The 54,930-nt window shown below is 51.1% G+C and carries 46 protein-coding genes and 2 tRNA genes; 27 read left to right on the forward strand and 21 right to left on the reverse strand.

The genetic code is table 11. From position 1 onward, the window contains the following. Window positions 1-323: 323 nt before the first annotated feature. Window positions 324-659 carry a Grx4 family monothiol glutaredoxin gene (locus tag VFA_RS01295; RefSeq protein ID WP_004724159.1) on the forward strand — a complete coding sequence of 112 codons (336 nt, stop codon included), beginning with the start codon at window positions 324-326 and terminating at the stop codon, window positions 657-659. Between the two features lie 105 nt (window positions 660-764). Next, the gene (locus tag VFA_RS01300) at window positions 765-2,717 is read left to right on the forward strand and encodes a DNA topoisomerase III (protein ID WP_004724160.1); all 1,953 of its coding nucleotides are present in this window, start codon (window positions 765-767) and stop codon (window positions 2,715-2,717) included. A gap of 75 nt (window positions 2,718-2,792) precedes the next feature. Here VFA_RS01300 and VFA_RS01305 read toward each other — a convergent pair whose 3' ends face one another. The 9 genes from VFA_RS01305 to VFA_RS01345 form a co-directional block, all read right to left on the reverse strand. After that, window positions 2,793-4,052 carry a gallate dioxygenase gene (locus VFA_RS01305; RefSeq protein ID WP_004724161.1) on the reverse strand — a complete coding sequence of 420 codons (1,260 nt, stop codon included), beginning with the start codon at window positions 4,050-4,052 and terminating at the stop codon, window positions 2,793-2,795. Between the two features lie 24 nt (window positions 4,053-4,076). After that, window positions 4,077-5,330: a 4-hydroxybenzoate 3-monooxygenase gene (gene pobA, locus VFA_RS01310; protein ID WP_004724162.1), complete on the reverse strand. Its 1,254-nt coding sequence runs from the start codon at window positions 5,328-5,330 to the stop codon at window positions 4,077-4,079. A 12-nt stretch (window positions 5,331-5,342) separates the two neighbouring features. Next, window positions 5,343-6,635: a TRAP transporter large permease gene (locus VFA_RS01315; RefSeq protein WP_004724163.1), complete on the reverse strand. Its 1,293-nt coding sequence runs from the start codon at window positions 6,633-6,635 to the stop codon at window positions 5,343-5,345. Further along, window positions 6,635-7,201 carry a TRAP transporter small permease gene (locus VFA_RS01320; RefSeq protein WP_004724164.1) on the reverse strand — a complete coding sequence of 189 codons (567 nt, stop codon included), beginning with the start codon at window positions 7,199-7,201 and terminating at the stop codon, window positions 6,635-6,637. Before VFA_RS01320 ends, VFA_RS01315 begins: the two co-directional genes overlap by 1 nt. A gap of 24 nt (window positions 7,202-7,225) precedes the next feature. After that, window positions 7,226-8,260, reverse strand: coding sequence for a TRAP transporter substrate-binding protein (locus tag VFA_RS01325; protein ID WP_038150658.1), 1,035 nt, complete (start codon window positions 8,258-8,260; stop codon window positions 7,226-7,228). A gap of 135 nt (window positions 8,261-8,395) precedes the next feature. Continuing rightward, window positions 8,396-9,397: an aldo/keto reductase gene (locus VFA_RS01330; RefSeq protein WP_038150661.1), complete on the reverse strand. Its 1,002-nt coding sequence runs from the start codon at window positions 9,395-9,397 to the stop codon at window positions 8,396-8,398. A 4-nt stretch (window positions 9,398-9,401) separates the two neighbouring features. Beyond that, window positions 9,402-10,355 carry a Gfo/Idh/MocA family oxidoreductase gene (locus VFA_RS01335; RefSeq protein WP_004724167.1) on the reverse strand — a complete coding sequence of 318 codons (954 nt, stop codon included), beginning with the start codon at window positions 10,353-10,355 and terminating at the stop codon, window positions 9,402-9,404. Window positions 10,356-10,379: 24 nt separating this feature from the next. Beyond that, entirely contained in the window at window positions 10,380-10,874 is a 495-nt protein-coding gene (locus VFA_RS01340) for a hypothetical protein (protein ID WP_004724168.1), read from the reverse strand. Between the two features lie 155 nt (window positions 10,875-11,029). Then, entirely contained in the window at window positions 11,030-12,250 is a 1,221-nt protein-coding gene (locus VFA_RS01345; RefSeq protein WP_004724169.1) for a LysR family transcriptional regulator, read from the reverse strand. Between the two features lie 155 nt (window positions 12,251-12,405). On the opposite strand from VFA_RS01345, the gene VFA_RS01350 reads away from it, so the two are divergent. From VFA_RS01350 to VFA_RS01415, 14 genes are all read left to right on the forward strand, one after another. After that, on the forward strand, window positions 12,406-13,431 hold the full coding sequence (locus VFA_RS01350; protein ID WP_004724170.1) for an amidohydrolase family protein: 1,026 nt from the start codon (window positions 12,406-12,408) through the stop codon (window positions 13,429-13,431). Window positions 13,432-13,447: 16 nt separating this feature from the next. Next, a complete protein-coding gene (locus VFA_RS01355; protein ID WP_004724171.1) occupies window positions 13,448-14,125 on the forward strand; it encodes a 4-carboxy-4-hydroxy-2-oxoadipate aldolase/oxaloacetate decarboxylase in 678 nt (225 codons plus the stop codon). After that, the gene (locus VFA_RS01360) at window positions 14,118-15,185 is read left to right on the forward strand and encodes a 4-oxalomesaconate tautomerase (RefSeq protein ID WP_004724172.1); all 1,068 of its coding nucleotides are present in this window, start codon (window positions 14,118-14,120) and stop codon (window positions 15,183-15,185) included. The genes VFA_RS01355 and VFA_RS01360 overlap by 8 nt, the downstream gene beginning before the upstream one ends. Before the next feature lie 52 nt (window positions 15,186-15,237). Beyond that, entirely contained in the window at window positions 15,238-16,107 is an 870-nt protein-coding gene (locus VFA_RS01365; protein WP_004724173.1) for an amidohydrolase family protein, read from the forward strand. Between the two features lie 10 nt (window positions 16,108-16,117). Beyond that, window positions 16,118-16,471 (forward strand): protocatechuate 4,5-dioxygenase subunit alpha, encoded by a 354-nt coding sequence (locus VFA_RS01370; protein ID WP_004724174.1) that lies wholly within the window; start codon window positions 16,118-16,120, stop codon window positions 16,469-16,471. Window positions 16,472-16,475: 4 nt separating this feature from the next. Beyond that, window positions 16,476-17,309, forward strand: a complete 834-nt coding sequence (locus tag VFA_RS01375) for a class III extradiol dioxygenase family protein (RefSeq protein WP_004724175.1) — start codon at window positions 16,476-16,478, stop codon at window positions 17,307-17,309. Window positions 17,310-17,353: 44 nt separating this feature from the next. Beyond that, the gene (locus VFA_RS01380; RefSeq protein ID WP_004724176.1) at window positions 17,354-18,361 is read left to right on the forward strand and encodes a tripartite tricarboxylate transporter substrate binding protein; all 1,008 of its coding nucleotides are present in this window, start codon (window positions 17,354-17,356) and stop codon (window positions 18,359-18,361) included. 82 nt (window positions 18,362-18,443) lie between these two features. Next, window positions 18,444-18,959 carry a tripartite tricarboxylate transporter TctB family protein gene (locus VFA_RS01385; RefSeq protein ID WP_004724177.1) on the forward strand — a complete coding sequence of 172 codons (516 nt, stop codon included), beginning with the start codon at window positions 18,444-18,446 and terminating at the stop codon, window positions 18,957-18,959. 1 nt (window position 18,960) lies between these two features. Beyond that, the gene (locus tag VFA_RS01390) at window positions 18,961-20,478 is read left to right on the forward strand and encodes a tripartite tricarboxylate transporter permease (protein ID WP_004724178.1); all 1,518 of its coding nucleotides are present in this window, start codon (window positions 18,961-18,963) and stop codon (window positions 20,476-20,478) included. Between the two features lie 119 nt (window positions 20,479-20,597). Further along, entirely contained in the window at window positions 20,598-21,422 is an 825-nt protein-coding gene (locus VFA_RS01395) for a shikimate dehydrogenase family protein (RefSeq protein ID WP_004724179.1), read from the forward strand. A 32-nt stretch (window positions 21,423-21,454) separates the two neighbouring features. Then, a complete protein-coding gene (locus tag VFA_RS01400; protein WP_004724180.1) occupies window positions 21,455-23,296 on the forward strand; it encodes a bifunctional sugar phosphate isomerase/epimerase/4-hydroxyphenylpyruvate dioxygenase family protein in 1,842 nt (613 codons plus the stop codon). Between the two features lie 131 nt (window positions 23,297-23,427). Then, window positions 23,428-24,381 carry an AEC family transporter gene (locus tag VFA_RS01405; RefSeq protein WP_004724181.1) on the forward strand — a complete coding sequence of 318 codons (954 nt, stop codon included), beginning with the start codon at window positions 23,428-23,430 and terminating at the stop codon, window positions 24,379-24,381. An 80-nt stretch (window positions 24,382-24,461) separates the two neighbouring features. Then, entirely contained in the window at window positions 24,462-25,382 is a 921-nt protein-coding gene (locus VFA_RS01410) for a histone deacetylase family protein (protein ID WP_004724182.1), read from the forward strand. Between the two features lie 3 nt (window positions 25,383-25,385). Further along, on the forward strand, window positions 25,386-25,868 hold the full coding sequence (locus tag VFA_RS01415; protein WP_004724183.1) for an NUDIX domain-containing protein: 483 nt from the start codon (window positions 25,386-25,388) through the stop codon (window positions 25,866-25,868). A 32-nt stretch (window positions 25,869-25,900) separates the two neighbouring features. On the opposite strand, the gene VFA_RS01420 is transcribed toward VFA_RS01415, so the two are convergent. Continuing rightward, entirely contained in the window at window positions 25,901-27,094 is a 1,194-nt protein-coding gene (locus tag VFA_RS01420; protein WP_004724184.1) for an amino acid aminotransferase, read from the reverse strand. Window positions 27,095-27,459: 365 nt separating this feature from the next. Here VFA_RS01420 and VFA_RS01425 point away from each other — a divergent pair, with 365 nt between their 5' ends. Continuing rightward, window positions 27,460-28,518, forward strand: coding sequence for an HlyD family secretion protein (locus VFA_RS01425; RefSeq protein ID WP_038150664.1), 1,059 nt, complete (start codon window positions 27,460-27,462; stop codon window positions 28,516-28,518). Continuing rightward, window positions 28,508-29,518 (forward strand): DUF2955 domain-containing protein, encoded by a 1,011-nt coding sequence (locus VFA_RS01430; protein WP_004724186.1) that lies wholly within the window; start codon window positions 28,508-28,510, stop codon window positions 29,516-29,518. The genes VFA_RS01425 and VFA_RS01430 overlap by 11 nt, the downstream gene beginning before the upstream one ends. 110 nt (window positions 29,519-29,628) lie before the next feature. On the opposite strand, the gene VFA_RS01435 is transcribed toward VFA_RS01430, so the two are convergent. Then, window positions 29,629-29,719, reverse strand: a tRNA-Ser gene (locus tag VFA_RS01435). A 270-nt stretch (window positions 29,720-29,989) separates the two neighbouring features. Here VFA_RS01435 and VFA_RS01440 point away from each other — a divergent pair. Both VFA_RS01440 and yidZ read left to right on the forward strand, forming a co-directional pair. Beyond that, a complete protein-coding gene (locus VFA_RS01440; protein WP_004724187.1) occupies window positions 29,990-31,189 on the forward strand; it encodes an MFS transporter in 1,200 nt (399 codons plus the stop codon). Then, window positions 31,164-32,126, forward strand: a complete 963-nt coding sequence (gene yidZ, locus VFA_RS01445; RefSeq protein ID WP_004724188.1) for an HTH-type transcriptional regulator YidZ — start codon at window positions 31,164-31,166, stop codon at window positions 32,124-32,126. Before VFA_RS01440 ends, yidZ begins: the two co-directional genes overlap by 26 nt. A 98-nt stretch (window positions 32,127-32,224) precedes the next feature. Here the strand turns inward: yidZ and VFA_RS01450 are convergent. The 3 genes from VFA_RS01450 to VFA_RS01460 form a co-directional block, all read right to left on the reverse strand. Beyond that, a tRNA-Pro gene (locus VFA_RS01450) sits at window positions 32,225-32,301 on the reverse strand. 63 nt (window positions 32,302-32,364) lie between these two features. After that, window positions 32,365-34,170, reverse strand: coding sequence for a DUF3413 domain-containing protein (locus tag VFA_RS01455; protein ID WP_004724189.1), 1,806 nt, complete (start codon window positions 34,168-34,170; stop codon window positions 32,365-32,367). A gap of 34 nt (window positions 34,171-34,204) precedes the next feature. Continuing rightward, entirely contained in the window at window positions 34,205-34,420 is a 216-nt protein-coding gene (locus VFA_RS01460) for a YejL family protein (RefSeq protein ID WP_004724190.1), read from the reverse strand. Window positions 34,421-34,504: 84 nt separating this feature from the next. Between VFA_RS01460 and yejK the strand changes: the two genes are divergently transcribed. Continuing rightward, a complete protein-coding gene (yejK, locus tag VFA_RS01465; protein ID WP_004724191.1) occupies window positions 34,505-35,506 on the forward strand; it encodes a nucleoid-associated protein YejK in 1,002 nt (333 codons plus the stop codon). A gap of 115 nt (window positions 35,507-35,621) precedes the next feature. Beyond that, window positions 35,622-36,863, forward strand: coding sequence for an Hpt domain-containing protein (locus VFA_RS01470; protein WP_232281677.1), 1,242 nt, complete (start codon window positions 35,622-35,624; stop codon window positions 36,861-36,863). Window positions 36,864-36,980: 117 nt separating this feature from the next. Here VFA_RS01470 and nhaC read toward each other — a convergent pair whose 3' ends face one another. After that, window positions 36,981-38,420, reverse strand: coding sequence for a Na+/H+ antiporter NhaC (gene nhaC / locus VFA_RS01475; protein WP_004724193.1), 1,440 nt, complete (start codon window positions 38,418-38,420; stop codon window positions 36,981-36,983). A 433-nt stretch (window positions 38,421-38,853) separates the two neighbouring features. On the opposite strand from nhaC, the gene asd reads away from it, so the two are divergent. Continuing rightward, complete coding sequence (asd, locus tag VFA_RS01480; protein ID WP_038150668.1) at window positions 38,854-39,969, forward strand: aspartate-semialdehyde dehydrogenase; 1,116 nt, start codon at window positions 38,854-38,856, stop codon at window positions 39,967-39,969. 54 nt (window positions 39,970-40,023) lie between these two features. On the opposite strand, the gene VFA_RS01485 is transcribed toward asd, so the two are convergent. Together VFA_RS01485 and VFA_RS01490 are read right to left on the reverse strand one after the other, a co-directional pair. After that, complete coding sequence (locus tag VFA_RS01485; RefSeq protein ID WP_004724195.1) at window positions 40,024-40,908, reverse strand: ion transporter; 885 nt, start codon at window positions 40,906-40,908, stop codon at window positions 40,024-40,026. A 51-nt stretch (window positions 40,909-40,959) separates the two neighbouring features. Then, window positions 40,960-41,595, reverse strand: a complete 636-nt coding sequence (locus tag VFA_RS01490) for a YchE family NAAT transporter (RefSeq protein ID WP_014204666.1) — start codon at window positions 41,593-41,595, stop codon at window positions 40,960-40,962. Window positions 41,596-42,224: 629 nt separating this feature from the next. On the opposite strand from VFA_RS01490, the gene adhE reads away from it, so the two are divergent. Further along, complete coding sequence (adhE, locus tag VFA_RS01495; protein ID WP_004724197.1) at window positions 42,225-44,927, forward strand: bifunctional acetaldehyde-CoA/alcohol dehydrogenase; 2,703 nt, start codon at window positions 42,225-42,227, stop codon at window positions 44,925-44,927. 131 nt (window positions 44,928-45,058) lie between these two features. Here the strand turns inward: adhE and VFA_RS01500 are convergent, their stop codons facing one another. Together VFA_RS01500 and VFA_RS01505 are read right to left on the reverse strand one after the other, a co-directional pair. Beyond that, entirely contained in the window at window positions 45,059-45,934 is an 876-nt protein-coding gene (locus VFA_RS01500; RefSeq protein WP_004724198.1) for a DMT family transporter, read from the reverse strand. Between the two features lie 146 nt (window positions 45,935-46,080). Beyond that, a complete protein-coding gene (locus tag VFA_RS01505; RefSeq protein WP_004724199.1) occupies window positions 46,081-47,640 on the reverse strand; it encodes a SulP family inorganic anion transporter in 1,560 nt (519 codons plus the stop codon). Window positions 47,641-47,981: 341 nt separating this feature from the next. On the opposite strand from VFA_RS01505, the gene VFA_RS01510 reads away from it, so the two are divergent. Further along, complete coding sequence (locus VFA_RS01510) at window positions 47,982-48,740, forward strand: DUF481 domain-containing protein (protein ID WP_004724200.1); 759 nt, start codon at window positions 47,982-47,984, stop codon at window positions 48,738-48,740. A gap of 57 nt (window positions 48,741-48,797) precedes the next feature. On the opposite strand, the gene rne is transcribed toward VFA_RS01510, so the two are convergent. Next, window positions 48,798-51,950: a ribonuclease E gene (rne, locus tag VFA_RS01515; protein ID WP_086027252.1), complete on the reverse strand. Its 3,153-nt coding sequence runs from the start codon at window positions 51,948-51,950 to the stop codon at window positions 48,798-48,800. A 617-nt stretch (window positions 51,951-52,567) separates the two neighbouring features. On the opposite strand from rne, the gene rluC reads away from it, so the two are divergent. After that, complete coding sequence (gene rluC, locus VFA_RS01520; RefSeq protein ID WP_004724202.1) at window positions 52,568-53,518, forward strand: 23S rRNA pseudouridine(955/2504/2580) synthase RluC; 951 nt, start codon at window positions 52,568-52,570, stop codon at window positions 53,516-53,518. A gap of 129 nt (window positions 53,519-53,647) precedes the next feature. Here the strand turns inward: rluC and VFA_RS01525 are convergent, their stop codons facing one another. Then, window positions 53,648-54,229: a Maf family protein gene (locus VFA_RS01525; protein WP_004724203.1), complete on the reverse strand. Its 582-nt coding sequence runs from the start codon at window positions 54,227-54,229 to the stop codon at window positions 53,648-53,650. Window positions 54,230-54,376: 147 nt separating this feature from the next. Here VFA_RS01525 and yceD point away from each other — a divergent pair, with 147 nt between their 5' ends. Continuing rightward, complete coding sequence (gene yceD, locus VFA_RS01530) at window positions 54,377-54,901, forward strand: 23S rRNA accumulation protein YceD (protein ID WP_038150670.1); 525 nt, start codon at window positions 54,377-54,379, stop codon at window positions 54,899-54,901. The last annotated feature ends 29 nt before the right edge of the window (window positions 54,902-54,930 follow it).

Below are 54,930 nucleotides of genomic sequence, written 5' to 3' on the forward strand. Positions count from 1 at the left end.
ATTCTCCATATAGTTGAAAGAGTTACCTCTTTCGATTGCTTCCAGTGTTATTTTATATTCGTCGATACGACTGACTTGCGATCTATTTTAGCAAGTTTTTACTTTATTAAAACCCCAATGTGGAGAAAAATTGTTTCGCAACCCGCAGATAATGAAAGCGAGTGTGACAACGTCAGTGCCAGTTGAAGGCGAGGTTAGGCACATGTGCAAATTTGCCGATCGCGCCAAATGGATGCTATAACCATAAAGATAATGTGCTTTTTATTCTCTATTAATGATTTAGAATGGGCGTCATGAAAATTGAAATCCATTAAGAGGAAGCAATGGAAACCATCGACAAAATCAAACAGCAAATTGAAGAGAACGCGATCCTTCTGTACATGAAAGGTTCACCAAAACTGCCTAGCTGTGGTTTCTCTTCACAAGCAGCACAAGCTCTGATGGCTTGTGGTGAAAAATTTGCCTACGTTGATATCCTGCAAAACCCGGATATCCGTGCTGAACTCCCTGTGTACGCTCAATGGCCAACCTTCCCACAACTTTGGGTAGAAGGCGAACTGATCGGCGGTTGTGACATCATCATCGAGATGTTCCAAAAAGGCGAACTTCAGCCACTCATCAAAGAAGCCGCGGCTCGTTCAGCCAGCAGCGAAGAGTGATTCTGAATCGTCAAAATACTGTATAAAATCACAGTTTTTCTTGATTTCTTAAGGCCACATTCGATAATGTGGCCTTAATTTTTTGGCCGTCAGACACTGAACGCTATGACTCGTCTCTTCATTGCAGAAAAACCCAGCCTTGGCCGTGCGATCGCCGATGCATTACCAAAACCGCACAAGAAAGATCAAGGATTTATCCGCTGCGCCAATGGCGATGTGGTGACATGGTGCATCGGTCATTTGCTTGAGCAGGTGGAACCGGATGCTTACGATGAGCGTTATAAAAAGTGGAATCTGGCTGACTTACCTATTGTGCCTGAGCAGTGGCAATTGCGCGCCCGAAAATCGGCCAGCAAGCAGCTCAGCGTGGTGAAAAAACTGCTCAAAGAGGCCAATCACATCGTTCATGCCGGAGACCCGGATCGCGAAGGACAGCTGCTGGTGGACGAAGTGATCGATTACTGCAAAGTGGCGAAAAGCAAAAAAGAGTCGATGGAGCGGCTGCTGATCAGTGACTTGAACTTGCCAGCGGTGAAGCGTGCATTAACCTCGATGCGCAGCAACCGCGATTTTATTCCGCTCTCTGTGTCTGCGCTGGCGCGCTCACGAGCCGATTGGTTATACGGCATGAACATGTCGCGCGCTTACACCTTGCTCGGCCAAAAAGCGGGTTATCAGGGGGTGCTCTCGGTCGGGCGCGTGCAAACACCGGTGCTGGGGTTGGTGGTGCGCCGTGATGAAGAGATCGAAAACTTCGTGCCACGCGATTACTTCACGCTGGATGCCCTGATCCCTTATCAGGACGCCAACGGCGCGTTTGATATTCGCGCGCGCTGGAAACCCAGTGACGCTTGCAAGCCTTGGCAGGATGAAGAGGGCCGCGTGCTCAACCGCAAACTGGTCGAGAACGTAGCCAGTCGCATTGCCGGACAACCCGCCAAAGTGGTGGAGTCGGAGCAGAACCAGACCAAGCAGTCTGCGCCGCTGCCCTATTCATTGTCGGCGTTGCAGATTGATGCGGCGAAGCGTTTTAACATGAGTGCGCAACAAGTGCTCGATACTTGCCAGTCACTGTATGAAAAACACAAACTGATTACCTATCCGCGTTCCGATTGTCGTTACCTGCCGAAAGAACATTTCGCGCAGGCGCCTTCCGTGACGGCGGCCATCGCCAATAATGCCAACGAACTGGCAGGCGCAGTGGCTAACGCCGATTTGTCGCGCAAATCCAAAGCGTGGAACGATGCCAAAGTCGACGCGCACCATGCCATTATTCCCACGCCGAAGCAGGCCTCGGTCAATGCGCTTTCCAGCTATGAAATGAAGGTGTATCAGCTGATTGCCCGTCAGTATCTGATGCAGTTCTATCCGCCAGCGGTCTATGCCGAAGCCAAGTTGGTGTTTGATATCGCCGGCGGCACGTTTGTCGCCAAAGGGCGCCAATTGCTGTCGGCTGGCTGGAAAACCCTGACGGGTCAGAAAGAAGAACAGGAAGAGGGCGTGGATACCGTACCGCCACTACCGGTAGGAACGGTGCTGACGTGCCGTGAAGGGGAAATTAAAGATCGTAAAACCGAGCCGCCGCGTCATTTTACTGAGGCAACGTTACTTCAGGCGATGACGGGCATTGCCCGTTTTGTGGCAGACAAAGAGCTGAAAAAAATTCTGCGTGACACCGATGGTTTGGGGACGGAAGCAACCCGTGCGGGCATTCTCGATACGCTGTTCAAGCGTCAGCTCCTCATACGCGAAGGGAAGTTGATTAAAAGCTCGGCGGCCGGGCGTGGCCTGATTCATGCGCTACCATCGGATGCAACCTATCCGGATATGACGGCGCACTGGGAGCATCAGCTGCAAGCCATGGCCGAACGTGGTCAGGCCTATCAGCCGTTTATGCAGGCGTTACAACAACGTATTGATCAACTGATGGCGCAGGTCAAAACAGGGCCCGTACCGGAATCACTGCGTGCATTGCCGAAAGTAGAACGACCTGCGTTTAAGCGTAAACGCCGCACCAGCAGTAACCGAAGTCAGCCGAAAGGAAAAAGTCGCACCTAGTGCTATCAGCGGAAGCAAACGGCAAGGCATGAAGAAAGGCCCACTCAGGGGAGAGTCGAGTGAGCCTTGAGCAAATTATTTGCCGCCCGAGACAGAGTAGTTCATCGACACGTTACGCGATTTCTGGAACGTATCGATGTCCTCGCCGCGCATAGACGCGTAGATATGCGGATTCGGCACACCCACCACTGCGCCCAGTTTCTCCAGCAGGAAAAAACTCACGCCGTAGCGAATCATCTCAATCCACTGCTTTTCTGCCACCATGGTCTGTTCCTGTTCAGTTAAACCGAATTCTGTAAACAGAGCTTTTGGTTCTTGTTTAAAGCGCTCGCGGTGCGCAGGCTCAATCAGGCGATGCAGAAAGTCGTTCAGACGATAGGCGCGATGCGCATTCTCCAGCCCGAACGGGTAGGTGCCGGGCAGTTTTTCTACCCCCGCAATTTCATGTTGAATGTGCTGACGGTATTGCTCGGCCTGCGCGTCGCCGAAACTGTTGCCGAGATCTTCAAAGATCACCGTGGCAATGTTGGTCATCGAAGGCAGGTAGGTAGCGCTGTGCACCTTCTTCACCTTGTCGGACAGTGCGCCGCGCATGATGAGCCACATGATGACCTCTGCGCCTTCCATACCACCGAGTTCGGCGTATTCTGCCAGACGCATGTCGGCTAATGCTTCTGGCGTCTCTTCCAACATCTCCAGAAAACGCTGATCCCAATCGGTGTTGTTGAATCCGCAGCGCTCGCCATGCACCTGATGTGACAGACCGCCTGTCGCAACGATGGCTACACGTAGATCGGGATCCGGAAAACTCTCAATCGCTTTGCGCAAGCTCTTACCCAGTTTGTAACAGCGTTTGGCGTTCGGAGTGGGGAACTGCAACACGCCCACCTGAAGCGGTACGATGGTGCCTGACCAACCGCTGGCTTGCGGCGAAATCATCGACAGCGGCGAAAAGCAGCCATGGTCGAGCGGCTTTTTCTGAAATACAGACAGATCGAACTCATCTGCGACCAGTGCGTTGGCGATGTGACGCGACAGTTCCAGATGGCCTTTGACGGCCGGGTACTGGCGTGCGCCGCCGCCCTCGTCCGCAGTGCGGTACTCATCGTCGACTCCCAGTGCAAACGGGGAGTAATGGTCGAAAAAGAACGACGTCATATGGTCATTAAAAATCATAAACAGGACATCGATTTGCTGTTGTTCTACCCATTCCTGCACCACTTTGAAGCCGGTGAAAATGGGCTTCCAACCCGGATCGTTGTCCTTGTTGGTGTCTTTTGCATAACCGATGGTCGGCGAATGAGAGGCGCCAATACCGCCAATAATTCTGGCCATGTTGTATCTTCCTTGTCATCAGGGTTAGCGGGGGCTGCTGACGGTTTCAGCTTGTGGCTTTTTTGTATCGCAGTGCTGGATCTGTTCATACGGCAAACCGACGTACTGTTCAGCGATGAGCTTCATGCCAGCTTCGCTGTGTAAGTAAAATTCCAGTTCACAATCAGCCATCTTCTCGACGAATGAGCGTTGGTCCTGCAACTCACTGTCAAAATGATGCAGCATGCTGGTCATCCACCAAGAGAAGCGTTCGGCGTTCCACACGCGGCGCAGGCACACATCCGAATATTGTTCGACGACTTTGCGCGGTTCACCGGCGTAGTAAGCGCTCAGTACCTGATAAAGCGCAGCGACATCGGAAGCGGCAAGGTTCAGGCCTTTCGCGCCCGTAGGCGGCACGATATGCGCAGCATCGCCGACCAGAAACAGATTACGGTGCTGCATCGGTTCACACACAAATGAGCGCAGCGGCGCGATGCTTTTTTCAATGCTCGGTCCGGTCTGCAGTTTCTCCGCTTCTGCGGTAGGCAGGCGGCGTTTCAGCTCTTCCCAGAAACGCTCATCGCTCCAGTCTTCCACTTTCTCACTGTTGGGCACCTGCAAGTAGTAGCGCGAACGGGTTTCAGAACGCTGACTCGCCAGCGCAAAGCCGCGAGAATGTTTGCAGTAAATCAGCTCGTCGCACACCGGCGGTGTATCTGTCAGCAGGCCAAGCCAACCGAACGGATAGATGCGCTCATACTCAGTACGAATGTCATCGGGGATGCTCGGACGGGAGATGCCGTGGTAGCCGTCGCAGCCAGCAATAAAATCGCATTCGATCTGATAGGTTTCGCCGTCTGCTTCAAACTCAACGTTGGCGAGGCCGTGTTCAGGGTTGTGCAGCTTGGTCACCGGCGAGGAATAAAAACTGCGCTGGCCGGATTGCTCGCGCGCCTGCATCAGATCGCGGGTGACTTCGGTCTGGCCGTAACAGGTCACCACTTTGCCTTGCGTCAGGCGAGTGAGGTCAACGTGCTGCTTTCTGCCTTCCACGCTGATGAAGAAACCATGATGAACGAGGCCCTCTTCATCCAATCGCTGGTGACAGTCCGCTTCGCGCAGCAGGTCGACAAAGCCCTGTTCGAGAATGCCGGCGCGAATACGACCCAGCACATGCGGCGCAGAGCTGCGTTCAACGATGATGTTATCAATGCCTTGCTTATTGAGCAGTTGGCCAAGCAGCAGACCGGATGGGCCGGAGCCGATAATGGCAACTTGAGTCTTTAAGGTTTTCATTTTCAGCTCCTTTTAGTGAGGTAACAGCGCCAGTGCCAGTGATGGAAACACGATCAGTAATCCGAGACGCACCACGTCGGAGAGGACAAACGGAATCACGCCTTTAAAGATGTCGGTGATGTTGAGGTCTTTATCGAGCGATTTGATGACAAACACGTTCATGCCGACCGGCGGAGTGATGAGGCCTACTTCCACCGTGATGACCGCGACGATACCGAACCAGATAGGGTCAAAACCTGCCGCTTGAATCAGCGGGAAAACGACCGGCACGGTAAGCAGCAGCATCGCAATACTGTCCATCACACAACCCAGCAGAATGAACAGCATCAGCACGGCAAACAGCACCATGTAAGGTGACAGATTGAGGCTCTGCACATAGTCGACCAGTGAGTAGGAGATACGCGATACCGACAGGAAGAAACCGAAAATTTCTGCGCCGATGATCATAAAGAAAATCATCGCCGAAATAGACAGCGTTTCATTCACCGCATCCAGGAACATCGCCCAGGTCATGCCGCGAATCAGCGCGATGACCAGCGTCAGCGCCGCGCCAATGGCCGCCGCTTCGGTCGGCGTAAAGAAACCTGCGTAGATACCGGCAATGATAAACGCGAAGATGGCGGTAAACGGCAGCAGACCTTTCAGACCGATGAGCTTTTGCATCAATGTGGTCTTCTCGCCTGGTGTGGCTAGGTTTGGAAAAATCCATACCGTGACGGCAACGGCCAGGCAGTAGAGCGCCAAGCCCAGCAGGCCTGGAATCACGCCTGCGATGAACATGTCACCGACCGATTGCTCGGTGATCAGCGCGTACAGCAGCAGCGCAATCGACGGCGGGATCATGATGCCCAGTGTGCCGCCGGCGGCCAGTGTGCCTGTCGCCAGTGAGACGGAGTAGCCGTTGCGTTTCATTTCCGGCAGTGCGACGCGCGACATACTGGCCGCGGTTGCGAGCGAAGACCCAGAAATTGCCGAGAAAATACCGCACGAAGTGACGGCCGCCAGTGCCATGCCACCGCGCCACGAACCGAACAGCGTTTTTGCGCCATTGAACAGCTCTTGCGACATGCGGGCTTTGGAGGCAAAGACCCCCATCAGAATAAACATCGGAATCGGGCTGAAGCTGTAGTTCGAGAGCGCATCAAACGGCGCGCTGTCGAGGATCGCCACCGCTGGTTGAAATGCGACAATCGACGCGAAGCCGACGAAGCCGGTCACCGCCATCGACAGCGCGATGGGGGCACGAAACGCGATCATGAGCAGCATGATCGCAATGCAGAGATAACCAATCATCGATGCATCCATTACAACACCTCGTTATGCTGATGGTTGGATGGAGGAGATGTCGGTGACGACATCCGTTCTATTTTAGGGTGATGGTGACGAAGCAAATCCCACGTTAAGATGAGGCAACGTAAGGTCAGCATGCTGGTGGCAAACACCATGATGCGATAAATCCATGGCATCGGAATCATCAGATCCTGCGTGGTTTCGCCGCTCATCACTGCGCCTTCAATCGCCAAATAAAAGCGGTAGGTCATGCCCGCACCCAGCAGGGCAAATCCAAGTAGATAGAAGGATTCCAGATAGGTTTTGAAGCGGTCAGACATCTGCTCAGTAAACAAGTCGACCACCACCTGAGAGTCACCCACCGACTGCGGCAGCGTAAACAGCACGGTAAACAGCAAGCCGTATTTAATCAGTTCCACACCACCGACGAAGGTCAACTCGATACCACCATCACTCAAACCGTAAAGCGTGCGTGTCACCACATCGAGCAGCGTCACCAGCATCATGCCAATCAGGAACGCGCCGCTGCACACATGCATCGCTTGGGACACTCGGTTAATCAACTTCTTGAGTACCGTCATGAGATCACTCCTGGTGTCCAGCCGTTAGGCCGGATTCGCACAGTTGCCCGAAGAGAGTTCCAACGCACGTTTGTAGACCGCTTTCGCGGGTAGGCCTTTGGCTTCCAATGCGTTGAGGTAATCCTGAGTGACGGAATCGAGCACGGGTTTCCATTCGCTCTGCATCTCGCTGTCGCTCACTGTGTAAATGTTGTCACCCATGGTCTTCGCTTCTGCCATGCCCTTGCTGTCTAGTGCATCAAATGACTCGCCAGATTTCAGTGACCAGGACATGCCGGAGTTTTTGTCGATCACCGCTTTCAGTTGTGGGTCGAGACGGTTGTAGACGTCGTTGTTCATGGTGACAACAAACGCCAGCGAGTAGAGGCCACCAATGTCGGTGTGGTTGTTCGCCAATTCATTGATTTTGAATACGGTGGCGCCTTCCCAAGGCAGCGCGACGCCATCAATCACCCCGCGTTGCAGCGATTGGTAAGAGTCTGGGGCTGGCATGCCGACGGGCAGGGCTTTGATTTTCTCCAGTAAACTGGCTACCACGGAGGTTGGACGTCGGATGCGCAAGTTGGCTAAGTCTTCCGGTTTTTCAACTTTCTTATCCTTGGTGTGCAGCATGCCCGGGCCATGTGTGAACAGGAACAGCGGCTTGGTGTCTTTGTATTCGGATGCAATTAAGCCTTCGTTGTACAGGGTCTGAATCACGCATGAACCTTGTACGGCAGTTTTGACCACGCCCGGCAGTTCCACCACTTGGGTCAGTGGGAAGCGGTTTGCGGTGTAGCCTTGAACGGTCGCCGTGACATCAATGATTTGGTGGGTCACCGCATCATATTGTGCTGGCGGTTTGGCAAGCATGGAGCTGGCATAAATATCGACATTCATGCGGCCGTCAGAATCTTGTTTCACTTGATCTGCCCAAGCCTGAAAGATGTCTTTTTGCGCCGCTGAAACGGCGGGCCAGAAGTGACCAAACCGCAGGGTCACCTCTGCAGCGTGAGCGGCGTTGGCAGCCATGAGTGTACCGAGCGTGCAGGCGTAGGTTAGAGCTGTTATCTTTTTCATTGTTCGCATCCATACTTATGTTTGTGTTCACGTGATTGGCCGGGGTCAACCGGTTGTACGCGGGAGCGAGGTGCCACTCACCCCGGAACAGACAGCGTGTTCCGTGATCGCTTCCCTGCGATGATTCTGTATGTCTCAGAATTCTTCAGTATCAATTTCTTGTTGTGTCGCGGCGTTGTAACGCGGGCCCGCCACATTGGCCGAATGAATCATCTCGCTCAGCGCCGACACAATCTCAGCGTTGAGCGTTTGATCACTGACGGCGATGTTCTCCTTTAAGTGATTTGGGCTTGTGGTGCCCGGAATCGAAACCAGTTCAACGGATTGGCTGTTCAGCCAGCTCAGTGACAGCTGGGCTAGGTTCATCGCCAATAAACCGGCCTGTTGCCACTCCGCAAGCTGCGCTTGCAGCCCGTCAATTAGTGCCAGGTTGTGAGCGAAATTGCGCTCATCAAAGCGGGGCATCGCGCGGCGAATGTCTTTCTCTGTGAACGCGTCGGTGCCTTTCAGCGTGCCGGTGAGCATGCCGCGGCCAAGCGGGCTGAATGCCACCAGTGTGGTGCCGAGTTCGCGGCAGGCATCGAGCAGGGCAATTTCCGGATTGCGCGTCCAGAGTGAATATTCGGACTGCACCGCGGCAATCGGATGTACCGAGTGCGCTTTACGCAGCGTCTGCGCCGAGACCTCAGACAGGCCGATTTCGCGAATCTTACCTTCGTCCACCAAACGACTCAGCTCGCCGACGGTCTCTTCAATCGGAATGACTTTGTCCCAGCGGTGCAGGTAGTACAGATCAATCACATCGGTGTTGAGGCGGCGGAGACTCGCTTCACACTGTTGGCGAATCAGCGCCGGATCGCCGCTGATGCGTTTCACGCCCTGCGCATCCATATACATGCCACACTTACTGGCGAGCAGAAATTCGTGACGACGATGCATGACCGCGCGGCCAAGCAACGACTCGTTGGCACCCGCGCCGTACAACGTCGCGGTATCGAGATGGTCGTAGCTTAAATCCAGCGCCTGATTGAGAAGCTGCGCTGCCTGTTTTTCCGGTGTCGCCGGACCGTAGGCATGCGAGAGATTCATACAGCCTAATCCGACGGCGCGACTGGTGAGTTGTCCGATGCGTTTCATCGCCTTACCCGTTGTTTTCCAGCAGCTGCTCGAGTTTGTGCAGCGTTTCCATTGCGCTCAAGCATTGCAGCACAGACGAGTTTGGCTCGCGCTTTTCACGGATGGCGGCGATGAATTCACGGTCAATCAGTTCGATACCATTGTTGGAGACCGCAACGCCTGACAGGTCAATCGGGTTTTCGTAGCCGTCATACAGGTCGTCGTAGCGCGCCAGATAGGTGCCTTCCTCACAGATGTAACGGAAGAATGTGCCGAACGGACCGTCGTTGTTAAACGACAGCGACAGCGTACATAACGCGCCGGATGGCACTTTCATGCCAATGCTCATGTCCATCGCGATACCGAGCTGCGGATGAACTGGCCCCTGCATGGCTTGTAGTTGGCTGGCGGATTCGCCAGTCTGGTACTGGAACAGGTCGACCGTATGGCAAGCGTGGTGCCACAGCAGGTGATCGGTCCATGTACGCGGTTCGCCTTTGGCGTTGGTGTTGGTGCGGCGGAAGAAATAAGTCTGAACATCCATTTGCTGAATGTGCAGTTCACCCGCGGCAATTTTATTGTGAATCCACTGATGGCTCGGGTTGAAGCGGCGAGTGTGACCGGCCACGGCCACCAGCCCAGTACGCTGCTGGGTTTCCACCAAACGGCGTGCGTCTTCGATGTTGTCGGCCATCGGAATCTCAACCAGTACGTGTTTACCTGCTTCGAGGCACTCAATCGCCTGACTGGCATGCAGGTGGGTTGGCGTTGCCAGAATCACGGCATCCACATTGTCGAGTTTCAGTGCTTCGCTCAGGCTGTCGCTGATCATGGCGTGTGGATATTGTTTGCCGAGCGCAGTCATTTTATCCACTTCGCTCCCCACCAACGCGGTGACCTGAACATCATCAATCTGGCTGAGCGCTTCAAGGTGTTTGGTTCCAAAAGCGCCAGAGGCACCAACGACACAAATATTCATACTTCTTCCTTTTTATAATGTGGTTTAAACACGGTGGCTGACCGCAATTTGATGGGGGGTGACTTCCAGTGATTTCAGCATATCCAGCATGGCTTCGGTCTGGGTGCTGGCAATCGCCAGTTCACTGCCATCGACTTGCAACTGACCGTCGAGGTAAATGGCCTGCGAGGCCTCGATTCCTTGCTTGAGCTGAGATTTATCGTCGTTGTGAGTGCGTAAATCCGCGACGATCTGACCGGGTTGAATGTGGCTTTTCAGCTCCTTCAACCATGGTGATAAGTCTTGTTCACTGTCTGAAAGCAGCACCAGGTGGGCGCTGTGCATGGCATCGGCGACAGAAAAACAGCCCTGGACGCCACAGAAAATAAACCGTTCCAACTGGGCTTTACAGGTGTCGTCCTGCAATGCATTCGGGTCGAAGGCGGTAATGATGCGATCGGGGCGATTGAGCCCAAGCTTCAGCATGCGTTCTGCGGTGTGACCAAAACCAATGAAGGCCAGTCGCGATATCTTTGGCATACACAGTCCTTGAATCGAAATTATGTTAATGGAGTGTATTGAAAACTTTTCGTTGATAGAAAAGTTAGCAAACTGTTAAGAAAGGGGATAATTAGAATTTAGTATTGGCTATTCAAATTTTGAATAGCCAGAAGTGGATGGCCTATATCAATTTCTTATAGCTTGATCAGCGAAAGTCCGATCTTTCGAATGGTGTCAATGAAGGCTTCTTGCGCGGTCGTACCGCGCCAGCTTTTGCGAATCGTGATGCCAATCGCTCGTTTCTGTTGCTCGGAATCAAATGGCACGATTTCAAACGCACCGTCGCTCAGTTCGCGGTGCACCTGATGCTTGGGTAGCATGGTCAGTTTGTCGCTGCCGACCACGATTTCGCGTACCAGCATCTGCGAACTGGCTTCAATGATCTGAGGAGGCAGCGCGTGATCTTTTGACGTAAAAAGCTGCTCAAACATGGTTCGGCCGGGGGTGTTTTTGCGCGAGATTACCCAGCCCTGTTGGCACAAGTCATCCAACGTTACCGGCCTTTTCAATTGACCCAGCGGATGGCCTTTGCGCGCCAGAATAACGTTGGATGTGAAAAACAATGTCTCTTGGTGTACGTCATATGAGGGCATCGGAAAGCGCAGTGCGCCGACGATGACGTCCAGTTCACCACGGCGTAAATGCTCAAGCAAGTCTTCATATAAGCCATCAAGAATACTGATGTTAAAGTCCGGCCGAAGCTCAGTAAACTCGTTGATTGCATTGGGTAAAATACAGGTTCTTGCCAGTGGAAGGCTGCCGACAATGATGCTGCCTGAGCTGACATTGTTATTGGCATCAATTTCAGCGATGCCTTGTTTGATTTCATTAAACGCCAGTTTGACTGCGCGGCTAAGGCTTTGCGCCGCTTTACTTGGGCTGACGCCTAGGCTGGTTTTTTCAAACAGCACGGTCCCTAAATACTCTTCCAGATCTTTACATGCTCGGTAGAGCGACGATTGCGACACGCCAATGTTACGCCCGGCGGCAGAGTAGTTCTGCGCTTCGGATACAGCCACCAAGGCGCGTAACTGTGTCGTGGTGACAGCAAACAAACTGGGGCTGCCGGGGCTTCCGGAGGTTTTATCGAGCCGATAGTTCTTTTTGATCGCTTGATTGAGCATCTCCAGCGCGCGCTCAATTCGAAAGCTGAACAGCTCACCTTCGGCGGTGAGAACCATCCCGTCGGTCTTACGTTCAAACAACGATGTCTTGAGCTCTTTCTCAATTTTTGCCAGTGCCTGAGTGATGGCCGGTTGGGAAAGAAAAATGCTTTCTGAGGCTTTGCTGATGCTGCCATGTTTGACTACCGCCACAAACGCGACCAAGTGTCGTAGGTTGGGAATTTTGTCCATATTATGCGTATTGTTTTTATCCTGATTAAAACGACTATATCAAAAATCAATACCATTGTTGTAAATTGAAATGGCAAAAGGTAATCAAGATGTAAATACTGTGATCCACGCATTGAGTAAGCCTTATTGCTTAGTGACCAGGGAGCAGACTAAGTATGATCATTGATTGTCATGGACATTACACCACGACGCCGCCTCAAGTGGCGGATTACCGAGAATCACAAAAAGCCGCGCTGAAACAAGACCCAGCCTATCGTGGCGAGAAAGGGGCGATTCATATCAGCGATGATGAAATTCGTGACAGTATCGAGAACAACCAGCTTCGCCTGCAGCGTGAACGCGGTACCGATTTAACGATTTTCTCACCTCGCGCCAGCTGGATGGGGCATCACATTGGTAATGAGTACACCAGCCGTTACTGGACCGAGCATCAGAATGACTTGATTCGCCGTGTTTGTGACCTTTATCCGGCCAACTTTGCGCCAGTCGCACAACTGCCACAATCACCGGGCGTGACGCCAAGCAAATCGATTCCTGAGCTGGTGCGTTGTGTGGAAGAGATGGGATTTATCGGTTGTAACCTCAACCCGGACACCACGGGCGGCTTCTGGCAAGATGCCTCACTGGCTGACCGCAGTTTTTACCCGCTTTATGAGAAATTAGTCGAGTTGGATGTGCCGGCCATGATTCACGTCAGTGCCGCCTGTAACCACTGTTTCCACACCACCAGTTCCCACTATCTGGGTGCCGATACCACCGCGTTCAGCCAACTGCTGATGTCGGATGTCTTCAAAGATTTCCCGGAACTTAAAATCATCATTCCTCATGGCGGCGGCGCCGTGCCTTACCACTGGGGTCGTTTCCGCGGTATCGCGCAGGACATGGGGCTGCCACCACTGGAAGAGTCGGTACTGAACAACATCTATTTCGATACCTGTGTCTATCACCAGAAAGGTATCGACCTGTTGCTGGATCTGATTCCGACCAAAAACATTTTGTTTGCCTCAGAAATGATAGGTGCCGTGCGTGGTATCGACCCGGAAACTGGCCACTACTTCGATGACACCAAACGTTATATCGACGCCAACACCAAGCTGGGTGCCGAAGAGAAATCGCAGATTTTTGAAGGCAACGCGCGCCGTGTCTTCAGCCGCTTAGACGCCCAGCGAAGCAAAGCGTAACCAAGGAGTAAAAACGATGAGTAAGAACGTCGTAGTGCAGCATATTGAACGTGTTGACCCGGAGATCATTGCCGGGCTGGCGAAATGTGGCGTGGCAACGGTGCATGAAGCGCAGGGCCGTAAAGGCCTGCTGGCTGATTACATGCGCCCCATTTACAGCGATGTCTCAGTGGCAGGTTCGGCACTGACTATCTCCGGCGCGGCAGGGGACAACTGGATGATGCACGTGGCGATGGAACAAGCCAAGGCTGGTGACATGCTGGTGTTTGCGCCCACGTCGCCGTCTAACCACGGTTTCTTTGGCGATTTGCTGGCGACTTCTGCGCAGTCGCGTGGTGTGGTTGGTCTCATCATTGACGGCGGTGTTCGCGACGTCCGCACACTCAAGCAGATGAATTTTCCGGTTTGGTCCAAACACGTTTTCGCGCAAGGCACCATCAAAGCCACTCTGGGGTCGGTCAATGTGCCGATTGTGTGTGCTGATGAAGTGATCAACCCGGGCGATGTGATTGTTGCCGATGACGATGGCGTCTGTGTGGTGCGCCGCGAAGAAGCGGCTTGGGTTCTGGAAGAAGCCCGCGCTCGTGAAGCGCGTGAAGAAGCCAAACGCGTGCGTTTAGCCAACGGCGAACTGGGGCTAGATATTTATGAAATGCGCGGGCGCTTAGAAAAAGAAGGCCTTCAATATGTCTGAGCAGCCATTTGCCACGCCGTGTATGTGGATGCGTGGTGGCACGTCAAAAGGCGGCTATTTCCTTGCGTCGGATCTGCCGCAGGACCGCGTAGCGCGTGACGCATTTCTGCTGGATGTGATGGGGTCTCCGGATGCCAAACAGATCGATGGCATGGGCGGCGCCAATCCACTGACCTCGAAAGTGGCGGTAGTGAAGGCGTCTGAACGTGCCGGCGTGGATGTGGATTACCTGTTTTTGCAAGTGTTCGTCGATCAAGCGCTGGTCACCGATCAGCAGAACTGCGGCAACATCCTGGCGGGGGTTGGTCCGTTTGCTATCGAGCATGGTTTGGTTGACGCGCAGGATGGAGTGACCGATGTCACTGTGTTTATGGAAAACACCGCGCAAATTGCCGTATGCCGTATTCCGACACCACAAGGTCAGGTAAGTTACCGAGGCTCTGCCCGTATCGATGGTGTACCGGGCTTCGCCAGCCCCATCGAGATTGAGTTTCAAGACACCGCGGGTTCGAGCTGTGGCGCGCTGCTGCCAACGGGCAATCCCGTCGATGAGATCAACGGGTTGCAGGTCACTTTGATCGATAACGGTATGCCTGTGGTCGTGATTTTGGCCGAAGACCTCGGCTTATCCGGTTGCGAAACGCCACAGGTGCTGGAGAGCAATCAAGAACTGCGCCAACAACTGGAACAGCTGCGGATCAAAGCCGGAGCCATGATGAATCTGGGTGATGTGACGGAATTGTCCGTGCCCAAAATGAGTATCGTGAGCGCGCCTTCAGCGGGCGGTGCCATCAATACGCGTACTTTTATTCCTCACCGCTGCCATGACGCGATTGGCGTGTTGGGCGCCGTGAGTGTCGCGACGGCTTGCTTGCTACCGGAGTCGTCCGCGGCAAAAGTGGCCCACGTTGCCAAGCACGATCGCATGACGCTCAGTATCGAGCATCCGAGCGGAGAACTCAGTGTGGTGGTGACGTTAAACGAACACGAAGAGGTTCAGAGCGCGGCTATTTTGCGTACCGCTCGCAAACTGTTTGATGGTGTGGTGTTTGGCCGTTAACCCCACACCGGCGTGAAACAAATGAAAGATTAGAATAATAAGGACGAGAAACATGGATCAAGACTACTTACCCTTTCATCCCAGCCCAAGTCAGCCGCAATACGTGGCGCCAGCCGGGGCGGTTGACGCCCATTGCCACGTGTTTGGCCCGGGCGATCAGTTCCCCTATTCGCCAAAGCGTAAATACACGCCGTGTGATGCGTCCAAAGATCAGCTGTTTGCACTGCGTGATCATCTCGGTTTTGCGCGCAATGTGATTGTGCAGGCGTCATGCCACGGCACCGATAATGCCGCACTGCTGGACGCGCTCGACACTGCGGGGGATTTAGCGCGTGGTGTGGCGGTGGTTTCTCCCGACATCACCGAACAAGAGCTGCAACACATGCATGATATGGGCGTGCGCGGCGTGCGCTTTAATTTTGTGAAACGCTTGGTTGATGCGACGCCTAAAGCGGTGTTCCTCGCTATCGCAGAAAAAATCCGCCCGTTTGGCTGGCACATTGTGGTCTATTTCGAAGCGCAGGATTTTGACGACATCGCGCCATTCCTGCTTGAACTGGACACGCAAATCGTCATCGACCACATGGGTCGCCCGGACGTTGCACTGGGCGTTGCGCATCCGAACTTCCAGAAATTCGCCCAGCTACTGGCAGACAATCCACACATCTGGACTAAAGTGAGCTGCCCAGAGCGCCTGACACAAACGCCGCCGGATTATAGCGATGTGGTGCCATTTGCCCGTTATCTGGTGGAACACTTCCCTAATCAAGTGTTGTGGGGCACCGATTGGCCGCATCCAAACATGAAATCGCACGTGCCGGACGATGGCCATTTGGTGGATGTGATTCCGCGCATCGCCCCAACCGAAGCGCTGCAACACGCACTACTGGTGACCAACCCAATGAAACTGTACTGGAAATGAGGAACTGAGCATGGCGTATGTAAAAAATGAAGTGCCCATTTTTGGTACCACGTTCTTCGATGGTCACATGGCGCGCAAAGGCTACGGCCTCAACAAAATGTGTTACTCGCTCAACGACGCGTCTGCGCGTGAAGCGTTTTTCAGCGATGAAATGGCTTATTGCGAGCGCTTTGGTTTGACCGACGAGCAGAAGCAGGCCGTGCGCGAGCGCGACGTGCTGCGCATGATTGAGCTAGGCGGCAACATCTATTACTTGGCGAAGTTCGCTGGGGCATTGGGGATGAACATGCAGGATATCGGCGCAATGCAAACAGGCATGAGTGTCGAAGCGTTTAAACAGAAGCTGGTGGATGCAGGGAGATAAGCAGATGGCTCAAGTTTTAGGTGGGATCACCACATCACATATTCCGGCAATCGGCAAAGCGATCGATGAAGGCCTGCAAGACACGCCGTACTGGAAATCTTTCTTTGATGCATACCAACCGGTGCGTGAATGGTTGAATGAACAGCAACCGGATGTGGCGATCATCTTCTATAACGACCACGGTTTGGAGTTCTTTATCGACCGTAAACCGACCTTCGCTATTGGCGTGGCGGAAGAGTATCACAACGCCGATGAAGGTTGGGGCATCAAACCCATTCCCACCATTCGAGGGGAAGCGGAGCTGGCGTGGCATATCTGTAATGAGCTGGTGGATCAGGAATTTGACATCACGATTTGTCAGGAGATGAAAGTCGACCATGGCCTGACGGTGCCGATGCAATTGATGTGGCCTGGCTATCAATACGATCACATCAAAGTGATTCCAGTGTGTATCAATGTTGAACAGCACCCGATGCCTTCGCCAAAACGCTGCTACGACTTGGGTAAAGCGATGGGCGATGCGATTCGCAACTTCGACAAAGACTTGAAAGTGGTGGTGCTAGGGACGGGCGGTTTATCGCATCAATTGGATGGCGAGCGCGCTGGTTTCATCAACAAAGAATTTGACCTTTATTGCATGGACAAGATTGTTAACGAGCCCGAAGCGTTAACGAAACTGACCGTTCGCGATTTGGTTGAACAGGCCGGTTCTCAGGGACCAGAGCTGAACATGTGGCTCGGCATGCGTGGTGTGCTCAACCCGCAGCTGACCGTGAAACATAGCAACTACCATATACCGATTTCCAACACGGGAGCCGGACTGTTGTTACTTGAGTAGTTCAATCATTAATTTCATTAAACTTATAAATACAGGACGAGATTATGAAACACTCTTACTTCAAGCGCCTTGCCGTTGGCGCAATGATGATGGGGTCGACGCTGGCCGTGGCTGCTGATTATCCGACAAAGAATATTCAGGGCATCATTCAGTGGGGCGCAGGCGGTGCAACGGATAGCCTGATGCGCTCGGTAACGCCGGAAGCAGAAAAGCTGTTGGGCACCGATGTGATTTTGACCAACCGCAGTGGTGGCGTGGGAGCGATTGCCACCAAATACGTCAACGCACGGGGCGCTGATGGATACACAATTTTGATGGGCGCGGAAAACCCTCAGCTGTACAAAGTGATGGGGCTGGCGGATGTGGATTATAGCGACATGGTGCCGATTTCGATTTTGGCTCAGGGCATTTCGATTATCGTCGCTCGCAATGACGCCCCCTACGACAATGTGAAAGAGTTCATCGACTACGCCAAAGCCCATCCGAAAGAAGTGAAAGTCGGTTCCACCGGGCCGGGCGGCTTGCCATCGATTTTGCTGGCTATCTTGCAGAATCAGGAACAATTTGAAGTGACGAATATTCCTTATAACGGCGATGGCCCGGGAATGACGGCGCTGCTGGGTAACGCGATTGATGTGATGCCAACCTCCTATGGTCCAGCAAAAGAGTACCTGCGTGCGGGTCAAATGAAGATCATCGGTTTGATGGACAAAACGGCCAACCCAGAATTTCCGAATGTAAAACCGGTGACGGATTTCTATCCGCAACTGGCGGCGCAACTGCCTTACAGCTCATTCTTCGGTATTTTTGTGAAGAAAGGTACGCCGGACGCCGCGGTTCAGAAACTCTCTGAAGCGTTCAACCATTCTGCGGCTAGCGCTGAATTTAAAGAACTGGTCACCAAACGCGGCTTTACCCATTTAGGCTTATCGGGCGCAGCTGCAAACGAATATCTCGAGCGTTTTCGCTCGGTGGCATCATGGATTGTTTACGATTCTGGTATCGCCAAACACTCACCTGAAGAATTCAATATTCAAAAAATCAGCAAGTAACCGCGTTACGGCGACCCTGGCATGCAGCAGCATGCCAGTGGCTTCGCACACATTATAAAAAGGACTATCGAGGAGATTTACCATGGATGTTCAATCCAGAAAGCCGGGTGAATTGGTATTTAACGCGTTAATGGTCGTATTGAGCCTTGTGTTGCTGTATCAAGCATTTTTTATTTCGGATCTATATACGCTCAGTTCGCCGGGAGCATTTCCACTCAGTGCAGCGGCCATCATGCTGGTATTTTCTGCGGTGACGGTTTGGGAAAGTTGGAAGAAAGTGGCGACTCCGTCCGCGATGACGCAATTTTTTCAGCATATCTTACCGGGAAAGGTCATCTTTATGATGGCGTTGATTGGCGGCTTTGCCCTGTGTTTGGAAAGCGTCGGTTTCATCGTGTCGGCATTGATTTTCCTCTCGATTGCGCTCTATTTTTTGCATCAGCGCCGCGTCACCAGTGCGATTGGATTGGCGTTGGTGGCATTGGTGGCGATCTATGTCGTTTTTCGTTTGGTGTTTCTGGTGATTTTGCCAGAAGGCGTGTTTCCCGAAGCTGAACTGTTGTCTTATTTCTCCCAACTGATGAAGGGAGACGCATAACATGCTGGAATCACTTCACTATTTTTTGATGTCTTGGACATCGTTGAACTTGCTGGCACTGACCGCACTTGGCACGTTTCTCGGCATATACATCGGGGCCATTCCGGGGCTGTCGGTGACCATGGCGGTTTCGATCCTGATTTCGTTTACCTTTCCGTGGGATCTCAATAATGCGCTGTGCCTGATGGTGGGCGTGTATATGGGCGGCGTATACGGCGGCTCACGCACGGCTATTTTGCTGAATATTCCGGGTGCGCCATCTGCCATTGCCACAGCGCTGGATGGTTATCCGCTGGCGGAAAAAGGTGAGGCTGGACGCGCAATTGGCTTGACGACCATCATGTCGGTGATTGGCGGCTTTGTCGGTATTCTGGTGCTTTCATTTGCCGCGCCTGTGGTGAGCACGTTTGCGATTCAATTTCAGCCACGCGATTACCTGATGATCGGCATGCTCGGCATCATGTTGATCAGCTCGCTGTCGAATGGCAGCTTCGCCAAAGGCATGTTTACTGGCGCGCTGGGGATTCTGGTTGGCACGGTGGGGCTTGACCCCATGACGGCAGAAGAGCGTTTCACCTTTGGCGTTGTTGAATTGTGGGATGGGATTAATCCGATTGCGGTGATGATCGGCATGTTCGGTTTGTCGGAAGTATTGAGCCAACTGCACAACATCGATAAAACCGTGATCAAACAGAAACTGACCAAAATTATCCCGGGCTGGATGGACGTGCGTCGTTACCTGCCACTGAGTCTCAAATCGTCCCTCATGGGAGTGATTGTTGGCGCACTGCCGGGCACTGGCGGAGATATCGCCTCGCTGATGGCTTACGACTACGCCAAACGTACCACTAAAAATCCGGAGGTACCGTTTGGTCAGGGCGCGAAGGAAGGCTTAGTCGCTCCGGAGTCTGCCAACAATGCGGCTGTCGGTGGCGCTTATATTCCGATGCTGACCTTGGGGATTCCCGGCGATGCGGTGACGGCGGTGTTCATTGGCGCGCTGTTTATTCATGGATTGAATCCGGGGCCGCTTCTGTTGGCTGAAAACCCAAGTATCTTCTGGTTTACCGTTGGCAACCTGACGCTGGCCAATATCTTCGTACTGATTTTTGGCCTGACAGGCATCAAGGTGTTCAGCAAGCTGGTCAGTTGCCCGAAAGGCATTTTGATGCCGATGATTGTGGTGCTGTCGGTGGTCGGTGCTTACGCCATTAATAACTCAATCACTGATGTGTGGTGGATGATGGCGTTTGGTGTGCTGGGGTATTTCATGCGCCAATACAACTATCCGATTGCGCCGGTTATTCTCGGCGTGATCCTCAGTAGCTTGATGGATCAAAACTGGCGCCGCGCGATGCTGGCCGAACAAGACAGCATTTGGGGCCTGATTCAGGGTATTTTCACCAGCCCGATTTCCAGCGTATTAGCCATCATGATTGCGCTGATTTATTTGTCACAAACTCCGATTTGGAAGGCATGTAAGAGACGACGCTTTTATCGCAAAGCTGCCGCCAAATAAGCGGATTCGTCACTCAATCATCAAACACGATAGCGGTACCTTCTTCAGCACGATCCTCATGCGGTCGTGCTGCGGATAACTGCGGCCGCGTGTCAGAGAATATCGAAGAGGAATGTCGTATGAAACTTGGACTCATTGGTCAACATATTCAAAAAAGTAAGTCCCCTCAACTGCACGAACTGCTGGGGCAAAAGCTCAATATTAATACCACGTACGAGCTGTTTGACTGCGAACTGGACAATGAACAAGCCCTGTTGGCGCTGCTGAATGAACTGAAACAGCGTGGCTACCGCGGCGTCAATGTGACGCACCCCTATAAAGTGTGGGCGTGGAACATCGTGCAGCGCAAATTCAAAACCAGTGAACGTTTGGGCGCATTAAATACGTTGCTGATCGATGGCGACACGTTGCGTGGCACCAACACCGATTGTAGCGGATTTGTCCGCGCTTATCGTAAAGCGTGCTCAACGCAAAAACCGGGCAAGGTGCTGATGAAAGGTGCCGGTGGCGTGGGGCGCGCGATTGCGTTTGGTTTGGGGCAGCTCGAAGTGGAACATCTGTACATCTATGATGAGCAACCGGCCAGTTTACAGGCACTGTTGAGTGACTTACAGCAGGCGGGAGTACCTTGCAGTGCGATTCACGCGCAAGAACTCACCTCGTGTGCACTGGCTTGTGATGGCTTAGTGAATGCAACGCCGGTGGGGCACTACACCACGCCGGGCGCTGCGTTTACACCTGAGCAAGTTCAGCAGCAACGCTGGGTGTTTGATGCGGTGTATACGCCGGTCAAAACCGAATTTATCGCGCTGGCTCAGCAACAGGACATGAGTGTGATCAGCGGTTTTGAACTCTTTATCCACCAAGGCGTGGATGCCTATGAGCATTTTGCTGATTGCCCGGTCGACAGCGAGACACTGCGCGGTGAAATCAGCGCTGAATAATGCCTTCAGGCTTGCCAAATAAGGATGAAACCATGAAAACAGGAATCGCAACCGTCAGTATCTCCGGCTCGTTGGTGGAAAAGTTGCACGCGGCCGCCAATGCGGGATTTGATGGGGTGGAAATTTTTGAAAATGACCTCACGCAATCGGAATTCACACCACGTCAAGTGCGACAATTGGCGGAAAGTCTCGGGCTTGAAATCATCGCCCTGCAACCGCTGCGCAACTTTGAAGCCATGCCAGAGCCGCTGCGTCAGCAGAACTTCTATCAGGCACGAAAAAAGTTCGAGTTGATGCATGAACTGGGGACCTCGAAGCTGATGATCTGTTCAAACGTTTCACCACACGTGATTGATGATCCGGCGCGTGCGGCGGCGGATTTGCATGAACTGGCTGAACTGGCGCAAAAAGAGCACTTCATGATTGGCTATGAAGCGTTGGCGTGGGGACGCTTCGTGCACGATTACGATCAAGCGTGGGACATCGTCAAGCGAGCAGACCACAGCAACTTAGGGATTCTGCTCGATACGTTCCATATGTACGCGCGCAACAACACGCTCGATACGCTGCGTAACGAAATCACCGCCGACAAAATTGCGTTGGTGCAACTGGCTGATGCCCCAAGTCTGCAAATGGATGTGCTCAACTTCAGCCGCCATTTCCGTTGTTTTCCGGGGCAGGGCGATATGCCGATTCTTGAGTTCATGCAGTGTTTGAAAGAGAAAGGCTATCGCGACTATATTTCGCACGAAATCTTCAATGATGAGTTTCGTGCGTCACAAGCCAGTGAAAAAGCGACTGATGGTATGCGCTCTCTCATTTGGCTCGGTGAACAGCTCAAAGAGCCGGAAGTGCCAGCGCCAACCATTGATAAACTGGCCTTCATTGAATTTGCGATTGAAGGGGAGGATGGGCAGCAACTGGTGGACTTGCTCAAACAGCTCGGTTTTTCGGTCACCCATCGTCACCGCTCTAAACATGTCGATTTAATGCGCCAAGGCAACATCAATTTGGTGCTCAATCATGAGCCAAAGAGTCAGGCACATCAGTACTTTTTGTCGCATGGCGTGTCGGTGTGTGCGATGGGGTTTGGTACCAGCAGTGTGGCGCAGATGATCAAGCGCACCAAGCACTACGGCTGCGCGCGATTTAACAATCAAGCCGGGCCGGGAGAGCTCAATATTCCAGCCATCAAAGGGGTTGGCGATCAACTGATTTACTTTGTCGATAGCCAGTCACAACCAGAGTTTTTTGACGTCGATTTTGTCCCCGTTGATCACGAGTTGTCGGCCACAGAAAACGTGGGTTTAACGACGTTCGATCACGTGGGACAAACGGTACTGGATACCGATATGTTATCGGCCACCTTCTTCTTTAAGGCATTGTTTGGCTTTGATATTGAGCCAAGTCAGGACCTGACCGACGTCAATGGCTTGGTCACCAGTCGCGTGGCCAAAAGCCCTGATGGCACCATCCGGATACCCTTTAACTCTTCGTCAGCGCGCAACTCGGCAGCGCAGCGATTTGTGAATCGCTCGCAAGGTGCGGGCGTACAACAGATTGCGTTCGGTTGTGATGATATTTTTGCGACCGTCAAACAGGTGGACCCTGCGTGTATTTTGCCCATTCCGGCCAACTATTATCGTGATTTGGATGCGCGTTTTCAGCTTGAGGCCGAACTTTTGGCGACGATGCAGGCGTACAATGTGTTGTACGATGAAAATGATGATGGCCATTTTTTCCATTTCTACACCAAAGAGCATTTCGGCGTGTTCTTGGAGGTGGTGCAGCGCGTGAACTATCAGGGCTACGGAGAACCCAATGCGCACATTCGCTTGGCGGCTCAAGCTCGCGAGCAGCAGCGCCACAGTTAATTGTTAAGCTTTCTTCGGGTAATGGGCGATAGAGGGTGATGCCGTACGGTGTCACCCTTTGACGCATTGTGTCGCCAGAATGGCAGGGTTTCACATCATCGATGTGTGTTTGAATCAGTGTAAGGAAGACAGTGTTGAACGTTTTGTCGGTCGTATTTCCCATATTTCTGGTGATTTTTCTCGGGTACCTGTGCGTGCGTCGCGGCTTAGTGTCAGCAACCTCGGTGGGTGAAATGGGGCGCTATGTGATGTATCTCGCGCTGCCTGCGGTGATTGTCAAAACCCTGATTGGTCTGCCCCTCGATGATCTATTTAATCTGCGTTATTTACTCGCCTATCTGCTCACGTCTGCCAGCGTGATGGTGGTGGGGTACTGGCTGCTGAGTAAAACCGGCGCGCAAACCAAACTTGATAGTGCTGTGATGGTGACGGGCATGGTGGTGCCGAACAGTGCGTTTATCGGTTATCCCATCATGTTGCAAATGATGGATTCCCCTCCGGTGAGTGGTTTTGCGATGGCACTGATTATTGAGAACTTGTGCATTTTACCCGCCTGTTTCATCTTGATGGATTATCACGCGATCACCACCCAAACGGGCTTGCGTCAGCGTCTGCTGGGGGTGGCGAAACGTACGGTGAAAAACCCGTTACTGATTGCCATCGTGATCGGGGTGGTGGGGAACGTGTCGTCACTGCCTGTGCCCGATGTGATTCATCAGGCATTGAGCCTGCTAGCGCCGTCGGCCGTTGCAGTTGCGCTGTTCGTGATTGGCGGCTCGTTGGCCTCTGTAGTGGTGAAAGAAACGCGCTGGGCGCCGCTGTCGCTGACCATGGTTGGTAAATTGATCGTGCAACCGCTGATTGCATTGATGTTGATGAGTTGGTTGCTGCCGGGCGAACCGGAACTGACCATGACGCTGGTGGTGATCACCGCAGTGCCGATGCTCAGCATCTACGCCATCATCGGCGAGGTGTATAGCCGGCGAACCTTCTGCGCCACAGCGCAATTGACTACGACGGCGGCTTCTCTGGTGACCATTCCGCTGATGCTGAGTATTGCGCACTGGTGGTTGGCTGCGGCGTAACGCTAACTGGAAAGGGTTGCTGTGATTTTTTTGCTGCAAACTGTTAACATTCGCCTATTCGACATTGAATTGGCACGGCTATGATCCCGCTGATCTACCACTCTATTTATTCGCAATTGCCGCTGCCGCAAGGGCATCGCTATCCGATCAACAAATATCGACTGCTGTACGATGCGCTGATTGAGATGCAGGCGGACGCTGACTGGTTGCGGACGTTTGAGTTTTTCTCGCCTACGGCGCTGACTTGCGATGCGATTAAACAAGTTCACGACAGTGAATATGTGGATGCATTAACATTTGGTACGTTGCCAGCGGCGAAGATGCGCCGTATCGGCTTTCCGTGGAGCGACGCGCTGATTGAGCGCACATTGACGTCTGCGGGCGGCACGTGCTTAACGGCTCAATTGGCGGTGGAACATGGTGTGGCGATTCACCTCAGCGGCGGCTATCACCATGCGCACCGCGATTTTGGCAGCGGCTTTTGTTTGTATAACGATTTGGTGTTGGCTGCGCATCAGGCCTTGCTGTTAGATGGGATAGATAAAGTCTTGATCGTCGACAGCGATGTGCACCATGGCGACGGCACCGCGACGTTATGTGCGGCGCGCGACGACATCATTACGTTGTCGTTTCATTGCGACAAAAACTTTCCGGCGCGTAAGCCCGAATCCGATATCGACATCGCGCTCAGTCGTGACGCGGGCGATGAGGAGTTTCTGAGCCATTTTCAGTCGGTGGTGACGATGGCCGTCAATCTACATCGCCCCGACCTCATTATTTATGATGCTGGCATCGACATTCATCAGGATGACGAACTGGGTTACTTTCATGTGTCCACCGACGCTATTTTTCAGCGCGACTGTTTTATGATGCGTCTTGCCAAGCAACATCAGTTGCCGATGGCGTGCGTGGTCGGTGGTGGCTACCGCAGTGACCATCAAACATTGGTGCCAATTCACATGCAGCTCTTTAAAGCCGCATTTCACGTTCACAAGGAGTAACCCATGGAACATCGCATTCGCGGCGCGGGGCTGTTAATTGAAAACGACGCCATTTTATTGGTGAAAATTCATGATTTTACCGGTGAATATTGGATCCCGCCCGGCGGAGGATTTGAAGCGGGTGACCGTAGCACCAAAGCGTGTGTGCAACGGGAGTTTCTGGAAGAAGCTGGAATTGACGTTGAAGTGGGGGAGCTGATTTGCGTGCGCGAGTTTTTGGAACACAATCCGCAGCGTTATCACGCCGAGTTTTTCTATGCCATCGATAGCTATCGTGGCACGCCGCACATCGACAACCTCAAAGGACTGAATGATGAAGAAGCGATTCAGTCGGTGGCGTGGGTGCCGCTAGATAAGCTGCCAACCATGCGTCTGTACCCGAAAGAGCTACAAGGCCCATTGATTGAACGGGTGCAACAGGGGCGGTTCAGCACGCATCTGGGTAGTTATATTCAAGGGAATGCTGAAGAGGTCAATCATCTCTGATCAGGCGTGCCCGATCAGAGATGTTATCGCGTTTACAGCGCAGCAAATGCGGCGGCGACTTTGTCCACGTTCGCGGCATTTAAGCCCGCCAAACACATACGGCCACTGGCAATCAGATAGATGCCGTGGGTTTCGCGCAGCGTATCGACTTGCGCTGTACTAAAGCCTGTGTAGCTGAACATGCCTTTTTGTTTGATCAGGAAGCTGAAATCTTGCTCCGGGCGCAGTTGCTTCAGTTTGTCGTGCAATGCTTCACGCATGGTCAGAATGCGGCTGCGCATGTCATCCACTTCATTTAGCCATTGCGCTTTGAGTGCGTCGCTGCACAGCACGCCAGAGACCACCGTCGCGCCATATTTCGCTGGGCTGGAGTAGTTACGGCGCACAGTTGCTTTCAATTGTCCCAGCACGCGTGACGCTTCTTCAGCATTGTCACACACCACAGACAACCCCCCGACACGTTCGCCGTAGAGTGAGAAAATCTTTGAGAACGAGTTGGAGACAAAACTCACCACGCCGTCTTCATGGGCAATCTTTCGAATCACATACGCATCGTCGGCCATGCTTTCGCCGTAACCCTGATAAGCCATATCAAAGAACGGGATCAACTGTTGCTGCTTGATGACGTCAATCACTTCATCCCATTGCGCAGGAGTCAGATCTACGCCCGTTGGGTTATGGCAGCACGGGTGCAGCAGCACGATGTCTTGGGCAGGCAGTTGGCGCAGCGCGGCAATCATGCCCTCGAAATCGAGCATTTTGGTTTGTGGGTTGAAGTAAGGGTAAGTGCCGACGTTGAAACCGGCCCCGGCGAAAATTGCGTTGTGGTTCTCCCACGTTGGGTTGCTGACCCATACTTTTGATTGCGGAAAGTAGTGATGGAGAAAATCTGCGCCAATCATCAGGGCGCCCGAGCCGCCTAAAGTCTGAATGGTGGCCACACGCTGGGTTTCCAGTGCCGGATGGTGATCGCCAAATACCAGCGATTGCACGGCAGCGCGATAAGGTGCCAGACCTTCCATGGGCAGATACACGCACGGTTGTTTCTCTGCTTGAGCCAGTTGTTCCTGCGAGGCAGCGACGGAGTCGAGCGTGGGAATCTTGCCGTTTTCATCGTAATACAGGCCGATGCTCAGATTGACTTTGTCTGCGCGGCTGTCTGCCATGAATTTTTCCATCAGCGAGAGGATAGGGTCTCCGGCGTAGGCAGTAACGTGGTTGAGCACTGTATTTTCTCCTTGTTGTGATAGGCCAGGTTGGGCGGTGTGCGGCAGCTTGAGCTTTTTGGGTATCGCACAGAGTTCACCGTTCCCGTCGGCCGAATGAATGCGGCGACGACTGACAATGACACCAACATGATTGTGGCGTCAACTGGCAATGTGCACGTTGGGCATTTTCTCTGTGGTATCTGCGTAGATGCTTGGGGTGGGGCAGTACGCGTCAGGTATCGGAACGGGTGGCTTATATCCATCTGAATAATATGAAGTCACAAACAAATACGAAATGAAGAACGCTCTATACTGATGAGATTCACCGCGGTTGCTTGAAACGGCCGACGGCAATGCATTCATGGAATTGAGAGAAGTCACACATGTCGAAAACGGAACAGTCCTCGAGAAAGTTAAGTGTCATCATCATCGTGATTGTGTTCGCGATTTGGATGTACAGCCTGTGGTCAGACAGGGTGACCCCGATGACCAGCATTGCCCGCGTTCATTCGTATTTGGTGCGTGTTGCGCCCGAAGTGTCCGGCAATATCGTTGAGGTCAAAATCAAGAACAACCAAGTGGTGCGAGCGGGCGATGTGATGTTCAGGGTCGATGCCAGAAATTATGAACTCGCGGTGCGTTCCGCTCAGGCGAATTTGGAACTGGCCGGGCAGAATATCGGGGCCAGCACCGCTGCGGTCGAAGTGGCACAAGCCAAAGTGACTGATGCCTTAGCGGCGAGAAATAATGCCAGAGAGCAGGCTGCTCGCGTGTCCGAACTGGCGACCAAAGGGGTGTTGAGCCAGTCAGAGTTGGATAATGCGGTGGAAGCTCGCTCGCGTGCTCAGGCGGCACTCAATGCGGCTGAAGCCTCATTGCAACAAGCGAAACAGAATTTAGGGCCGAAAGGTAACAACAACCCACAAATTCTGGCCGCGATGGTGAGCTTGGAAAAAGCGCAGCTTGATTTGCAAAAGACCTCGGTGAGTGCTCCGTCGGATGGCATTGTCACCAACGTTCAACTGACCGTGGGCCAGCCTGCGAATGTGGGCACGCCGATGCTAACGTTTATCGATCCGAGGGAAATTTGGATCTCGGCGCTCGTCAGAGAAAACTCGTTGGAACACATTCAGCCGGGTCAGCGGGTGAAAATCGTGCTCGATTCTATGCCCGGACGCGTGCTGAATGGCAAGGTTTACAGCCTTGGCTGGGGGACGGGCGATAGCAATAACGTCGATTCAACCACAGGGTTTATTCGCGCCGATACCACATCGCTCAACGCGCAACGTTATCCGGTTAACATCGTGTTTGATGAAATCCCACATAACATCCGTTATGGCTCACAAGCGACGGTGGCGTTCTACACGGAACAAAGTGGGCTGGGCGAGTTTCTGGCTGGCCTTTGGATGAGAATTGTCAGTGTGTGGACTTATGTTTCGTAGCTGCGTTAATCCCATCGTCAAGATTGTCTTTGCGCCGATCCTGTTGCTGTTCTATTTGAAGGTGACGGTGCACCCTTTGCCCATTCTGGCACCGATGTTTGTGGTGATTCTGCTGACGACGATACCATCTAAACCACCAATGAGTTTGGTGGTTCAACTGGTTGTTGTGCTGCTTTTGATGAGCTTCGGAATGGTGTTTGTGGTGCAAATGTTTGCGGGATCGCCCACGGGGTTTGCACTGGTGTGTTGGAGCATCTTCACGTGGAGTTATCATCGCAGCCATCACAATCCACAAGACATCATCTCGAACTTGGCGTTAATTGTGCTCATCATCGCGACGGTGGTGAGTAAGCAGATGCATTTCCCGATTGCGGGCTTGCCGCTCATCATCTTTCAGGCGTTTGCGTTGGCGCTTGTTGTCACCTTCGTTATGCACATATTGTTGCCGGGGGATCTGCAGGACATCAAACGGGATGAACCTGCACAAGGGATTGAAAGTCATCTCCGCGTCGCGATGTTAAAGGCGACTGCAATGTGTTTGGTGTTGGTGGCGTTGATTGGGATTGGCAGTTCGCAGACGATGCTGATCGCGATTACTGTCAGCAGTATGCTCAAGTTACCACTGATTGATCACCAGAAGGATTATGTCTACCAGCGGCTAATCACCACGGCAACCGGGATTTTGTTTACTATCCCGACCATGTTGCTGTGTGGCTTTGGCGCACCCGAGTGGGTGGTGATGGGCGTGTCATTATTCTTGGGTATTCAACTTGCCTGTTATGCCATTCGCCGTGATGCGCATGCTGCGATTTATCAGTTGCTTCTGACTAACTTTGTTGTGCTGACTTATCAAGCCATCAAAAATGTGGGTCTCGATTCGTTCTCGTCCGGCATCATGCGCTTGGCGTCGATTAGCATTGCCATTTTTATCGGCGCGCTCATTTTAAGGCTTATCAGGCCTCGCCAGCACAGCATCAAGGGGAACAACGTGGCATCGTGAAACAACGATTCAAGTTCGGTTCATTAAGGCAGGCCAAGGGATACAAAGGCGCACAATGCGAAGTGCAGAAATGAAAAAAGCCGCTGATTTCTCAGCGGCTTCTTCGAATGTGGCGGAGAGATAGGGATTTGAACCCTAGGATAGCTATTAACCATCGCCGGTTTTCAAGACCGGTGCTTTCAACCACTCAGCCATCTCTCCGTTGTTGGAGCGCATATTATCGACCTCACGAAATCTTGTAAAGCCCCAATTGAACTGTTTGCTGATTTTATGCGCGTTTAAACGCAAAAAGTTGTTCTGAGTAGAGTTTTTAGGTGTTTTCAGCGCTTGAAGCATGTGTCGTGCAACGTGCTACGGCGGGTTGAGCGCCGCGAGGGAATGTCGCCAAGGGACATTGCTGTTGTCGCCGTTGTCACTCGCCAGCGTTGCGGTGCTGACCTACCATCCTCATCATTCATGGGTGAGGTGTTTATGCTGCGTTATCTGCTTTGTAGTTTCTTATTGGTTCTGTTGTATCCGACGGCCATCGATTTGTATTTGGTGGGGTTGCCCCAAATCTCCAGCGACTTAGGCGCGAGCGAATCGCAGCTTCATGTCGCGTTTTCGCTCTACCTTGCTGGCATGGCTGCAACCATGTTGATTGCAGGGAAACTCGCAGACACGGTGGGGCGAAAACCAGTGGCGGTGGCAGGCGCGCTCATTTTTGTTGTGGCTTCCTTGTTGGGCGGTGCGGCGGAACAAATCACGATGTTCTTGATGGCGAGATTTGTACAAGGCATCGGCGCTGGTTTTTGCTACGTGGTGGCGTTTGCGATTTTACGGGACACGCTGGATGATGCGCGCCGCGCGAAAGTGCTGTCGATGATCAATGGCGTCACCTGTGTCATACCGGTGATTGCGCCTGTGGTGGGCTATCTGATTATGTTGTTCTTCCCTTGGAATACGCTGTTTGTGGCCATGGCGGGCATGGGCGCGGTGGTTGGCGTGATGTCGCTGGTGGCGTTGAAAGAAACCAAACCTCAAGCGCGAACGGCGACCTCATCCGATTCGCTGGTTTCATTGCATATTGAGGAACGGTTATGGCAACGCTTTTTTGTCAGTCGCGTGGTGATGACGTCGTTGATGTGCACCGCCATTTTGACTTACGTGAATGTCTCGCCAATGTTGATCATGACCGAGATGGGCTACGACCGAGGCGGATACTCGCTGGTCATGGCGTTGACGGCGTTAGTCAGCATGGTGACGTCATTTTCAACCCCGATTGCGCTCACCTATTTTCGTGAACGCACCTTATTGATGACATCGCAACTGCTGTTTGCTCTGTCGGCCGTCACGCTTGTGACGGTGACGATTCTGGAGGTGAGTTCGTCGTGGTATTTACTTGGTTTTGGGCTGATTTGTGCGGCTTTCTCTGTTGGCTTTGGCGTGGCCATGAATCAAGCACTCAGCCCATTTTCTTTTCGTGCCGGTATCGCCAGTTCTGTGATTGGCGTGAGCCAGGTGTGTTTGTCGGCCGCGTACATCTGGATCGCGGGGCTGTTAGGCCTCAGCGCCCAGAATATTCTGATTGTGAGTTTAGGGTTATGTAGTGTGGTGTGCGCTGCGTTACTATTCTCGATCCCCAAACCTGCTCAATGTGCGCCGTATGAAGAAATCCATTACTCGTCTTGACCTGAACCTGTTGATGACGCTCCGACTGATTTTGCAAGAGGGCAGTGTCTCGAAAGCGGCGAAGATCCTCAATGTCACGCCGTCGACGGTCAGCAAATCGCTCAACAAATTACGCGATTGGTTTGATGACCCGCTATTTGTGAAAACGCAACGTGGTTTGGTGCCAACACCGATGGTGCAAAGTATGGAGCCAGACCTTTTGGAATGGCTGCAAATTGGCCAGCAAATTTTGGATACACGCAGTGATGAATCGGCCAAGGGCATAAACTTTCATCTGATGGTGGAATCCCCGTTGCTGCTGACGATGCTCAATAACCTCTTACCCAAAATCCACAGTCGTTATCCCGATGCTAAAGTGAAAACCAGCAACTGGGACTATGATGCATTGGACGCCATCATTCGTGGTGACGCCGATTTAGGGTTTACGGGCAGGGAGAGTCATCCTCGCTCGAAAGAGTCGCTGGATTTATTGCCTTATTTTATCGATTTCGAGGTAATTTTCTCAGACCTGCCGGTGGTGTACTTGCGTGCGGATCATCCCGCGTTGCAGGGGCCGTGGGATCTGGATCAGTTTCTGTCGTTTCCTCACATCAGTACGCTGTGGGAAAAAAGTGAAATGTGGGCGCTGGATGAAGTGTTGTGCGATCTCGGGCGTCAACGGGAGATTGCGCTCACCACGTCAAGCTTTGAACAGTCGTTGTTTATGGCTGCGCAACCGAATCATCACCTCATCACCACGGCACCGAACTATTGCCAGCGTTATACCGCGTTGATGCATCCAGATTTGATCTGTTTGCCGATTCCGTTAGCGCGCCATCATCAAGACAAACTCTTGATTCCGTACACAATGATTTGGCATAAACGCAATACCCGCAACGCCAAAGTGATGTGGCTGCGCGAGACGATAAAGTCGTTATATGGCGATACGCAGGTGTGATGGACGCGAAGGGGCGTGCCCTATTGCCGATAGGAAATGGCAGATAGGAAATTGCGGATAGAAAAAAAGAGAGCCGAAGCTCTCTTTTTTTAGGTGTATGGTCGGACTGAGAGGATTTGAACCTCCGACCCCCGACACCCCATGACGGTGCGCTACCAAGCTGCGCTACAGTCCGATGGGGTTAATCTAAACATTTTCATGCAGTGCGTCAACTAGGAAACAGTGATAAATCGCTGATTTAATTATCCTTTGAGTAAAAACGCTGCAATTCCGTCAACCCTTGCATCAAAATCGGCAATGTTGGGTTGGCATCTTTCAATCGTTGGTAATTGTCATCAAACAATTTGAAGTTGCCGAACTTGTCGATCACGGTGGTTTCTTGGTCAGTGATCAGGGCCAATTCACGGGAATCGCCGGCCAGAATCCACTTCCGTTTGTTCTCGTTAAATAGGTTACGACCGCTACTGAAATCACTCGGGTTTGAGGACACACCCAGCAGATCTTGCAGCAAGGTGACGCTTAAATCGAGATGACTGGAGCGATGGTTAAAGGTCGCAGCAATTTTGCCCGGCCAACGAATCACCATCGGAACTTGGAGCTGATAACGGCTGTAGTTGCTGTTCGCGCCCCAGCTGTTGGTCTTCGTTTCATTAAATTCAGTGCCGTGATTGGAGGTTACAATCACCACAGTGTTGTCCATCAAATCGAGTTCTTGCAACTTGGTCAACAGCAGCCCCAGTTCGCGATCCGCAACGGTGACTGAATGGTGGTAGTTGTTGCGCAGCTTATCCGTTGCTGAACCTTGGGTGTTGCTATCGGCATAATTGCTGAAGTTGTCGACCGTGGTTAGCTCAAGGAAGCTAAACCATGGGGCGCTGCTTTTATCGCTGACCCAATTGGCCCAGCGTTGAATGGTTTGCTCATCGGCAGAGGTATCGGGATCAAACGGCGCTTTAGAGAGCGGCAGGCCACGGAAAATGGTTTCCTGATACAGGCTGTCATTGAAATTGTCGCCGCTGAATAGGCCAAACTGATATGACTGTGATTTAAGTACATCCATCAGTACCGGCGCAGTGCCTTGTACGGTGATGCTGCTGGCATAACTGCTTGGTAAGCCATAAAACAGGCCAAACATACCAAATGCATCGTTGCTTGAGCTGTAATGGTTGGTGAAGTTGAGGTTGCTGGCGGCGAATTGCGCCATGTTTGGCATCATCTCTTTGGTCAGCACATCGGCGCGTAGGTTGTCGACACTCACCACCAGAATATTGAGGTTATTCGCACGACGACCGAACTGGATTTTCTCCAGCGGGTAGCTCACCAAATCCACATTACTGCGGCTCTTCTCTTCCAAACGTTTAAGGTATTCCTCACGATCCAACAGGCCATGTTTCTCCATGAAAGACTTCGCGGTCATCGGGTAGGAGAGTGGGAAGTTCGATTTTTGGCTGGTGACTGGCGCGTAGAGGTAAGCATCCGACCACACATAGATCAGATGGCTGGCGATAAAGCTAACGAAAAACACCGCGGCCATTGGGCGACCGATACGCTTGTGAGACAGTTTACGTTGTTTGCGCCACACCCATTCAGACAAACCCAGTTGCAGCAAAAAGATCAGCGGCAGAACCACAAACAGATGTTGTAGGTCGGTGCTGACGTTGCTGTCGTCACTAAAGAGGAGTTCCCACACCACAGGAGTGAGGTGGAGGTTAATGGTCTGATAGGTTTGCGTATCAATCAGTAAGACGGTGAGGCCGAATGTGGCGAAACAGACGGCAACAAACCGAAATAACGTTCGCGACGGTATCAGGAACGTGAGGGGAAATAGAATTAAAAGGTAGAGGGCGAAAACCAGAAAGCCGAAATGACCCACCCAAGAAAGCGTCAAATAAAATTGGCCTAAGAAGGTGTCCGGCCACGGCGACTGAGCAATGTAACGTGTGCCAATCAGCATGGCTGCAATGATGTTGAAGAAGGCAAACCAGTGCCCCCAACCGACCAGACGAGATACACGTTCGCCGTATGTGTTTCCGCTATCTACCATGTATTTTTCTATTTATCCGGTGTTAAGTATGAAATTAATTTTGCAACGAAGACATTAACGCTTGCGCAAACTTCTCTGCAATCGCTTTTCGCTGTGCTGCGGCCACGTTCTGGTTCAACACGTTGGTTGCCACGTTGCCGGCAATCATCAGGGTAAGCTCTGGAGAAGCATCATGTTTATCAAGAACGGCAGCGATTTCAGTCAGGATAGTTTCAACTTTTTCGTCGCTGTATTTCGATGTAATTGGCATAAAGACTCTAATGATGATAGTAAAAGCGGCTTATGATAACCTACTATGCCTTACAACTGAAACCAGTACGATGAATATTTCACTATGAGTTTGCACCTTTCCAATGTCATTTTGCATCAACTGCGCAAAAACGATAATGACGAGTTGATGGTTAACTACCGCGCTCAGTCTCTTGACAATGATACCTCAACCGAGAACCTCGTGGCCGAGTTGCATCGCGTTTTCAATGCGAAAGCGGGCAAAGGTTTCGGTTCGTTTAAGTCTGACAGTGATTTTCAAACATGGTTACATGAATTGCGTAAAGGGGAACGTAACTTTTACGACTTTTCGCAAGTGAGTGCGCAACGCCTGAAAGATGAGTTGGCGAAGTATCCCTTTGCCGACGAAGGCATTCTGGTGATGGCAGAGTACCAATCACTGGCGACTGATTATCTGTTTATTGGCATTTTGCCGATGAACCAAAGCTTGAAAGTGACGGAAGGTCTCGACATCAGCGCGACCGACTACCTCGACATTAATAAGATGGACATTGCGGCGCGCATTGATCTGTCGAGCTATGAGACCGATCGTGATTCAAACCGTTACCTGTCTTACATCAAAGGCCGTGTGGGCCGTAAAGTGGCTGACTTCTTCCTTGATTTTCTGCAAGCAGACATCGGTTTGGATCCAAAACAGCAAAACCAACTGCTGATGCAGGCCGTGGAAGATTTCTGTACCGATTCAAAACTCGAAAAAGACGAAGCGATCAGCTACAAGAAGCAGGTTTACGAGTACTGCAACGAGCAAATCAAAGCGGGTGAAGAAGTCCAAGTTCAAGAGCTTTCAGGGGAGTTGCCTGCAAGCACCGACGGCACTAGCTTCTTTGATTTCACTCGTGAACACGGATATGAGTTGGAAGAGAGCTTCCCGGGCGACCGCAGCACGGTGCGCAAACTGACTAAGTATGTGGGCGCCGGTGGCGGCCTGAACATCAGCTTTGACAGCCTGCTGATGGGGGAGCGCGTATTCTACGATCCAGAAACTGACACGCTGACCATTAAAGGCACCCCGCCTAACTTGCGCGATCAACTGACCCGCAAACAATAATGACATGAGAGCGCTACGGCGCTCTTTTTTGTATGCTTTTTCGCCGCTGTCACGACAGGTGATGTATTTCAGTATATGCTTGTATTGAATCACAAATACAGTGCAGAGAGCAGGGATGAGCGCAAACCGAATCAGTGGATGGCTAAAAAACAGGTTGGATCTTGCGGTGATTGTCGTGTGGGGCGTCGTCATGTTGGCGGTGCTGTTGCAATACCGCGCGCTAGAAGTGACCAGTCGCAATCTGAATGAACTTGAAAATAGTGTAGATGGTTTGCGTAATACCCTCTACTTTCAGTCGCCATACCGAACCACACGTGCCAATGATCTGGCGCTCAATATTCAAGTGATTTACTCATTGCGGTTGCAGCTTGAAGCCGATTCAGATTCCAATTGGTTTCAGCCCGACTTAACGCAAACGTTATATGTGACAGATCGCTTTATCGAGCAGACGCGAAGTTTTCTTGCCGTTGAATTGTCGATTAACGAGTTAGTCGAGCAGTTGCAGGCGTTGCGAGAACGCTATGCACACCAACCCGACGTGCAGGCCGATTACCTCAAAATTGGCGCTTTCGTCTTGCAAGCGCTGTACACCGAAGGCGCGCGCAGCCCTGAACTCTACCGCACCTTTGATGCCTTGCTGAAACAATCCGAATCCTTGCCTAAGGAAGCCAAAGACAATTTGCAACGCACGCTGGCTCGCGTTTCTACCTTGCTGAGTCACTATGCGGAAGGCGACAATTTGGTCGATAAACTGCTGCGTCATCGCGTGCACAACGAGATCATGTCGGCCAACACGCAATATGAAGAACGCTTTAAAACGCTGACGATCCTGAGCATGCTCAGTAGCGCTGTCGCCATGCTGTTGCTGGTGATTTTGGCGATGCGCCGTGAAAAATGGCACGCCAAATTGCAAGCTGTTCCCGTGGCTGAACCTGCGCTGGTGATGGCGGAAAGCGCCGTGCCGGTGGTTACCCCCATCAACCCGACGTTTGAACCAGAGGTGGTCATTGAAGAGGGTTCGGCCATCAACATCCAGCGCATGCTCTCTTCATTGAACGACGATTACAACTCGGTTCACATGCTATTGGAGGTGTTCATCGAAGATCATCGCAACGATGATGAGGGGTTGCGCCAGTTGTTAAGGACGGATTCGGAAGCGGCATTGCGTAAAGCGCACAGCTTGAAAGGGGTGGCGGGAAATTTGGGCGCCGATGGATTGCGTGATGTGGCGTTGGCGATTGAGATGAAACTGAAACACGGCTCGCAACCGACGGAATCGGATCTACAGAAGTTGAGTGCTCATCTGAAGCAGACCATTGAAAGTGCGCGTTACTTTCTGAACAAGCGGGCGAGTTAACGGCTTCCAACGCATTTGGGTTTTCGAGATGCGCCGCTTTTCGACATGTATCGGATAGCGAGAAACAAACAGAGCGCGAAATTCGCGCTCTGTTTTTATTGCATCAGTTGGTACGGATTAAGCCGATTGTTTTTGCAATGCCAGCGCCGCTTCCTCTTCCAACGTGGCCTCTGCAGTTGGTTCGCATTTATCGACAAACCAACCCATATAAGAGGTGAAAATGGTCACGATGATACACACGAAGCTGAGCCACATGAACGGCGCGTAGGAGAGGGTTGCCACGCCAAGAATACTCGCCATGTAAATGCCGTTGTCACTCCAAGGCACCATGCCGGAGGTGAGCGTGCCACCAAACTCGGCGTTACGAGATAAGTTTTTACGTTTGTAACCCAGACGGTCGTAGTTCTTCGCACAGATTTTTGGGGTCAGGATCAGGGACACGTACATCGCAGAACCAAACACGTTCCCCATAAATGCCGTACCGATGGTGCTGGTTGCCAGTGAGCCTGGGCTTGTGACGCGGCGTTCGAACAGTTTCGCGATGGTTTCCAGCACGCCCACTTTATCCAGCAGACCACCAAAACCAAGACCGAATACGATGACCGCCACTGAACCCAGCATCGACGACATACCACCACGGTTTAGAATCGCATCAATGAAATCCACGCCAGATTCAATGTGGAATGGTGCCCATGCCGTGTTGAATGCTTGCAGGAAGTCGACGTCCTGAATCATCACCGCCCAAACGATACCCAGCAGCGAACCGAAGCTGATCACCGGGAAAGATGGCATACGCATGGCCAGCAAGCCCAACACAATCAGGACAGGAATAAATGAGTATGGCGTAATGTAGAACTGCGTTTCCATCGCGTTAATCACCGACTGAACCTGTGACATGTCGACGTTGCCTGCGTAGTGGAAACCAAACAGCGTAAACATGATACCGGTGATGATGTAGCTGATCAGAGCAATCGGCAGCATGCCTTTGATGTGTTCCATGACTTCAACGTTCGACATGGACGAGGCCAGAATCACAGAGTCTGACAGGGGCGACATTTTGTCACCAAAGTAACAGCCAGACAGAACCGCACCCGCCGTAATTGGCGCAGGAACGCCAAGGCCTTGGCCGATCCCCATCATCGCAATACCGGCGGTACCCGCAGCACCCCAAGAGGTACCGGTAGCCAGCGCAGTCAGAGAACAGATCACCATGGTCGCCAGCAAGAAGATAGAAGGGTGGATCGCTTGCAGACCGTAGTAAATGATCGTCGGCACAATCCCGCCGGAAATCCAGGTTCCGACCAACGCACCCACGGCTAAAAGTATTAAAACTGCACCTAAACCGTTAGAAATGCCGCTAAGTGCCGCTTTTTCTAGTTCTTGGTATTTGTGACCAAGGCGGACACCTAATACAAAAATAATGAACCAGCCAATGTATAAGGCCAGCTGAATCGGTAGATCGAACTTAGCAGTAAACGAAAAAGCCAATAGTAAAAACAGACCGAGCGATACAATAACTTGTACCAAGCTGGGCAAGCGTTTGGGGGCTTGAGTCATTCTAAGAACCTCTTATCGGGTTATCGGGTAGTTGTGCTAAGGAGGGGAAAACATCCTTATCAGTTGCGCGGAACTGTACATGAGTTGGAATAATATATCGACATTAAACTCAATTGGTGTGATTTGTGTCGTTATGGTGGTTAATTGGTAGGTTTAAATGTTGTATTTGAGCAAACAATTTGAAACAAAAAGATTTGTAATGTGAAAAATGCGTGTAACAAAGTGTAAGTAGTTAAGTGAAGATTTGATTACCAAAGGCTGAAGAATTAACAAATTTAACGCTTTTAGCAGTTTGCCGGCGAAATCGTTGTGTATCGCGGTGCGACGAAAGAAAAACTTACGACTTTTCTGAATAAAGGCTTGAGATTTTATCCTGAACCACTTATAGATGATGGATTGAATTTTTAACTGGAATACACGGAGAGTTAGTGCGATGAGAGTAGGTTTAGTGGGTTGGCGCGGTATGGTTGGTTCTGTACTGATGCAGCGAATGGTTGAAGAGCGTGATTTTGACCTGATCGATCCTGTTTTCTACAGTACGTCACAAATTGGTATCCCTGCGCCAAACTTTGGTAAGGAAGCTGGTCTACTGCAAGACGCGTTTGATATTGATAGCCTGAAACAGCTGGATGCGGTGATCACGTGTCAAGGCGGCAGCTACACTGAAAAGGTGTACCCAGCGCTGCGTCAAGCTGGCTGGAAAGGCTACTGGATTGATGCGGCCTCCACACTTCGCATGGACAAAGACTCCATCATTACTCTGGATCCAGTCAACTTGGCGCAAATCCAACAAGGCATTCACGGTGGCACCAATACATTTGTTGGCGGCAACTGTACCGTGAGCTTGATGTTGATGGGCCTCGGCGGTCTGTTTGAACGCGGCCTAGTTGAATGGATGAGCGCCATGACTTACCAAGCTGCTTCCGGTGCGGGCGCGCAAAACATGCGGGAACTGATTTCGCAAATGGGCGTGATCAACGATGCGGTGAGCTCTGAGCTGGCCAATCCGTCAAGCTCCATTCTGGACATCGACCAGAAAGTGGCAGAAACCATGCGCTCATCGAGCTTCCCAACCGACCAGTTTGGCGTTCCGCTAGCCGGGTCTTTGATTCCTTGGATCGACGTGAAACGCGACAACGGTCAAAGCAAAGAAGAGTGGAAAGCCGGCGTGGAAGCGAACAAGATCCTAGGTTCACAAAACTCGCCTGTGCCAATCGACGGAACATGTGTCCGTATTGGTGCGATGCGTTGTCACTCTCAAGCGCTGACCATTAAGCTGAAACAAAATGTGCCGCTTGATGAAATCGAAGAGATGATTGCAACGCACAACGATTGGGTGAAAGTGATTCCGAACGAGCGTGACATTACCGCGCGTGAACTGAGCCCTGCGAAAGTGACGGGCACTTTGTCCGTGCCAGTCGGCCGTTTGCGTAAAATGTCGATGGGTGATGACTTCCTCAACGCATTCACCGTGGGTGACCAACTGTTGTGGGGCGCGGCGGAGCCACTGCGTCGTACACTGCGCATCATCCTTGCTGAAAAGCAATAAATCCCGCTCTGCTCTAACGTATATCTAACGTATAAAAATAATAATGAAGCGCCTTTACGGCGCTTTATTTTCTTCTAATTCTTCTAACGTTTCGAGCCCATTGACGACCGGTACCACCCGTTTATCCGGCTCTGCCAATTCACTGCCGCAATGTTTGCAATACATCGCATCGGCTTCATGACCGGCTTGTGAGCAGTTGGGGCATTTCACCAGCGAGCGGTGGGAGTTCATCTCTTGGTTGAGTTCGGCGGTAATGATCCCGGTCGGTACCGCCAGAATCGAATAACCCAGCAGCATAGTCAGTGATGCCACCGCTTTGCCCAGTGCCGTTTGAGGTGCAACGTCGCCATAACCGACCGTTGTGATGGTGACGATGGCCCAGTAAATACTTTGCGGAATGCTGGTAAAGCCGTTTTCTGGCCCTTCAATGACATACACCAACGAACCAAAGATCGTCACCAAAACCGCCACAGTACTGAAGAAAATCAGTACCTTTCGGCGCGCGGCAAGTAGCGAGCGCATCAATATGTTGGAATCTTGCAGGTAGCGCACCAGCTTTAGAATTCGAAAAATACGCATGACGCGCAGCAAACGAATGGCACCCATAAACGTTGCAGACGGAAACAGCAGCGCAAAGTAAGTGGGTAAGATCGCCAGCAAATCAATCACACCGTAGAAGCTTTTGGCATACGCAGTCGGTTTGGGTGAGCAGTAGAGGCGCAGTAAGTATTCGATGGTAAACAGCGCCGTGAAAAAATATTCGATGTAACGAATTTCAGTTTTCCATACTGCGGAAATATCGGGAATGGAATCGAGAATGAGTGCGACGATGGACGTGAGAATCGCGGCAATCAGCGTGATATCGAAAATTCGACCGCCTCGCGTGTAAGTCCCAAAAATAATGACATAAAGATGATGTTTAAGCGTCTTGTTGGACATGATATTGCAACCAGTTTCATTAGTTGCAATATCATAACGTCTCGTTTGCGATTACGCTAACCCTGGAAACAGGCTACGCAAACCATTGGTGATAAATTCGATGCCCAATGCACCCAGAATCAGACCCATGATACGGGTGATCACGTTGATGCCCGTCTGCCCGAGCAAACGCACAATATATGGCGCAGAGCGAAACAGCAGCCACGAAGCAACGCTGAATACCACAATCGTTAGGATGATGCCGGCTGTGTCGATCATCGCAGGGTAACGTGACCCATAGACAATGGTCGAACTGATGGCACCTGGCCCCGCCATCAGCGGCATCGCCAAAGGCACCACGCCGATTTGTTCACGGCTGATGTATTCCGATTTTTCCTGTTTATTCTGTTTATCTTCACCCAGCTTACCGCTCATCATGGAGAAGGCGATGCTCAGTAGCAATAAACCACCGGCGACGCGAAACGAGTCGAGCGAAATGCTGAACATATCCAGCAACATCTGACCGCCCAACAGCGCCGTAATCAAAATGACGGCCACGGCAATGTTGGCTGTACGTGCGATTTTGTTTTTTTCTTCCGGTGTCATGTGACCGGTGAGTGAAACAAACACCGGCATGATGCCCACTGGGTTCACAGCGGCAACCAGTCCTAAAAAAAACTGTAGAAAAATAGCAAACTCAAAATGCATTAAACGGTCTCTTGGCGATCATGGGATTGAAATGAAGCAAGCGTAATGTAAGTCAAAGATAGCAAAAGGACGAATGAAAAAAAGTATCGCTTTTTTGGTTCTATGATTTAAAAAAACTAATCATGGGCAAATGTTGCAATCAACATGTTTCACTATTGTGCTTATTGCGTATGTCTTCCGCTGACTTTGTTAACATCAGCACATTTTTTGTAAAAAAAGCGCGTGGCGGTGGTGGGGGAAGTGGCGCAAGATATACTCTTAGTAGCACATTAAACGGCGGTTACACGTAGTGTTGTTGTTTATAAATGAAACTTTTTTACAAAGTGTTGTAGTTTTTTTAGTTTTACTTGTTCGTTGATGTGTTTTTTGTCATCGAAAAAATGGTTTTTATTTGTGTTGTTATTCAGTTGCTTAGGTGCTTTTTGTGTTGGCTTATACCCCTAGAGGGGTAATTAATTTTTCATAACTGATCTGAGTCAATTTTTTTCACACAGTGAAATATTATACTCAGCCATGAAAGCAATTTACTAAGTCTGTCGATTAGATTAACCGTTGACCAAGTAAGAAAAACTCAGGGACGCATACTTAATAAAGAGTTTTTAACGTTTTTCTATTTTAGGAGATTCATTATGCCTGTAACTAACCTGGCTGAACTAGATGCTCTTGTTGCTCGCGTGAAAGCGGCACAAGCAGAATTTGCGACCTACTCTCAAGAGCAAGTCGACAAAATCTTCCGTGCAGCATCTTTGGCAGCTAACCAAGCTCGTATTCCTCTAGCGCAACAAGCGGTAGCAGAATCAGGCATGGGTATTGTTGAGGACAAAGTAATCAAAAACCACTTTGCATCTGAGTACATCTACAACAAGTACAAAGATGAAAAGACTTGCGGCGTTCTTGAAGAAGACGACAGCATGGGCACCATGACCATCGCTGAGCCTGTAGGTATCATCTGTGGTATTGTTCCAACCACCAACCCAACTTCAACTGCGATTTTCAAATCACTGATTTCTCTGAAAACTCGTAACGGTATTATCTTCTCGCCACACCCACGTGCTAAACACTCAACCAACGATGCCGCTAAACTGGTTCTAGACGCCGCTGTTGCAGCTGGCGCGCCAAAAGACATCATCGGCTGGATTGATGAGCCATCTGTGGAACTGTCTAACGCACTGATGAAACACGAAGGTATCGCTCTGATCCTTGCAACTGGTGGTCCAGGCATGGTGAAAGCGGCTTATTCTTCAGGTAAACCAGCAATCGGTGTAGGTGCAGGTAACGTTCCTGTTGTGATCGATGAAACGGCTGACATCAAACGTGCAGTTGCTTCAGTACTGATGTCTAAAACATTCGACAACGGCGTTGTGTGTGCTTCTGAGCAAGCTGTTATCGTGATGGACGAAGTGTACGACGAAGTGAAAGAGCGTTTCGCGACTCACAAAGCACACGTCCTGAGCAAAGCAGATGCAGACAAAGTACGTAAAGTGCTTCTGATTGATGGCGCTTTGAACGCGAAAATCGTAGGCCAACCAGCAACTAAGATTGCTGAAATGGCAGGCGTTAAAGTGCCAGCTGATACGAAGATCCTTGTTGGTGAAGGTATCGGTGAAGTGTCTTACGACGACGAATTCGCTCACGAAAAACTGTCTCCAACACTGGGTATGTTCCGCGCAACTTCTTTCGAAAACGCGGTTGACCAAGCAGTGAAAATGGTTGAAATCGGCGGTATCGGTCATACTTCAGGCCTATACACTGACCAAGACGTGAACGCAGACCGTATCCGTTACTTCGGTGACCGTCTGAAAACAGCTCGTATTCTGGTGAACATCCCGACAACTCACGGTGGTATCGGTGACCTGTACAACTTCAACGTTGCGCCATCTCTGACGCTAGGTTGTGGTTCTTGGGGTGGTAACTCTATCTCTGAGAACGTAGGTCCTAAACACCTTATCAACAAGAAAATTGTTGCGAAGCGAGCTGAAAACATGTTGTGGCACAAACTACCTAAATCAATCTACTTCCGTCGTGGTAGCCTTCCAGTCGCTCTGGGCGATCTAGAAGGTAAGAAACGCGCGTTCCTTGTTACTGACCGTTTCCTATTCAACAACGGTTACGCAGATGAAGTAGTGAGCCTGCTGAAAGCGCAAGGCATGGAAGTGACCACATTCTACGAAGTGGAAGCCGATCCAACGCTGACTATCGTGAAGAAAGGCGCAGAGCAAATGCGTAGCTTCCAACCAGACGTGATTCTCGCGCTAGGTGGTGGTTCACCAATGGATGCTGCGAAGATCATGTGGGTTATGTATGAGCACCCAGAAACTCACTTCGAAGAACTAGCAATGCGCTTTATGGACATCCGTAAACGTATCTACAAGTTCCCTAAAATGGGTCAAAAAGCTGAACTGGTTTGTATCACAACCACATCAGGTACAGGTTCTGAAGTGACGCCATTCGCTGTGGTAACTGACGATGAAACTGGTGCGAAATACCCACTGGCTGACTACGAACTGACACCAAACATGGCTATCGTTGATGCGAACCTTGTGATGAACATGCCTAAGTCTCTGACTGCCTTCGGTGGTTACGATGCAGTCGTTCACGCTCTGGAAGCATACGTGTCTGTTCTAGCGAACGAATACTCTGACGGTCAGGCTCTGCAAGCACTGAAACTGCTGAAAGAATACCTGCCATCAAGCTACGCAAACGGTGCGAAAGATCCAATCGCTCGTGAAAAAGTACACAACGCAGCGACTATCGCGGGTGTGGCCTTTGCGAACGCATTCTTGGGTGTATGTCACTCAATGGCGCACAAACTGGGTGCTGAGTTCCACCTGCCTCACGGCTTGGCAAACTCACTGCTGATGGCAAACGTGGTTCGTTACAACGCGAACGACAACCCAACTAAACAAACTGCGTTCTCTCAATACGACCGCCCACAAGCACGTCGTCGCTACGCTGAAGTTGCTGACCACTTGGGTCTGTCTAAACCAGGCGACCGCACTGCTCAGAAAATTGAGCGTCTGCTAGGTTGGTTGGAAGAGTTGAAACTGGCACTGGATATCCCAGCGTCAATTCAAGCAGCTGGCGTTAACGAAGCTGACTTCCTAGCGAAAGTTGATGAACTAGCGGTTGAAGCGTTCGATGACCAATGTACTGGTGCGAACCCACGTTACCCACTCATCAGCGAGCTGAAAGAAGTTCTGCTAGCGTCTTACTACGGTAAACCTTTCGTTGAAGGTGAAACTTTCGAAGGCACTACCGTTATCAAGAAACGTGCAGACCAAGAAGCAGCGAAAGCAGCGCCTAAAGCGAAGAAAGACAAAGCTGAAGCGTAATGAGATAAGTTTTCGCTAGCACGAAACTTATTATCGGGAAAATTCAAGCCCCACCGTTTGGTGGGGCTTTTTTATTGCTGTGCTAAAACCTGACGACGTGGAGTGCAAGGACGCGCAAATGGATGATGCGGTTAAGTCCACATCACCAATACCGCAGCCAGCGCAACCAAAATTAGCCCCAACCCATCTTTAATGCGGACGCGTTGCCTTAGCCAGAATATCGAAATCAACATGGTGAAAAAGATTTCAACCTGACCTAACGTTTTCACGTATGGTACAGCTTGCAGTGACATGGCACTGAACCATCCCATTGAACCGATGCAACTGCTAATGCTGGTTAGCAGAGTGAGTTTCGGCTTTGACCACAATGCTTTCAGTGTATTGATGTCACGTGCGAACAAATAGCCTACCAATAGCAGGGTTTGCAGCGAAATCACCAGCAGTAATACCCATGCCGCACTGTGCGGAAAGGGGAGACCCAGTGCTAAACTTGCTTCGCGCACCCACAGCGAGGTGAGCGCAAAAGCACTGCCACTGCCTAACCCGAGTAAAATCGTCGGCAGCGAGAGTTGGCGAAAGCCGCCTTGCGCGCTCAGCATAAAAACACCAATGCCGCCCAGTAACACGCCAATCCAACCCAGAACATTCAAATGTGTTCCAAAGAACAACATGCCGAGCACGGCGGCGACCAGCGCTTCGCTTTTGGCTAAGCCTGCCCCGACTGCGTAATTATTGAATTTGAACAGCTTCACCATCAATGCAGTGGCGAGAATTTGCATCACTGCTGCACCAACGATGAAGCCGATAAACGTGTGACTAAACGATGGCAATTCAACCGGTTCAATGTGATACAAGGTGATCAAGTAGATCGCAGCCAAAGGGCTTGCCCAGATAAATCGTGCCAGTGTGACACCGGCGGTCTTCACGTCACCAGCGAGGCGACTTTGAAAGGCGTTCCGCCAAGATTGCATGAAGGCGGCAAGAAAGGTGAAGAAAATCCATGTCATGATGATGTGTCCGAGGAGAGGGCGAGGGCACTATGCTATGAAAGCTATGCGGTATCAGCAAGTTAAATCATGACCAATAAAGCAGCAGCCATAAAAAAGCCTCTCGCATGAGAGGCTTTGGGGTTCAGGGGTGTGCTGAATGTGACTTAGCCGGCCAACACATCGGTGGCAACTTTGTAGCTAGGGTCTTCTTTGACGTTGATTTCTACTAAGCTTCCCGCTTTTTGTAGCAGAGCGCGGCAATCTTGGCTGAGGTGACGCAGATGCAGTGTTTTACCTAAGCTGGCATAACGTTCGGCAACTGTTTCAATTGCCTCAATTGCTGAATGATCGGCCACGCGTGAGTGGGCAAAATCAACAATCACGTCACTTGGATCGTTTTGGGCGTCAAACAGTTCGAGGAAGTTCGCGGCTGAGCCAAAGAAAATCGGGCCATGAACTTGGTATACCTTGGAGCCTTCCTCGTTGAGGTGGCTGCTGGCGTAAATGTGTTTTGCATGTTCCCAAGCAAACATCAGTGCCGAGGCAATCACACCCACCGCGACCGCAATCGCCAAATCGGTAAACACGGTGACAATGGTCACCAGCACGATCACAAAGAAATCCTGCTTTGGCACACGGCGCGCCAGTTTGAAAGTGGCCCACTCGAATGTGCCGATCACCACCATAAACATCACGCCAACCAGCGCCGCTAGTGGGATCATCTCAATCAAAGAAGATGCAAACAAGATGAAGACCAGCAGCATGACGGCGGCAACGATACCGGACAAGCGGCCACGTCCACCGGAATTGACGTTAATCATTGATTGACCGATCATCGCGCAGCCCCCCATAGCACCAAACATGGAACAGGTGATGTTCGCCAGACCTTGACCCATACATTCGCGGTTTGATTGGCCACGGGTATTGGTCATTTCGTCCAACACGGTCAGGGTCAGCAGGGATTCGATCAGGCCAATGGCCGCGAGAATAACGGCGTAAGGCAGAATAATTTGCAGCGTTTCCAATGTCATCGGCACACTTGGAATCGAGAAGCTTGGCAGATTACCTGCCAACGTGGCTGCCTCATTACCCGACATGGCGCGTAGGAAATCCACCACGGTGCGTGTTTCTAACCCGAGGCCTTGCACCAGCAGTGTAATGGTCACAATCGCCGCCAATGACGATGGGATTGCAGTGGTGATCTTGGGGAGGAAATAGATGATGGCCATGGTCAAAGCGACCAAGCCGAGCATCAGTAGCATTTGGTCTTGTGGCAACCACGTCAGCATGCCGTTGAGATCCGGCGCTTTAAATTGGCCTAACTGCGCAAGGAAAATCACAATCGCCAAGCCGTTCACAAAGCCGATCATCACGGGGTGAGGCACCATTCGAATGAATTTGCCCAATTTAAACAAGCCCGCGGCAATTTGTAGAATGCCGGCAAATAAAATGGCAGCAAACAGGTATTGAACGCCATGGGTTGCCACCAAGCTGACCATCACGACGGCCATGGCGCCGGTTGCACCGGAGATCATGCCTGGACGTCCGCCAAAAATTGAGGTGACCAGACCAACGATAAAGGCGGCATAGAGACCGACCATCGGATCCACACCCGCCACGAAGGCAAATGCAACGGCTTCGGGAACCAATGCCAATGCGACGGTTAAACCCGATAGCACGTCATTTTTGACCGAATGCTTAGAAAATTGTGGAAATTCAAACATGAGTATTCAGTTTTCGCTGTCGTTAAATGAATGGAGACACATGCTCTGTGCTGAATATTAGCCCCATGCAGGTGTGGTGAACGATCACCAGTGACAGGCCGAAATTGTGACAAAAAATGAGTCGCAGCAGATTGGTGTCGTGTTTTAAGTCGGCGAATGGTACTGAATAGTGTGATTAAGTTCAACAATTAACCGGATAAATATCCCGTATTCAGCCATAGCAAGGCTGGATGTTTGTGAGTTTTGTTAATGATTTAACTGAAAATTTTACGATCGGCTAACCGAATAGTGTGCTCTACGTCATATACTGGTCACTTTATTTTTTCAGTTGGAGATTTGTTATGCCGACGACCGGTAACGTGATCACTCTCACGGCACTGCTGAGTGTCTGTTCTTTTCATGCATTGGCTGCGGAGTCTGGATCTGATGTCGATAGCAATGCAGGTCAGTTCAGTGGTGATGCCAAATTGGGCTTTATTTATTCGAAAACCGACAGCACATCGATGTCGGTGAACTCCGGCGCCAGTTTGAAATACGAGCAAGAAAAACAAACCCAGCAATTGTCTTTGGCGACCTACTATTCTCATCAATCTGACGATGATGGCACCAATAAATACCGCATCATCTACGACATTAAACACACCGTATCGAATGACACCTTTTTGTTTAGCAACGCGAAGTACGAACACGATCAGTATGCCACGTACCGTCATCAGGCCTTGATCGTCGGTGGTATTGGTCAAACACTGATTGATGATGGCACCTCAAAACTGGAAATTGGTGCAGGTCCGGGTTTCCGTTATTCAAAACGCCAAGCGTTTGATAAAACAAAAGCGAACGAAAGTCAGGATGAAGTGATTGCGAACGCGTTTGCCAATGGCAACACGCAATTGTCTGATGCCATGAATGTCGGGGCGGGTGTGCGTGTCGACTACGGTGATTCCAACACCACGACCACGGCAAACGCCTTCTTAAAAAACAAGCTGGCTGAAAAATTGGCGTTGGTACTTGATACCGAATATATCTACAACTCGCAAGTGGCTGCGGGCAAGAGCCATGATGAAATCTACAGCACCATCAGTTTGAATTACGCGTTTTAAGCCCAAAAGAAAGCCCACCGAAAGGTGGGCTTTTTTGTATGACGGACGTCGCGTCGCTTAGAAAGACTGAGGTTTAGCCATCGCTGCACCGGCTTGATTGCGAGCAGCTTGGCTGCCTGCGCCGATTGGTTGGTAGCGCTCAGTGCGGAATGGCGCTGCCACGACCGCGATTTCTTTCAGCTCGTTGGAGCCAGGTGCTTTTGCCATTGGTGCAGAAGCATGGCCTGATGTCACGGTCGCTTTCACCGTTGGCTTCGCCACTGGTGCTGCTTTAGGGGCCGGTTGAGGTGCGGGCTCGATTGCCGCTTCTACAGCTGGTGCTGTTTCAACGGTTTCAACCACATCAACGGATTCAGCCACATTCACGGATTCAAGAAAAGGCGCTTGAACATTTGGCTCCTGTGCCGCTTTAGGTGCTGCGACGACTTCAGCATCAACGCTTTCAACCACGTCAGATGGCGTGACCACATCAGCGACTGCTACTGGCGCTTCGACGACAGGAGTGCTGACTGCTTCAACCGGTGCTTCAACAACAACTTCAGCTTCAACAACCGCTTGAGGCATTTCGCGACGAATGATCACTTTGCCCATGGCCATTTCTGGACAAGCAAAGCCACCGAGTGCGACGCTCGCTGCTGCTGCAGGTGCTTCGTCGACTTTCGCGGCTTTCTGAGCTGGTTTTGCCAGATCATAACGCGGCATCACTTTACCCATTGCCATTTCTGGTGACGCAACGCCACCTTTACGCAGACGGAATGGGTTTGGACGACGGTCGCGACCACGACGACGACGCTGACCACTTGCACGCAGGTGGCGAGGCGAGCGACGGTTACGACGCTGCTTCTGTTCATCTTTTTCGGTGTCTTGCGCTTCGTTTGCAGCCACATCAGTGTTGATGTCTTTCACCGACTCAACGGCTTTGTCAGCCACTGGCGCAGTGTCACTCTTCGCTTCCAGCTCAGCGGCTTGCTGATCTTTGACGCGAATTTGCTTGGTCAGTTTACGACGTTGACGACGTTCTTTCACCACCGCTGCTTTTTCTTCCTTCGCTTCGGCGCGAGGGGCATCGATTGGGTCTTGTTGCGCATCTGCCGCGAGCTGACGACCTTGTTCCATCAGCTTGGCTGATTTCGCATCGTCACGTTTGTTATTGCGACGAGGTTCGTTGCGATCACCGCGTTCGTTGCGATCACCGCGTTCGTTACGATCGCCGCGCTCATTACGCTCGTTACGTTCTGTACGCTCTTGCTTCGGCTTACGCTCTTGCTGCTTGCGAGAATTTGGCGCGTCTTTATCCGCGGCTTTGTTCTCGTTGGTTCTTTCTTTCGTGTCGTCGTTTGGCTTACGCTTGTTCTTGTCGCGAGAGTTACGACGACGATCATTGCGTTCACGACGAGGCTGAGACGACTTATTACGGTCATCGTTGCCTTTCGCTTTCGGCTGATCTTGCTCTTCTTTCTTCGGTGCTTCTGCAGGTGCTGCGAACAGTCCTGACAGGGCTTTCAAGAAGCGGCCAAACAGACCTGGTTTTTCTTCCTTCACTTCCTGAGGTTGTTCAACCTGAGGTTTTGGTGTTGGCGCAGGCGCTGGAGCCGTTTGAGCTGGCGCAGCAAAACCTTTCAGTACAGGTTCTTCAATACGCTTCGGTTTGACTTCCGTTTCAGTTGGCTCTTTCCCTTCGGCTTCTTTCATTGCTTCCAGTTTGCGAGGGATCAGGTAAGACAGAATGTTCTGCTCTTCGCCATCACGTACACGGACCACTTCAAAATGAGGCGTTTCCATGTCGGAGTTTGGCACAACCGTGATTTTCACATCCTGAGTGCGTTCAATGTGGTTCACCGAACGACGTTTTTCGTTCAACAGGTAAGATGCAATAGAGACAGGCACAACCGCCAAAACTTGCGAGGTGTTGTCTTTCAGAGCTTCTTCTTCGATCAAGCGCAGCACAGACAGAGCCAGAGATTCGTTATCACGAATTACACCCGTACCAGTACAACGAGGACAGATGTGATGGCTGGCTTCAGCCAGTGATGGGCTGAGACGCTGACGCGACATTTCCAACAGACCAAAGCGGGAAATACGGCCGATTTGCACGCGAGCACGGTCAACACGTACAGCTTCACGCAGACGGTTTTCCACTTCACGTTGGTGGCGAACTGGAGTCATATCGATAAAGTCGATAACGACGAGGCCACCGAGGTCACGCAGGCGTAGTTGGCGAGCAATTTCGTCTGCAGCTTCTAAGTTTGTGTTCAGTGCGGTTTCTTCGATATCACCACCTTTGGTTGCGCGGGCAGAGTTGATATCGATAGAGGTCAGGGCTTCGGTTGGGTCGATGACAATCGAACCACCGGAAGGCAGGCGAACTTCGCGTTGGAACGCGGATTCAATCTGGCTTTCGATTTGGAAGTGGCTGAACAGTGGCACTTCGCCGTCGTATTTTTTAACACGGTTAACGAAGTCAGGACGGACGAGGCGGATGTGCTCAAGTGCGCGTTCGTAGATGGTGTTGCTGTCGATCAGGATTTCACCGATATCACGGCGCAAGTAGTCACGAATCGCACGAACGATGACGTTACTTTCTTGGTGGATCAAAAATGGCGCAGGGTTTGAATCCGACGCTTGTTTGATCGCACTCCAGTGGTTCAACAAAACATTCAAGTCCCACTCAAGCTCTTCGCCGCTTTTACCCACACCAGCGGTACGCACAATTAGGCCCATGCCTTGCGGCAGTTCCAGTGTGCTTAACGCCGATTTAAGTTCTGTACGCTCATCCCCTTCGATACGGCGTGAAATACCACCGGCGCGAGGGTTGTTTGGCATCAGGACCAGGTAGCTGCCAGCAAGAGAGATAAAAGTGGTGAGGGCTGCACCTTTGCTACCGCGTTCCTCTTTTTCAACTTGCACGATCACTTCTTGGCCTTCGTTCAGCACTTCTTTAATGCTTGGACGGCCTTGGTAGCTATAACCTTCAGGGAAGTATTCGCGGGCAATTTCTTTGAGGGGGAGGAAACCGTGTCGTTCAGCGCCGTAATCGACGAATGCTGCTTCCAGACTTGGTTCAATGCGGGTGATGCGTCCTTTGTAGATATTCGCTTTTTTGGATTCATGTCCTGGACTTTCGATATCCAAATCGAAAAGTCGCTGGCCATCTACCAACGCGACACGCAACTCTTCTTTTTGAGTTGCGTTAATTAACATTCTTTTCATTTAAAAATCTCGTTTTCTTTCTTTCATTTTGATTATTGTTCTTGCTGCCTTTGCTTCGTTTTCACGGTGCCTGATCCCATGGCTTATTCAATACAGCCTCCCGGCTGGAGGGGATGCTCTGGGGCACGTCAGTCATCACAAGCGTGAAACACGCCTGTGATCCGCATAGAGGCGGAGGGTACTCAACATGAAATGACGATGAGTAGAGCAACAAGAAGCCTTCACCAATGGTGTCTTACGCCACGTGCTGCACATTGGTGTTTAGCTGACTACTCATTAAAACTGCATTAAAAGAACGGTCAAATTAATTTATCACCTGTTCGATTATTGCAGCTGTGAACTATAGCAGTGACTGGTAAACTCAGCAATCGGCTTTATAAGAAAGCGCTTAAAATTTTAAGACTCTGTACAAAAAATGTCAGTGAACGCTGAATATTCTCAGAGAAAATTGCTGACAAATTTTGAATTTTATCAATAAAACAACGCCGATTTTCCAACGCAAGGGGTTAACTTGATGTGAATTTCGGCGATTTAGAGCAAATTTTAAGCTGAAAAGCTGGTTTTCCTGTTACGAAGAAAAATGTGATTTTCATCCTATTACGGTTAGAATAGCCGCCATGAGCGAAATGAGAACCCAAGTCCAGTTCATCGATATCGATGAAGACATGGCTGGTCAGCGCATTGATAACTTTTTGCGCAACCAATTAAAAAGTATCCCGAAAAGCGTGGTTTATCGAATTCTACGCAAAGGGGAAGTGCGCGTGAACAAAAAACGCGTCAAAGCAGAATACAAGCTAGAAGCGGGTGACATTGTCCGCGTTCCTCCGGTGACAATAGACGTCAAAGAGGACGAGGTGGCAGCACCGAGCACCAAGCTGAACAAAGTGGCGGAGCTGGAGCACTGCATTCTGTATGAAGACGACCACATGCTGGTACTCAATAAACCGTCCGGCACGGCGGTGCATGGAGGCAGTGGGCTGAAGTTTGGTGCCATCGAAGCGCTGCGTGCGCTGCGTCCGCAAGCACGTTTTCTGGAACTGGTGCACCGTATCGACCGCGATACCTCAGGGATTTTGTTGATCGCCAAAAAGCGTTCGGCACTGCGTCAACTGCAAAGTCAGTTCCGTGAGAAAACCGTGCAGAAGTATTACTTTGCGCTGGTGATGGGGGAGTGGAAGAGTCAGTGTAAAGTGGTCAATGCACCGCTGCTCAAAAATGAAGTCAACAGCATTGTGCGCGTGAACCCGAATGGGAAGCCGTCCGAAACGCGCTTTAAAATTCTAGAGAAGTTTGCCGATGCAACGCTGGTGCAGGCGAGTCCAATCACTGGGCGTACTCACCAGATTCGTGTGCATACGCAATATGTGGGCCACCCGATTGCGTGGGATGATCGCTATGGCGATCGCCGTTTTGATGCTTACACGGCGCAGTTTGGCATTGATCGCTTGTTCCTGCATGCGGCTAACATTCAGTTCGCGCATCCAGCCAGCGGTGAAAAGATGGAAATCAATGCCCCGCTCGATGCGAAGCTGGAAAAAGCGTTGGCGAAGATGCGCCAATCGGCATAAACCTTCAAAGGCTTGTTGTAAAACAAGCCTTTTTCTTTTTAGCGCAGTTGCTTTTCAAGCGAATGCTGCTGTTCAACTGAATGTTGCTTTCACAGCAGAATCAGAGTGTTCAAGCGGGGTGGTTTACGCTTACAGGACTCGAACTTGTTCGTTTTCCAGTAATTTCACCAATCGAATCAATGGCAAACCAACCAAAGCGTTCGGGTCATCGCCTTCTAGTCGTTCAAACAGCGCAATGCCTAACCCTTCACTTTTAAAGCTGCCAGCACAGTTGAGTGGTTGTTCCTGATCCACATAGTGGGTCACCATCGCTCGACTTAAATGGCGGAAATGAACGGTAAAAGTCTCCAGCACCACTTGCGCTTGGTTCGTTTCACTGTTGTAGAGCGCGAGGCCTGTATAAAACGTGATCGCTTGGCCGCTCTGACTCAACAATTGTTCGATCGCTTTGTCACGGGTGTGTGGTTTACCGACGATCTGGCCGTTGATCACACACACTTGGTCGGAACCGATCACCAAACTCGGCGTCGAAACATTGCAAGAGCGCGCTTTTCCTTCGGCCAATCGCATCACCAATTGCTGCGGTGTTTCGCCATCCAGTGGCGTTTCATCGCGATTGGGCGTGGCGGTGGTAAAGGGCAGATGCAGCTTGCTCAGCAACTGCTGACGAAATGGTGAGGTTGAGGCTAAAACTAGTTGGTAATTTTGCATTTTAATTTACAATTATCGCGAGTTTGGCAGCAGCATATCTCAAGTAAACTGGCTGTTCATAATGCTCTCAGCGGAAAGGGAAAAAAAACTAACTTTTTTGCCTTTTTCTTTGACTAAACCTATTTTGGAAGATAATATTCGCGCCCTATGCAAAAGGTAAAAATACCGCGATCAGTTGATCCGGCGAAAGCAGCTTCAAAACGACTTGACTACGATGGCATCATCCAAATGAGTCTTTTCAAGCGCTTAGAGGAATCAACTGCAGGCGTTAAACGCGACGCACAAGTTTCATTGTCATTTGGGCTTGATGAACAGCGACTCGTTGTTATCTCTGGTAAAGCTAACATCGAAGTTGATTTAGAGTGTCAACGCTGTAATGAGGTTTTCGCACACGAGTGTGAAGTTGAATTCACTTACACCCCGTACTTCGGGCCAAAAAGTGAAGAAGACGCACCGGACGAGTATGATTTGGTAGATCTGGACGGGCCCGCCGGCGAGCTCGGGATATCACTGGTCATAATCAAGTTCATCATTAATTTGCCTCAAGTAGCGATGCATGACGAAGCGGATTGTAGCGTTAATTCAGACAATATGGTGTTTGGTGAACTTCCAGACGAAGTGTTGGAAGACAAGCCGAATCCATTCGATGTTCTAAAAAGTTTAAAGAAGTAAATCTTTAAGCAATAACAACATAGGAGTAG

Source organism: Vibrio furnissii CIP 102972, from assembly GCF_000176175.1.
Taxonomy (GTDB): Bacteria; Pseudomonadota; Gammaproteobacteria; order Enterobacterales; family Vibrionaceae; genus Vibrio; species Vibrio furnissii.

Bases quoted from the DNA above. Each gene is read 5' to 3' on its own strand.
- VFA_RS01300 (WP_004724160.1), top strand. From the start codon at position 765: ATGACTCGTCTCTTCATTGCAGAAAAACCCAGCCTTGGCCGTGCGATC.
- VFA_RS01505 (WP_004724199.1), bottom strand. From the start codon at position 47,640: ATGTTTGAATTTCCACAATTTTCTAAGCATTCGGTCAAAAATGACGTG.
- VFA_RS01500 (WP_004724198.1), bottom strand. From the start codon at position 45,934: ATGACATGGATTTTCTTCACCTTTCTTGCCGCCTTCATGCAATCTTGG.
- VFA_RS01305 (WP_004724161.1), bottom strand. From the start codon at position 4,052: ATGGCCAGAATTATTGGCGGTATTGGCGCCTCTCATTCGCCGACCATC.
- VFA_RS01425 (WP_038150664.1), top strand. From the start codon at position 27,460: ATGTCGAAAACGGAACAGTCCTCGAGAAAGTTAAGTGTCATCATCATC.
- VFA_RS01385 (WP_004724177.1), top strand. From the start codon at position 18,444: ATGGATGTTCAATCCAGAAAGCCGGGTGAATTGGTATTTAACGCGTTA.
- VFA_RS01325 (WP_038150658.1), bottom strand. From the start codon at position 8,260: ATGAAAAAGATAACAGCTCTAACCTACGCCTGCACGCTCGGTACACTC.
- VFA_RS01335 (WP_004724167.1), bottom strand. From the start codon at position 10,355: ATGAATATTTGTGTCGTTGGTGCCTCTGGCGCTTTTGGAACCAAACAC.
- VFA_RS01365 (WP_004724173.1), top strand. From the start codon at position 15,238: ATGGATCAAGACTACTTACCCTTTCATCCCAGCCCAAGTCAGCCGCAA.
- yejK (WP_004724191.1), top strand. From the start codon at position 34,505: ATGAGTTTGCACCTTTCCAATGTCATTTTGCATCAACTGCGCAAAAAC.
- VFA_RS01320 (WP_004724164.1), bottom strand. From the start codon at position 7,201: ATGACGGTACTCAAGAAGTTGATTAACCGAGTGTCCCAAGCGATGCAT.
- VFA_RS01525 (WP_004724203.1), bottom strand. From the start codon at position 54,229: ATGCAAAATTACCAACTAGTTTTAGCCTCAACCTCACCATTTCGTCAG.
- rluC (WP_004724202.1), top strand. From the start codon at position 52,568: ATGAGCGAAATGAGAACCCAAGTCCAGTTCATCGATATCGATGAAGAC.
- VFA_RS01410 (WP_004724182.1), top strand. From the start codon at position 24,462: ATGATCCCGCTGATCTACCACTCTATTTATTCGCAATTGCCGCTGCCG.
- rne (WP_086027252.1), bottom strand. From the start codon at position 51,950: ATGAAAAGAATGTTAATTAACGCAACTCAAAAAGAAGAGTTGCGTGTC.
- yceD (WP_038150670.1), top strand. From the start codon at position 54,377: ATGCAAAAGGTAAAAATACCGCGATCAGTTGATCCGGCGAAAGCAGCT.
- yidZ (WP_004724188.1), top strand. From the start codon at position 31,164: ATGAAGAAATCCATTACTCGTCTTGACCTGAACCTGTTGATGACGCTC.
- VFA_RS01330 (WP_038150661.1), bottom strand. From the start codon at position 9,397: ATGAAACGCATCGGACAACTCACCAGTCGCGCCGTCGGATTAGGCTGT.
- VFA_RS01430 (WP_004724186.1), top strand. From the start codon at position 28,508: ATGTTTCGTAGCTGCGTTAATCCCATCGTCAAGATTGTCTTTGCGCCG.
- VFA_RS01345 (WP_004724169.1), bottom strand. From the start codon at position 12,250: ATGGACAAAATTCCCAACCTACGACACTTGGTCGCGTTTGTGGCGGTA.
- VFA_RS01380 (WP_004724176.1), top strand. From the start codon at position 17,354: ATGAAACACTCTTACTTCAAGCGCCTTGCCGTTGGCGCAATGATGATG.
- pobA (WP_004724162.1), bottom strand. From the start codon at position 5,330: ATGAAAACCTTAAAGACTCAAGTTGCCATTATCGGCTCCGGCCCATCC.
- VFA_RS01395 (WP_004724179.1), top strand. From the start codon at position 20,598: ATGAAACTTGGACTCATTGGTCAACATATTCAAAAAAGTAAGTCCCCT.
- adhE (WP_004724197.1), top strand. From the start codon at position 42,225: ATGCCTGTAACTAACCTGGCTGAACTAGATGCTCTTGTTGCTCGCGTG.
- VFA_RS01490 (WP_014204666.1), bottom strand. From the start codon at position 41,595: ATGCATTTTGAGTTTGCTATTTTTCTACAGTTTTTTTTAGGACTGGTT.
- VFA_RS01485 (WP_004724195.1), bottom strand. From the start codon at position 40,908: ATGTCCAACAAGACGCTTAAACATCATCTTTATGTCATTATTTTTGGG.
- VFA_RS01510 (WP_004724200.1), top strand. From the start codon at position 47,982: ATGCCGACGACCGGTAACGTGATCACTCTCACGGCACTGCTGAGTGTC.
- VFA_RS01470 (WP_232281677.1), top strand. From the start codon at position 35,622: ATGAGCGCAAACCGAATCAGTGGATGGCTAAAAAACAGGTTGGATCTT.
- VFA_RS01440 (WP_004724187.1), top strand. From the start codon at position 29,990: ATGCTGCGTTATCTGCTTTGTAGTTTCTTATTGGTTCTGTTGTATCCG.
- VFA_RS01400 (WP_004724180.1), top strand. From the start codon at position 21,455: ATGAAAACAGGAATCGCAACCGTCAGTATCTCCGGCTCGTTGGTGGAA.
- VFA_RS01415 (WP_004724183.1), top strand. From the start codon at position 25,386: ATGGAACATCGCATTCGCGGCGCGGGGCTGTTAATTGAAAACGACGCC.
- VFA_RS01375 (WP_004724175.1), top strand. From the start codon at position 16,476: ATGGCTCAAGTTTTAGGTGGGATCACCACATCACATATTCCGGCAATC.
- VFA_RS01315 (WP_004724163.1), bottom strand. From the start codon at position 6,635: ATGGATGCATCGATGATTGGTTATCTCTGCATTGCGATCATGCTGCTC.
- nhaC (WP_004724193.1), bottom strand. From the start codon at position 38,420: ATGACTCAAGCCCCCAAACGCTTGCCCAGCTTGGTACAAGTTATTGTA.
- VFA_RS01460 (WP_004724190.1), bottom strand. From the start codon at position 34,420: ATGCCAATTACATCGAAATACAGCGACGAAAAAGTTGAAACTATCCTG.
- asd (WP_038150668.1), top strand. From the start codon at position 38,854: ATGAGAGTAGGTTTAGTGGGTTGGCGCGGTATGGTTGGTTCTGTACTG.
- VFA_RS01370 (WP_004724174.1), top strand. From the start codon at position 16,118: ATGGCGTATGTAAAAAATGAAGTGCCCATTTTTGGTACCACGTTCTTC.
- VFA_RS01390 (WP_004724178.1), top strand. From the start codon at position 18,961: ATGCTGGAATCACTTCACTATTTTTTGATGTCTTGGACATCGTTGAAC.
- VFA_RS01350 (WP_004724170.1), top strand. From the start codon at position 12,406: ATGATCATTGATTGTCATGGACATTACACCACGACGCCGCCTCAAGTG.
- VFA_RS01340 (WP_004724168.1), bottom strand. From the start codon at position 10,874: ATGCCAAAGATATCGCGACTGGCCTTCATTGGTTTTGGTCACACCGCA.
- VFA_RS01360 (WP_004724172.1), top strand. From the start codon at position 14,118: ATGTCTGAGCAGCCATTTGCCACGCCGTGTATGTGGATGCGTGGTGGC.
- VFA_RS01355 (WP_004724171.1), top strand. From the start codon at position 13,448: ATGAGTAAGAACGTCGTAGTGCAGCATATTGAACGTGTTGACCCGGAG.
- VFA_RS01295 (WP_004724159.1), top strand. From the start codon at position 324: ATGGAAACCATCGACAAAATCAAACAGCAAATTGAAGAGAACGCGATC.
- VFA_RS01455 (WP_004724189.1), bottom strand. From the start codon at position 34,170: ATGGTAGATAGCGGAAACACATACGGCGAACGTGTATCTCGTCTGGTC.